The sequence below is a fragment of the Bradyrhizobium sp. USDA 372 genome (assembly GCF_053629095.1).
In genome coordinates this window covers 2,989,770-3,045,960 of sequence record NZ_JBRJHR010000001.1, presented here as the reverse complement: position 1 = coordinate 3,045,960, position 56,191 = coordinate 2,989,770, and the positions used below count along the sequence as shown (strand labels likewise).

General features: G+C 64.6%; 54 protein-coding genes (2 of these 54 only partly in view). 30 read left to right on the top strand and 24 right to left on the bottom strand.

Annotated features, from left to right (window positions below):
• Positions 1-2,936: the 5' portion of an AAA family ATPase gene (locus tag AB7M16_RS14500; protein WP_453944279.1), read on the bottom strand. 475 nt of this gene lie to the left of the window's left edge; the window shows 2,936 of its 3,411 coding nt (coding positions 1-2,936); it begins with the start codon at positions 2,934-2,936; the stop codon falls past the left edge of the window.
• A 189-nt stretch (positions 2,937-3,125) separates the two neighbouring features.
• On the bottom strand, positions 3,126-3,497 hold the full coding sequence (locus AB7M16_RS14495; protein WP_172787184.1) for a winged helix-turn-helix transcriptional regulator: 372 nt from the start codon (positions 3,495-3,497) through the stop codon (positions 3,126-3,128).
• Positions 3,498-3,656: 159 nt separating this feature from the next.
• Here AB7M16_RS14495 and AB7M16_RS14490 point away from each other — a divergent pair, with 159 nt between their 5' ends.
• A complete protein-coding gene (locus tag AB7M16_RS14490; protein WP_453944278.1) occupies positions 3,657-4,391 on the top strand; it encodes an SDR family NAD(P)-dependent oxidoreductase in 735 nt (244 codons plus the stop codon).
• Between the two features lie 64 nt (positions 4,392-4,455).
• On the opposite strand, the gene AB7M16_RS14485 is transcribed toward AB7M16_RS14490, so the two are convergent.
• On the bottom strand, positions 4,456-5,340 hold the full coding sequence (locus tag AB7M16_RS14485; RefSeq protein ID WP_036021159.1) for an amidohydrolase family protein: 885 nt from the start codon (positions 5,338-5,340) through the stop codon (positions 4,456-4,458).
• A 339-nt stretch (positions 5,341-5,679) separates the two neighbouring features.
• Here AB7M16_RS14485 and ykgO point away from each other — a divergent pair, with 339 nt between their 5' ends.
• From ykgO to AB7M16_RS14470, 3 genes are all read left to right on the top strand, one after another.
• A complete protein-coding gene (gene ykgO / locus AB7M16_RS14480) occupies positions 5,680-5,805 on the top strand; it encodes a type B 50S ribosomal protein L36 (RefSeq protein ID WP_006611362.1) in 126 nt (41 codons plus the stop codon).
• A gap of 115 nt (positions 5,806-5,920) precedes the next feature.
• Positions 5,921-6,556: a tetratricopeptide repeat protein gene (locus tag AB7M16_RS14475; protein WP_212259312.1), complete on the top strand. Its 636-nt coding sequence runs from the start codon at positions 5,921-5,923 to the stop codon at positions 6,554-6,556.
• A 124-nt stretch (positions 6,557-6,680) separates the two neighbouring features.
• The gene (locus tag AB7M16_RS14470) at positions 6,681-6,941 is read left to right on the top strand and encodes a hypothetical protein (RefSeq protein WP_212259313.1); all 261 of its coding nucleotides are present in this window, start codon (positions 6,681-6,683) and stop codon (positions 6,939-6,941) included.
• A 7-nt stretch (positions 6,942-6,948) separates the two neighbouring features.
• Here AB7M16_RS14470 and AB7M16_RS14465 read toward each other — a convergent pair whose 3' ends face one another.
• A complete protein-coding gene (locus AB7M16_RS14465) occupies positions 6,949-7,131 on the bottom strand; it encodes a hypothetical protein (protein WP_172787133.1) in 183 nt (60 codons plus the stop codon).
• A 329-nt stretch (positions 7,132-7,460) separates the two neighbouring features.
• Between AB7M16_RS14465 and AB7M16_RS14460 the strand changes: the two genes are divergently transcribed.
• Complete coding sequence (locus tag AB7M16_RS14460; RefSeq protein WP_212259314.1) at positions 7,461-8,417, top strand: alpha/beta fold hydrolase; 957 nt, start codon at positions 7,461-7,463, stop codon at positions 8,415-8,417.
• Between the two features lie 118 nt (positions 8,418-8,535).
• Here AB7M16_RS14460 and cycA read toward each other — a convergent pair whose 3' ends face one another.
• Entirely contained in the window at positions 8,536-8,931 is a 396-nt protein-coding gene (gene cycA, locus AB7M16_RS14455) for a cytochrome c-550 CycA (protein ID WP_172787135.1), read from the bottom strand.
• A 229-nt stretch (positions 8,932-9,160) separates the two neighbouring features.
• Between cycA and AB7M16_RS14450 the strand changes: the two genes are divergently transcribed.
• The 5 genes from AB7M16_RS14450 to AB7M16_RS14430 all read left to right on the top strand — a co-directional run bounded on the left by AB7M16_RS14450 (position 9,161) and on the right by AB7M16_RS14430 (position 15,160).
• The gene (locus AB7M16_RS14450; RefSeq protein WP_453944277.1) at positions 9,161-10,654 is read left to right on the top strand and encodes an FAD-linked oxidase C-terminal domain-containing protein; all 1,494 of its coding nucleotides are present in this window, start codon (positions 9,161-9,163) and stop codon (positions 10,652-10,654) included.
• Between the two features lie 52 nt (positions 10,655-10,706).
• Positions 10,707-11,945 carry an FAD-binding protein gene (locus AB7M16_RS14445; protein ID WP_453947179.1) on the top strand — a complete coding sequence of 413 codons (1,239 nt, stop codon included), beginning with the start codon at positions 10,707-10,709 and terminating at the stop codon, positions 11,943-11,945.
• Positions 11,942-13,264 carry a glycolate oxidase subunit GlcF gene (gene glcF, locus AB7M16_RS14440; protein WP_260381027.1) on the top strand — a complete coding sequence of 441 codons (1,323 nt, stop codon included), beginning with the start codon at positions 11,942-11,944 and terminating at the stop codon, positions 13,262-13,264. The genes AB7M16_RS14445 and glcF overlap by 4 nt, the downstream gene beginning before the upstream one ends.
• A gap of 85 nt (positions 13,265-13,349) precedes the next feature.
• The gene (locus tag AB7M16_RS14435; RefSeq protein ID WP_260381026.1) at positions 13,350-13,697 is read left to right on the top strand and encodes a histone; all 348 of its coding nucleotides are present in this window, start codon (positions 13,350-13,352) and stop codon (positions 13,695-13,697) included.
• A 449-nt stretch (positions 13,698-14,146) separates the two neighbouring features.
• A complete protein-coding gene (locus tag AB7M16_RS14430; protein ID WP_172787139.1) occupies positions 14,147-15,160 on the top strand; it encodes a TorF family putative porin in 1,014 nt (337 codons plus the stop codon).
• Between the two features lie 304 nt (positions 15,161-15,464).
• Here the strand turns inward: AB7M16_RS14430 and AB7M16_RS14425 are convergent, their stop codons facing one another.
• Positions 15,465-17,216, bottom strand: coding sequence for an ABC transporter ATP-binding protein/permease (locus AB7M16_RS14425; RefSeq protein WP_172787140.1), 1,752 nt, complete (start codon positions 17,214-17,216; stop codon positions 15,465-15,467).
• A 314-nt stretch (positions 17,217-17,530) separates the two neighbouring features.
• Between AB7M16_RS14425 and AB7M16_RS14420 the strand changes: the two genes are divergently transcribed.
• Positions 17,531-19,195, top strand: coding sequence for an L-lactate permease (locus tag AB7M16_RS14420; protein WP_453944276.1), 1,665 nt, complete (start codon positions 17,531-17,533; stop codon positions 19,193-19,195).
• Positions 19,196-19,326: 131 nt separating this feature from the next.
• Positions 19,327-19,725 (top strand): META domain-containing protein, encoded by a 399-nt coding sequence (locus AB7M16_RS14415; protein ID WP_439401581.1) that lies wholly within the window; start codon positions 19,327-19,329, stop codon positions 19,723-19,725.
• A 132-nt stretch (positions 19,726-19,857) separates the two neighbouring features.
• On the opposite strand, the gene AB7M16_RS14410 is transcribed toward AB7M16_RS14415, so the two are convergent.
• From AB7M16_RS14410 to AB7M16_RS14400, 3 genes are all read right to left on the bottom strand, one after another.
• Positions 19,858-21,066: a hypothetical protein gene (locus tag AB7M16_RS14410; RefSeq protein ID WP_453944275.1), complete on the bottom strand. Its 1,209-nt coding sequence runs from the start codon at positions 21,064-21,066 to the stop codon at positions 19,858-19,860.
• Positions 21,067-21,266: 200 nt separating this feature from the next.
• Positions 21,267-22,898, bottom strand: a complete 1,632-nt coding sequence (groL, locus tag AB7M16_RS14405; RefSeq protein WP_453944274.1) for a chaperonin GroEL — start codon at positions 22,896-22,898, stop codon at positions 21,267-21,269.
• A 114-nt stretch (positions 22,899-23,012) separates the two neighbouring features.
• Entirely contained in the window at positions 23,013-23,309 is a 297-nt protein-coding gene (locus AB7M16_RS14400) for a co-chaperone GroES (protein WP_453944273.1), read from the bottom strand.
• Positions 23,310-23,625: 316 nt separating this feature from the next.
• On the opposite strand from AB7M16_RS14400, the gene AB7M16_RS14395 reads away from it, so the two are divergent.
• On the top strand, positions 23,626-24,147 hold the full coding sequence (locus AB7M16_RS14395) for a hypothetical protein (protein WP_212259320.1): 522 nt from the start codon (positions 23,626-23,628) through the stop codon (positions 24,145-24,147).
• A gap of 167 nt (positions 24,148-24,314) precedes the next feature.
• Here the strand turns inward: AB7M16_RS14395 and AB7M16_RS14390 are convergent, their stop codons facing one another.
• Positions 24,315-25,100 (bottom strand): protein phosphatase CheZ, encoded by a 786-nt coding sequence (locus tag AB7M16_RS14390; protein WP_172787146.1) that lies wholly within the window; start codon positions 25,098-25,100, stop codon positions 24,315-24,317.
• A gap of 316 nt (positions 25,101-25,416) precedes the next feature.
• Between AB7M16_RS14390 and AB7M16_RS14385 the strand changes: the two genes are divergently transcribed.
• A complete protein-coding gene (locus tag AB7M16_RS14385) occupies positions 25,417-26,232 on the top strand; it encodes a L,D-transpeptidase family protein (RefSeq protein ID WP_453944272.1) in 816 nt (271 codons plus the stop codon).
• 646 nt (positions 26,233-26,878) lie between these two features.
• On the opposite strand, the gene AB7M16_RS14380 is transcribed toward AB7M16_RS14385, so the two are convergent.
• The 6 genes from AB7M16_RS14380 to AB7M16_RS14355 all read right to left on the bottom strand — a co-directional run bounded on the left by AB7M16_RS14380 (position 26,879) and on the right by AB7M16_RS14355 (position 32,817).
• Positions 26,879-27,685, bottom strand: a complete 807-nt coding sequence (locus AB7M16_RS14380; protein ID WP_172787148.1) for a DUF2076 domain-containing protein — start codon at positions 27,683-27,685, stop codon at positions 26,879-26,881.
• Between the two features lie 124 nt (positions 27,686-27,809).
• Entirely contained in the window at positions 27,810-28,655 is an 846-nt protein-coding gene (locus AB7M16_RS14375; RefSeq protein WP_453944271.1) for a ChbG/HpnK family deacetylase, read from the bottom strand.
• A complete protein-coding gene (locus AB7M16_RS14370; RefSeq protein ID WP_172787150.1) occupies positions 28,652-29,698 on the bottom strand; it encodes a glycosyltransferase family 2 protein in 1,047 nt (348 codons plus the stop codon). The genes AB7M16_RS14375 and AB7M16_RS14370 overlap by 4 nt, the downstream gene beginning before the upstream one ends.
• Positions 29,699-29,795: 97 nt before the next feature.
• Positions 29,796-30,773 (bottom strand): ATP phosphoribosyltransferase, encoded by a 978-nt coding sequence (gene hisG / locus AB7M16_RS14365; RefSeq protein WP_453944270.1) that lies wholly within the window; start codon positions 30,771-30,773, stop codon positions 29,796-29,798.
• Positions 30,774-30,777: 4 nt separating this feature from the next.
• Complete coding sequence (locus AB7M16_RS14360; RefSeq protein ID WP_439401574.1) at positions 30,778-31,929, bottom strand: ATP phosphoribosyltransferase regulatory subunit; 1,152 nt, start codon at positions 31,927-31,929, stop codon at positions 30,778-30,780.
• Between the two features lie 132 nt (positions 31,930-32,061).
• Positions 32,062-32,817, bottom strand: coding sequence for a 16S rRNA (uracil(1498)-N(3))-methyltransferase (locus AB7M16_RS14355; RefSeq protein ID WP_212259325.1), 756 nt, complete (start codon positions 32,815-32,817; stop codon positions 32,062-32,064).
• Positions 32,818-33,027: 210 nt separating this feature from the next.
• Here AB7M16_RS14355 and AB7M16_RS14350 point away from each other — a divergent pair, with 210 nt between their 5' ends.
• Positions 33,028-33,693, top strand: a complete 666-nt coding sequence (locus tag AB7M16_RS14350) for a hypothetical protein (RefSeq protein ID WP_172787154.1) — start codon at positions 33,028-33,030, stop codon at positions 33,691-33,693.
• Positions 33,694-33,835: 142 nt separating this feature from the next.
• Positions 33,836-34,798 (top strand): 4-hydroxybenzoate octaprenyltransferase, encoded by a 963-nt coding sequence (gene ubiA, locus AB7M16_RS14345; RefSeq protein ID WP_260381018.1) that lies wholly within the window; start codon positions 33,836-33,838, stop codon positions 34,796-34,798.
• 127 nt (positions 34,799-34,925) lie between these two features.
• On the opposite strand, the gene AB7M16_RS14340 is transcribed toward ubiA, so the two are convergent.
• On the bottom strand, positions 34,926-35,444 hold the full coding sequence (locus tag AB7M16_RS14340; RefSeq protein ID WP_260372731.1) for a DUF6101 family protein: 519 nt from the start codon (positions 35,442-35,444) through the stop codon (positions 34,926-34,928).
• 263 nt (positions 35,445-35,707) lie between these two features.
• On the opposite strand from AB7M16_RS14340, the gene AB7M16_RS14335 reads away from it, so the two are divergent.
• The 7 genes from AB7M16_RS14335 to AB7M16_RS14305 all read left to right on the top strand — a co-directional run bounded on the left by AB7M16_RS14335 (position 35,708) and on the right by AB7M16_RS14305 (position 42,012).
• The gene (locus AB7M16_RS14335; protein WP_453944269.1) at positions 35,708-37,099 is read left to right on the top strand and encodes a TldD/PmbA family protein; all 1,392 of its coding nucleotides are present in this window, start codon (positions 35,708-35,710) and stop codon (positions 37,097-37,099) included.
• 171 nt (positions 37,100-37,270) lie between these two features.
• On the top strand, positions 37,271-38,077 hold the full coding sequence (locus tag AB7M16_RS14330) for a 3'(2'),5'-bisphosphate nucleotidase CysQ (protein ID WP_172787158.1): 807 nt from the start codon (positions 37,271-37,273) through the stop codon (positions 38,075-38,077).
• A 61-nt stretch (positions 38,078-38,138) separates the two neighbouring features.
• Positions 38,139-38,381 (top strand): DUF4170 domain-containing protein, encoded by a 243-nt coding sequence (locus AB7M16_RS14325; RefSeq protein ID WP_172787159.1) that lies wholly within the window; start codon positions 38,139-38,141, stop codon positions 38,379-38,381.
• Positions 38,378-39,097 (top strand): lysophospholipid acyltransferase family protein, encoded by a 720-nt coding sequence (locus AB7M16_RS14320; RefSeq protein WP_212259331.1) that lies wholly within the window; start codon positions 38,378-38,380, stop codon positions 39,095-39,097. Before AB7M16_RS14325 ends, AB7M16_RS14320 begins: the two co-directional genes overlap by 4 nt.
• Positions 39,060-40,406 (top strand): 3-deoxy-D-manno-octulosonic acid transferase, encoded by a 1,347-nt coding sequence (locus AB7M16_RS14315; protein ID WP_453944268.1) that lies wholly within the window; start codon positions 39,060-39,062, stop codon positions 40,404-40,406. The genes AB7M16_RS14320 and AB7M16_RS14315 overlap by 38 nt, the downstream gene beginning before the upstream one ends.
• Positions 40,399-41,415, top strand: a complete 1,017-nt coding sequence (gene lpxK / locus AB7M16_RS14310; RefSeq protein ID WP_453944267.1) for a tetraacyldisaccharide 4'-kinase — start codon at positions 40,399-40,401, stop codon at positions 41,413-41,415. The genes AB7M16_RS14315 and lpxK overlap by 8 nt, the downstream gene beginning before the upstream one ends.
• 261 nt (positions 41,416-41,676) lie before the next feature.
• Positions 41,677-42,012, top strand: a complete 336-nt coding sequence (locus AB7M16_RS14305) for a GYD domain-containing protein (RefSeq protein ID WP_172787163.1) — start codon at positions 41,677-41,679, stop codon at positions 42,010-42,012.
• Between the two features lie 258 nt (positions 42,013-42,270).
• Here the strand turns inward: AB7M16_RS14305 and AB7M16_RS14300 are convergent, their stop codons facing one another.
• From AB7M16_RS14300 to AB7M16_RS14285, 4 genes are all read right to left on the bottom strand, one after another.
• Positions 42,271-42,456, bottom strand: coding sequence for a hypothetical protein (locus tag AB7M16_RS14300; RefSeq protein WP_246708894.1), 186 nt, complete (start codon positions 42,454-42,456; stop codon positions 42,271-42,273).
• A gap of 410 nt (positions 42,457-42,866) precedes the next feature.
• Positions 42,867-43,244, bottom strand: a complete 378-nt coding sequence (locus tag AB7M16_RS14295) for a TadE/TadG family type IV pilus assembly protein (RefSeq protein WP_453944266.1) — start codon at positions 43,242-43,244, stop codon at positions 42,867-42,869.
• Complete coding sequence (locus AB7M16_RS14290; RefSeq protein ID WP_453944265.1) at positions 43,241-44,992, bottom strand: TadE/TadG family type IV pilus assembly protein; 1,752 nt, start codon at positions 44,990-44,992, stop codon at positions 43,241-43,243. Before AB7M16_RS14290 ends, AB7M16_RS14295 begins: the two co-directional genes overlap by 4 nt.
• A 437-nt stretch (positions 44,993-45,429) precedes the next feature.
• Positions 45,430-45,654, bottom strand: coding sequence for a DUF2093 domain-containing protein (locus AB7M16_RS14285; RefSeq protein ID WP_260381011.1), 225 nt, complete (start codon positions 45,652-45,654; stop codon positions 45,430-45,432).
• 194 nt (positions 45,655-45,848) lie between these two features.
• Here AB7M16_RS14285 and AB7M16_RS14280 point away from each other — a divergent pair, with 194 nt between their 5' ends.
• Complete coding sequence (locus tag AB7M16_RS14280) at positions 45,849-46,643, top strand: dienelactone hydrolase family protein (protein ID WP_453944264.1); 795 nt, start codon at positions 45,849-45,851, stop codon at positions 46,641-46,643.
• A gap of 62 nt (positions 46,644-46,705) precedes the next feature.
• A complete protein-coding gene (locus AB7M16_RS14275) occupies positions 46,706-46,849 on the top strand; it encodes a hypothetical protein (protein ID WP_453944263.1) in 144 nt (47 codons plus the stop codon).
• Positions 46,850-46,981: 132 nt separating this feature from the next.
• Here AB7M16_RS14275 and xseA read toward each other — a convergent pair whose 3' ends face one another.
• Positions 46,982-48,604 (bottom strand): exodeoxyribonuclease VII large subunit, encoded by a 1,623-nt coding sequence (xseA, locus tag AB7M16_RS14270; RefSeq protein ID WP_453944262.1) that lies wholly within the window; start codon positions 48,602-48,604, stop codon positions 46,982-46,984.
• 138 nt (positions 48,605-48,742) lie between these two features.
• Here xseA and AB7M16_RS14265 point away from each other — a divergent pair, with 138 nt between their 5' ends.
• From AB7M16_RS14265 to AB7M16_RS14250, 4 genes are all read left to right on the top strand, one after another.
• Positions 48,743-49,753 (top strand): alpha/beta hydrolase, encoded by a 1,011-nt coding sequence (locus tag AB7M16_RS14265; RefSeq protein ID WP_453944261.1) that lies wholly within the window; start codon positions 48,743-48,745, stop codon positions 49,751-49,753.
• A 345-nt stretch (positions 49,754-50,098) separates the two neighbouring features.
• Positions 50,099-50,653: a hypothetical protein gene (locus tag AB7M16_RS14260; protein ID WP_453944260.1), complete on the top strand. Its 555-nt coding sequence runs from the start codon at positions 50,099-50,101 to the stop codon at positions 50,651-50,653.
• 4 nt (positions 50,654-50,657) lie between these two features.
• Positions 50,658-50,957 carry a winged helix-turn-helix domain-containing protein gene (locus AB7M16_RS14255; protein WP_097657513.1) on the top strand — a complete coding sequence of 100 codons (300 nt, stop codon included), beginning with the start codon at positions 50,658-50,660 and terminating at the stop codon, positions 50,955-50,957.
• A gap of 205 nt (positions 50,958-51,162) precedes the next feature.
• Positions 51,163-52,149, top strand: coding sequence for a DUF2971 domain-containing protein (locus AB7M16_RS14250; RefSeq protein WP_453944259.1), 987 nt, complete (start codon positions 51,163-51,165; stop codon positions 52,147-52,149).
• An 81-nt stretch (positions 52,150-52,230) separates the two neighbouring features.
• On the opposite strand, the gene AB7M16_RS14245 is transcribed toward AB7M16_RS14250, so the two are convergent.
• The gene (locus AB7M16_RS14245) at positions 52,231-53,064 is read right to left on the bottom strand and encodes an HNH endonuclease signature motif containing protein (protein ID WP_453944258.1); all 834 of its coding nucleotides are present in this window, start codon (positions 53,062-53,064) and stop codon (positions 52,231-52,233) included.
• 213 nt (positions 53,065-53,277) lie between these two features.
• Positions 53,278-53,799 (bottom strand): GNAT family N-acetyltransferase, encoded by a 522-nt coding sequence (locus tag AB7M16_RS14240; protein ID WP_453944257.1) that lies wholly within the window; start codon positions 53,797-53,799, stop codon positions 53,278-53,280.
• Between the two features lie 1,487 nt (positions 53,800-55,286).
• On the opposite strand from AB7M16_RS14240, the gene purD reads away from it, so the two are divergent.
• Positions 55,287-56,191, top strand: partial view of a phosphoribosylamine--glycine ligase gene (purD, locus tag AB7M16_RS14235; RefSeq protein ID WP_453944256.1) — the 5' portion only. It continues 379 nt past the right edge of the window; 905 of the gene's 1,284 nt are visible here — the first part of the coding sequence; it begins with the start codon at positions 55,287-55,289; its stop codon lies beyond the right edge, outside the window.

Below are 56,191 nucleotides of genomic sequence, written 5' to 3'. Positions count from 1 at the left end.
GCGGGAAGGCCCCGCAGAAGTTGCGCGAGCCCTGTCTCCAGCTCACCCGACTGAGTCAAGGCCCATCCCCGGATCACCGTGGCTGCCGCGAGAAAATGCGGAAAGTTCTGCTCCGTCGAGAGCTCGACGAGTGTCTCGGCTCGTTCCTGTGCCTCTCGCCACGCGCCGCGGTACTGCTCGAAGAAGCACGAGAACAACAGGGCGTATCCCAGCGTGTTGAGGTGAGCGAGTTCGCGGGCGGAGTCGAGCGCCTCGCGGCTCCGCGCCCGGGCCTGCTCCGGATAGCCTAGCGCAAACAATGTCCATGAGATCCCCGACAAGGCCGCAACGCGCGGATCCTGCACGTAGAGAAAGGCGAGGGAGCGATGCCGCTCCGGGTCATAGAGAGCGAGCGCCTGCTCCAAATGGCTGCGGGCAGCAGCCACCTCGCCGCGCCAGAAGGAACCGGTCCCGCTGACGCGGTGAGCCACCAGGGTTGCGGAGGTCTCTTGATGGTCCTGCACCCGGCGCAGAAACTCGTCTGCCACTTCGCGCGCCGCTGTGTGCTCGGCGCGTACGCCGTGAAATACCCATTGACCGTAGAGCACGGGCCAGAGTTGGGAAGTGGCCCCGATCTGCTCGCAGAGTTCGCGAGCCCGGGCGTTGGCGCGTCCCGCTTCGGGTGCTGCCCAGCCCTGCGTGGCCATCAGCGCCACGCCCAAGGTTATCTGGAGGTCAAGCTCGCGCCGGCTCCGATCGGCCTCGGGGACACCCTTGAGCAGATTCAAGCCGTTTCGCAACTGCGCCACCGCTTCGGTCATCGCCGAGCGAGCGATCGCTCGTTGCCCCGCCCTCAGCCAATAGTCGATCGCCGGTTCGGCCAGGCCTGCTTCCGTATAATGATGGGCCAGCAGCTCGGGCTGCGCCTGCACTGTCTCCGGAAAATGCTGCTCGAGCGCGGCGGCGATCCGGGCGTGCAAGCGCTGCCGCTTCGCGCGCACCAGCGTCGCATAGGCGGCGTCCTGCACGAGCGCGTGCTTGAAGCTGTAGGTCGCCAGGGGCGGCGTCCCGCGCCGGAACACCAGGCCCGAGCCGACGAGGTCGTCCAACGCAGCCTGTAGTTCGCTCTCTGGAAGCGCCGTCGTCCTCGCGAGCAGTTCATGAGAGAATTCCCGGCCAATCGCGGCCGCGACCTGGGCGACCTCACGGGCCGGAGCCAGCCGTTCGAGGCGGGCCAGCAGCGACTCCTGGAGCGTGGCCGGAATCGCCATCGGCGGCAGCGGTCCCGCGAGCGCGTAGTGGTCGCCCTCATCGCGGAGCAGGTTGGTCTCCAGCACCGTCCGCGTCAGCTCTTCGACGAACAGCGGCACGCCGTCCGTCTTGGCGACGATCTGGTCGAGCACCGCAGGAGGTAGCGCCTTGCCACCGCTCAACCGACCAACGATGGCCGCTCCCTGACGGCGGCTCAATCGGCTGAGGGTCAGCCCGGTGACATGGGCATAGCGTGTCCAGGAGGGCTCGAACTGGGGCCGGAAGGTGATGAGGACGAGCACGGGGGCGCCTTGCACCCGGTCGATCAGGAGATCGAGCAGCTCGAGCGAGGTCGGATCTGCCCAGTGCACGTCCTCGTACAGGGCAAGGACGGGACGGCGTGTTGCGAGGCCCAAGACCTGATCGACTAACACCTCGAGCGTCCGCTCCTTCTGCCGATGCGGGCTCAGGTCGAGCGGCGGGTAGCGCGCACCGGCCTCGAGCGACAGCAATGCCGCGAGCAGCGGGGCCACCACGGGAACATCATCGCTCGATAGCGCAAGCAGCGCCTCGAGCTTGTCGAGCCGCGTCGCGACGAGATCGTCCGCGGCAAATCCTGCCGCCCGCTCCAACAGGCCGATCACCGGATGCAGCGGACTGGTCTGATGGTGCGACGAGCAGTAGTGGCTCAGGGCCGTATGCGGCTCGTTTTCAAGTCGCTCGCGCAGCGCCCGCACGAGGCGCGACTTGCCGATACCAGGCTCGCCCGCCAGCAGCACCACCTGGCCCTCCCCCTCTTTGGCGCGCTCCCACTGCTCGAGCAGGAGACCGATCTCATGGTCGCGACCGACCAGCGGCGTCAGGCCTGCGCCGTGCAACGCCTCGAACCGGCTCTCGGCGGCGCCTTCGCCGACCACACGCCACGCGCGCAGGGGATCGGGAAATCCCTTTAAGATCTGCAGGCCGAGCTCGGCGAGCTCGAACAGGCCGCCAATGAGCTCTCGGGTCCGTGTGGAGATCACCACGGTGTCGGGCTCGGCCAGGGTTTGCAGGCGCGCGGCAAGGTTCGGCGTGTCGCCGACCACCGTCTCCTCGCGCGCCGCGCCTTCGCCGATCAGCTCACCGACAACGACCGGGCCGGTCGCGATGCCGATGCGGACCGCCAGCGTCTCACCATGCGCCGATGCCAGACTATGGACCGCCGCGACCGCGGCGAGGCCGGCCCGCACCGCGCGTTCGGCCTCATCTTCGTGGGCGCGCGGATAGCCAAAATAGGCCAGGACACCGTCGCCCATGTACTTCGCGACATGCCCTTCGAACCTTCCGATCGCGCCCGTCACCGCGTTCTGATAGGTCCGCAGGACTTCGGCCATTTCCTCCGGGTCGAGCCGGGCCGCGAGCGCGGTCGAGTCGACAAGGTCGACAAACATCACGGTGAGTTGGCGGCGCTCGGCCTCGGGTGCAAGCGAAGCGTTTCCGGGGGTGATGGTAGGGAGGGGCGCAATGGTAGTAGCCGACATTGAACCGGCGGGCAGTGCAGCAATGGCGGCGAGCAGCTTGCGGCGATGGCCGATCGAGACGACCCCAAGACCGATCAGATCCTCCGCCGTGAGGTCCATGAGGACCTCGGCATCAATGTCGTTCTCCCGGAACGCCTGCTCATACTGTCCCAGCCCCAGACCGCACAGCCAGGCCCCGATATCCATGGGCTCCTCCCGGCTCTCGTCTTCAGCGCTAAGGTGCTCCAGTCTAGCTCAAGATCGCGCGCGCTGCGCGATGAAACGCCAAGATACGAACTCCGAGCAAGAACAACTTCTGGCCCAGGCCGGACTCGAGGCGAGTTGCGCCAAAGCGCTGCGATCGGGGGCGGAGCACCACGGACGAAGCCGCGCAAGCTACACGGTCGGCCGACGTCCTGGCCGCGTCCAGCCCTCCCGCTCGGCGAATACCCGGCTGACCTCCGCCATGTGCTCGGTGCCCCATGTGCAAAGCGGTACGAGGGCCTGGGCGAGGCTGTGACCCAGCGGGGTGAGGCTATAGTCCACCCGCGGAGGCACCTCCTTGTAGTCGGTCCGCTTCACGAGGCCATCGGCCTCCAGCTCCTTCAGCTGCTGGATCAGCACCTTGTCGCTGACGTCGCGTATGGCGCGCCGGAGCTCGCCGTAACGGGTCGGTCCGTCCTGAGCAACGAAGTACAGGATCAGCGGCTTCCACTTGCCCGAGACGACCCGCAGGGTCGCGTCGAGGCCGCAGGTGAAGCCGGGCAAAGTCGGCGTGCAACGTTGGACCTCTGCTTCAGCTTGCGCCGGCGGGGAGATGGGGTCTGAACGATCTGACATTTTTTTGGGTACTTACCAAAAGGTGCATACTTGTCGATAGGTGGGTACGCCGCCAGCTCAGTGCAACCTCAATGAAGGGAGCACATCATGAGCAGACTACAAGGCAAGACGGCGGTGGTGACGGGCGGCGGAACCGGTATCGGGCTCGGAGCCGCCAAACGGTTCGTCGATGAGGGCGCATTCGTCTATCTGTTCGGGCGGCGGCAGGAGCCGCTCGATGCTGCGCTCGCGCAGCTGGGATCCTCGGCGCGCGCCGTCAGGGGATCGGTCACCGATCTGTCCGACCTCGACCGATTGTATGCGACGGTGAAAGCCGAACGCGGCAACGTCGACGTTCTGTTCGCCAATGCCGGGACCGGCGCGTTTGCGCCGCTCGGCCAGATCACGGTCGAGCATTACGACCAGATCTTCGACGTCAACGTGAAAGGGTTGGTGTTCACCGTGCAGAAAGCCCTGCCGCTGATGCGCAGGGGATCGTCGATCATCCTGACCGGATCGAGCACGGGCGTGATGGGGACGCCGCAGTTCAGCATCTACAGCGCGACCAAGGCGGCGATCCGCAATCTCGCGCGCAGCTGGGCGCAGGACCTGCGCGGCACGGGCATCCGCGTCAACGTGCTGTCGCCGGGGCCGACCAAGACGGAGCTGGCGCTGGAGGTCGTGGGCGAGGAAGCATTCGATGCACTCGGCAGCGCCACGCCCATCGGGCGCGTCGGTGACCCCAGCGAGACCGGAGCAGTGGCCGCATTCCTGGCGTCCGCGGACAGCAGCTACATGACCGGCGGCGAGGTCTTCGTCGACGGCGGCTTGGCGCAGGTCTGAGACTTTTTGAGCAAGAGGGCTTCGATCCGCGGGATCGAAGCCCTCGATGCTCTGCGTGCCTAATTCAGATCCCCAGCAGCTTCCGCGCGTTCGCCTTCAGCACCTTCGGCCGGATCTCGTCGCGGATCTCGATCTTGGCGAAATCCGACAGCCAGCGGTCCGGCGTGATCACCGGCCAGTCCGAGCCGAACAGCATCTTGTCCTGCAGAATCGAGTTGATGTAGCGCACCAGGATCGGCGGGAAATACTTCGGCGACCAGCCCGACAGGTCGATGTAGACGTTCGGCTTATGGGTCGCGACCGAGAGCGCCTCTTCCTGCCAGGGGAAGGACGGGTGGGCGAGGATGATCTTGAGGTCGGGGAAATCGGCCGCGACGTCGTCCATGTACATCGGGTTGGAATATTTCAGCCGCATGCCCATGCCGCCGGGCATGCCGGAGCCGACGCCGGTCTGGCCGGTATGAAACAGCGCGATCGCGCCGCCATTGTTGATCTCTTCATAGAGCGGATAGGCCATGCGGTCGTTGGCGTAGAAGCCCTGCATGGTCGGGTGGAATTTGAAGCCGCGCACGCCGTATTCCTCGATCAGCTTGCGTGCCTCGCGGGCCCCGAGCTTGCCCTTGTGCGGGTCGATCGAGACGAAGGGGATGAGCACGTCCAGATGCTCGGAGGCGATCTCCAGCATCTCCTCGTTCTTGTAGCGGCGAAAGCCGGTCTCGCGCTCGGCATCGACAGGGAAGATCACCGCGGCGATGTTCTTGGAGCGGTAATAGGCGGCGGTCTCCGGCACCGTCGGCGGATGCTTGTGCGGCGACTTGAAATACTCCGCCATCTGCGCCTGGAAATCGTCATAGCCGTCGTCGGGATGGGTGCCGCAGGGCTCCTCGGCATGGGTGTGGATGTCGATCGCGACGACTTTGTCGATATCAGGCAGCTTCAGCTTTGGCATTTGTGTCCTCCCGACGGGTTGCCGAATTGATTATAGTATATAACGAATTTGGCAAGGCGCTGGTGGCGGCGAAATCGCTGGCGGCGAAAGTCTTTGCGGAGCCTGACCTCCCATACGCCGGATCGGGCCGATCCGGCCGCTTCTACTGTGCATGGGGTTGTTTTCACGGATTTGCGGGAGCGTGGGGCAGTTAACATTGACATCACCTCCCGCCATGCCTTAAGAACCGCCCCGTCCCGGGCGGCTGGTCCGCCGGCGGGGAAAATCTCATTTTGCCACATTCGCGCGTGCCGAAACGGTAGTGCCGAACACGGCCTTTCGAACGTTCAGGATTCTGCCATGAAGGTCCGTAACTCGCTGAAATCGCTGCGCGGTCGCCATCGCGCCAACCGCTTGGTCCGCCGCAAGGGCCGGGTCTATGTGATCAACAAGGTGCAGCGCCGCTTCAAGGCGCGCCAGGGCTGACCTGAGCGGCTGATCTCCGCCGGGCGCCGCTGCTCGCCCGCAAGACCACGGTCTCACACGAGTTTGACGCCGCCTTTGCTTTGCAAGGGCGGCTTTGCGCGTTTAGACTTTCACCATGGCAGTGAGATTCCGTTTCGCGCGCACCCTGTGCCTGGCCCTCGTGCTGGGAACCGTCGGCCTTGCGCCGGTCGCCCTGGCCCAGCAGGTCGAGCCCCCCGGCAAGCAGAAGAAGCTGCCTGAGGCGCCGTCAAAGCTGCCGAAGGTCGACCGCAGCAAGAATCTCGATTTCCTGTTCGGCGCGCTGAAGGCGGCGCCCGACGAGGCCAGCGCCAAGCATGTCGAGGCGCGGATCTGGGCGATCTGGCTGCAGACCCCGAGCGACACCGCCGCGCTCCTGATGTCACGCGCCAAGACCGCGGTCGATGCGAAGAAGATCGACGTCGCGATCAAGCTCCTGGATTCGGTCATCAAGCTCAGGCCCGATTACATCGAGGCCTGGAACCGGCGTGCCACGCTCTATTACATGCAGAACGACTATGGCCGCTCGCTCGCGGACATCCAGCAAGTGCTGATCCGGGAACCGCGCCATTTCGGCGCGCTCGCCGGTCTTGGCATGATCATGCAGGAGGTCGGTGACGAGAGGCGCGCGCTCGAGGCCTATCGCAAGGCGCTCGCCGTCAATCCGCACCTGGAAAAGATCCCCGATCAGGTCAAGGCGCTGACCGAGAAGGTCGAAGGCCGCGACATCTAGCTATAAGTCGATGATTTCTCGAGCGATCGCGGCCGGCGCGGATTAACCACGATCCGAGCCAAGGCGTCGCAAGCACTATTGCGGGGCCTGTTGCAGGCCTACCTGCATGGCAGGAGCGAAAGCCATGAAGCGTTTGGTGGTCGCAGCTGTATTGCTGCTCGCGTCGGGAACGGTGAGCCTCGCCGACGGACTGTTCTGGGTGGTCGGCAACCGCGCCACCGGCAAATGCACCATCGTGACCAGCAATCCAGTCATCATCGGCGACATCTGGTTCGGCGACGGTCCCTACAAGTCCAGGGCCGATGCCAAGCTTGCCCGGTCGACGATCCGCGTCTGCCCCCCGGTCACGCCCGAGCAGGAAAAAGAAGAGGACGGGGCGAACTAGCCGGTCCTCAATGCAGGACGCTACTGCCGCGCTCGACCAGGCCGCGGTCGGCGGCTGCGGCGTAAGCTCTTGCAAGCTCCGCCTCGAGATGCTCGTTGATCAGCAGCAGCGCCCGCACGGCACCGCGCAGGTCGCCGTTGCAGCTCGCGACGATTTCGTCGATTGCAGTGTCGTTCGATCTGAAGCTCATCAAAAATTCTCCGGTTCAAACCAGGACATATCCTGCCGGTCTTTCCCGCATCCCCTAAGCTGCGAGGAGGATCGGCGCCCATCCGCGCCTAGATGGCGGAACCGACCGTGGCGATTATATGGAAGCCGCGATGACGCCTGCATGAAGCTGGTCCGAAGCTTGCGTGCCGCTTGGAATAGCTCTGATTTCGTTGAGTTTTCTCGATCGACAATTATGCACATATCCACAGCCCCCTGCATTTTCAGTGGAAGCGCTGACTGCCGGCGGCGAAACTGCCGCCCGATCAGACCCGTAACTGCCCCGTGCCCAGGATCACCCGGATTCTCTCCATGATCGTGATGTCAGTCGTGACGGCGCTGGTTCTGCTGGCGCTGCTCACGCAGGCCGGGGTCGTCGCCGTGCAGCGTGCCTTTCCGCCGCAGGGCCGCATGATCGAGGTCGATGGCGCGACGCTTCATCTCGTCGACATCGGCCCACGCGATTCCGGTCCTCCGATCGTGATGCTGCACGGCGCGAGCTCCAATCTCGAAGCGATGCGGCGGCCGCTCGGCGATCTCCTCGCCAGGGATCACCGCGTGATTCTGATCGACCGTCCCGGCCATGGCTGGAGCACGCGCGCGAGCCGGCAGGATTCGACGCCGCAGATCCAGGCGCGCATGATCGACGAGGCGCTTGGCAAGCTCGGGATCGATCGCGCGGTCTTCGTGGTGCATTCCTGGAGCGGCGCGCTCGGCGCGCGCATCGCGCTCGATCATCCGCACCGCGTTGCGGGTCTCGTGATGCTCGCGCCCGTCACGCATCCCTGGCGCGGCGGCGTCGGGCGCTACAACGAGATCATCGCAACGCCAGTCATCGGCCCGCTGCTCGCCTACACGATCACCCTGCCGCTCGGCTATTTCGTCACCGAAGCCGGGGCCCGCAACGTGTTCCTGCCGCAGACGATGCCGGACGGATTCGTGCAGGACTCCGCGACGCCGCTCTTGCTACGCCCGCGCGAGTTCATCGCCAATGCCTATGATCTGGTGACGCTGAAGGAGTCGGTTGCCGCGCAAGTCGCGCGCTATGGCGAGATCAATGCGCCGGTCACGATCATCGCGGGCGAGCCCGACAAGACGGTGAGAACCAGCATCCACGCGCGCCCGTTCGCCGCGGCGGTGCCAAATGCAAAGCTGATCGTGCTGCCCGATCTCGGCCACATGGTGCAGAACGCCGTGCCGGATCTCGTGAAGGCGGAGATCGAGACGATGATCGGAAACATCGCCCCGGCGCAGGCGGCCGCCGACTAAAGCGTTTCGAGCGAAGTGGAAACCACTTCGCGGGAAGAAAACGCGTCTAAATAAGAAAGCTAGAGCTTTCGGCTCTGATCCAATCAGAACCGAAGCTCAGCGGCGGCCTCTTGCGCGCTTACTGCTTGGTCTTTCCGTCCTTGTCGTATTGGGCAAGGAAGGCCCAGAGATTGTTGATCTCGGTCTCGTTCTTGATGCCGGCGAACGCCATCTTGGTGCCGGGGATCTTGGCCTTGGGGTCCTTGATGTATTCCTTGAACGTGGCCTCGTCCCAGGTGATGCCGGAATTCTTGTTCGCGTCCGAGTAGCTATAGCCCTCTACCGTGCCCGACTTGCGGCCGTTGAGGCCGTTGAGCTCGGGGCCGACCTTGTTCTTGGCGCCTTCGCCGATCGCGTGGCAGGCCAGGCACTTGTTGAACGAAGTCTTGCCGGCCGCGACATCCTGCGCCATCGCGGCGGGTGCGGTGGCAATGACGGTGAGGATCGTCAGCGCGCCGAAAGTCAGTTTTGTCATAAGTGTGCTCTTCGTCTCTTCCCGGGTCAGATGGAGGGTCGTGGTTTTGGCAGGTCCATTGCAAGGGGACAAGCCGCGAAACTTTGACAGGTTTCCTGCTAGCAGACTTGCCCCAGAGAGAACTTGCGCTGCAACAAAGCAATGGGACCTTCGGAGGACCTACCCAAGGACGGCAAGACATGATTGATTTGCCGAGACAATTCCATCCGTCGGACGAGGGCTTCTTAAAATGGCCATCATGATGCACGCCAGCGACCAGGCCGTGCTAGCGCGTCGCAGCGAAATCGTCGCCGCCTTGCGCGCCATCGTGCCGGGCGAGGGCGTGATCGATACGCCTGCCGAAATGCGGGCCTATGAATCCGACGGGCTGACCGCCTATCGGCAGCCGCCGATGGTCGTGGTGTTGCCGGATACGACCGAGCAGGTCTCGCTCATCCTGAAATATTGCGCCGCGCAGGGCATCAAGGTGGTGCCGCGCGGCTCCGGCACCTCGCTGTCCGGCGGCGCGCTGCCGCTCGAGGACGGCGTGCTGCTCGGCCTCGGCAAGTTCAAGCGCATCCGCGAGATCGATTTCGACAACCGCGTCGTCGTCACCGAGCCAGGCGTCACCAATCTCGCCATCAGCCAGGCGGTCGCGCATGCCGGCTTCTATTACGCGCCGGATCCGTCCTCCCAGATCGCCTGCTCGATCGGCGGCAACGTGGCGGAAAATTCCGGCGGCGTGCATTGCCTGAAATACGGCATGACCACCAACAACGTGCTCGGTTGCGAGATCGTGCTGATGAGCGGCGAGATCCTGCGCATCGGCGGCAAGGGGTGCGAGAATCCCGGCTATGACCTGATGGGGGTCATCACCGGCTCCGAAGGCCTGCTCGGCGTCATCACCGAGATCACGGTGCGCATCCTGCAGAAGCCGGAGACGGCGCGCGCGCTGATGGTCGGCTTCGCGCAAGTCGAGGCGGCTGGCGAATGCGTCGCGCGCATCATCGGCGCCGGCATCATTCCCGGCGGCATGGAGATGATGGACAAGCCCGCGATCCACGCCGCGGAGGCCTTCGTCCATGCCGGCTATCCGCTCGATGTGGACGCGCTGCTCATCATCGAGCTCGACGGGCCCAAGATCGAGGTCGACGAGCTGATCACGCGGGTCGAGAGCATCGCACGAGGCTGCGGCTCGGTGACGCTGCAGATCTCCAATTCCGAGGCCGAGCGCAATCTGTTCTGGGCCGGCCGCAAGGCCGCGTTCCCCGCGGTGGGCCGCATCTCGCCCGATTATCTCTGCATGGACGGTACGATCCCGCGCGGCGCGCTGCCGAAGGCGCTCGCGCGTATCCGCGAGCTCGGCGAAAAATACCAGCTCGGCTGTGCCAACGTGTTCCACGCCGGCGACGGCAATCTGCACCCCTTGATCCTCTACGATGCCAACAAGCCCGGCGAGATCGAGCGCGCCGAAGCCTTCGGCGCCGACATCCTGCGCGCCTGCGTCGAGTTCGGCGGCGTGCTCACCGGCGAGCACGGCGTCGGCATCGAGAAGCGCGACCTGATGCCCGACATGTTCAGCGAGATCGACCTCAACCAGCAGCAGCGCCTGAAATGCGCCTTCGACGCGCAGGGCCTGCTCAATCCCGGAAAAGTATTTCCGACCCTGCACCGCTGCGCCGAGCTCGGCCGCATGCATGTCCACGCGGGCAAGCTGGCGTTCCCGGATTTGCCGCGGTTTTAGATCCGCGATGAACGAATTGCTTTCCTTTGTGAACTTCGATACCGGCTCAGTGGTGGATACGCTCAAGGTCAGAGACGCCAAAGACGTCGAAGAGGTGGTGCGCGCGGCGATTGCCAATGAGCAGCCGCTCGAGATCATCGGCCATGGCGGCAAGCGCGGCATCGGCCATGCGATGGCGACCAACGCGGTGCTCGACGTCTCTGCGCTCAATGCCGTCACCTCCTACGAGCCGAACGAGCTCATCATCACGCTCCAGGCCGGCGCGCCGCTTGCCGACGTGCTGGCGCTGATCGATGCCAAGAACCAGCAATTCGCCTTCGAGCCGATGGATACCGCGCCGCTGCTCGGCACGCCGGTGTCAGGCACCATCGGCGGCATGATCGCGGCCGGGCTTGCCGGGCCGCGGCGCATCCGGGCGGGCGGGGCGCGCGACCACCTGCTCGGCGCGCATGCCGTCTCCGGCTTCGGCGACAGTTTCAAGACCGGCGGCAAGGTGGTGAAGAACGTCACCGGCTACGACCTCTGCAAGCTGCTGGCGGGGTCCTGGGGCACGCTGTCGGTGATGACGGAAGTGACGCTGAAGGTGATGCCCAAGCCCGAGGCCGAGCGGACGCTGCTGCTGCGCGGGCTCGACGATGCCGCCGCCAACAAGGCCATGACCGCGGCGCTCGGCTCGCCCTTTGACGTCTCGGCTGCCGCGCATCTGCCGAAATCGGCGCTCCGGGCCAGGACCGAGGGGCTCGGCGATCTCGCAGGGGAGGGCGAGGCGCTGACGGTGCTGCGGCTCGAGGGCATCACCGCATCTGCTGCGCACCGCGCCGGCTCGCTGCGCGAATTGCTGGCGCCGTTTGGAACCGCGACGCTGATCGAGGACGCGGCATCCGCGGCGCTGTGGACCGCCATCCGCGACGTGCTACCGTTTGCGGCGAGCGGCGCGCTCGGCGCCTGGCCAGTCTGGCGGATCGTCTGCCCGCCGGCCTCGGGCGCGGCGCTCGGCACTCAATTGGCGCGCGAGACGGGCGGCGATGTGATCTACGATTGGGGCGGCGGCCTGATCTGGGCGGCGCTCCCGCCGAAGCCGGACGCGCATGCCGCGCTCGTGCGGGCGCGCGCGAACGCGGTCGGTGGGCATGCCACGCTGATCCGGGCGACTGATGATGTCAGGCGCGACGTCGATGTGTTCCATCCGCAGGCACCGGGCATTGCGGCACTCAGTGAGCGGGTGCGCGCCAGCTTCGATCCGAAGACCATTCTCAACCGGGGGCGGCTCACGCGGAGCGCTGGCCGATGAAGACCGAATTCTCACTCGCGCAGCTCGCCGACCCCGATATCGCGGAAGCCGACAAGATCCTGCGCGCCTGCGTCCATTGCGGCTTCTGCACCGCAACCTGCCCGACCTATGTGCTGCTTGGCGACGAGCTCGATAGCCCGCGCGGCCGCATCTATCTGATCAAGGAGATGCTGGAGAAGGACCAGGCGCCGACCGCCGATGTCGTCAAGCATATCGACCGCTGCCTGTCGTGCCTTGCCTGCATGACGACCTGCCCCTCGGGCGTGAACTACATGCACCTCGTCGACCAGGCCCGGGTCCGGATCGAGCAGCGCTACCAGCGGCCGCTGGCCGAGCGGCTGCTGCGCCAGGTGCTGGCCTTCGTCCTGCCGGACCCGCAGCGCTTTCGCATCAGCATGTGGCTGGCGCGGCTCGCCCGTCCGCTGGGCGACTTGCTGCCGACGCCCCGGCCTTCGGCGACGCCCGGCTTGATCCAGCGCATCAAGGCGATGCTGGCGCTGGCGCCGAACCGGCTGCCGCCCGCCGGACCCGCCGCCGGCAGCGTGTTCGCGGCGCTCGGCAAGAAGCGCGGACGCGTGGCGCTGCTCCAGGGCTGCGCCCAGCAGGTGCTGGCGCCCCGCATCAACCAGGCCGCCATCAGTCTCCTGACCCGCCATGGCATCGAGGTCGTCCTTGTCAGGGACGAGCAGTGCTGTGGCGCGCTGACCCATCACCTCGGCAACGACCAGGATGCGCTGGCGCGGGCTCGCGCCAACGTCGCGGCGTGGCGCAAGGAAATGGCCGGCGAGGGGCTCGATGCCATCCTGGTGACGACCTCCGGCTGCGGCACGGTGATCAAGGATTACGGCTATCTCCTGCGCGAGGACACTGCGTTCGCGGCCGATGCGGCGAAGGTGTCGGCGCTCGCCAAGGACATCACCGAATACGTCGCCGGCCTCGAGCTCGCGACGGCGGCGAGAGCGGACGACATCGTCGTCGCCTATCACTCCGCGTGTTCGTTGCAGCATGGACAGAAAATCACAGCCCTTCCGAAAGAATTGCTTTCCAAGAATGGATTCGTGGTGAAAGATGTACCCGAAAGCCATTTGTGTTGCGGTTCGGCGGGGACCTACAACATTCTCCAGCCCGAGCTTGCGGGCCGGTTGCGCGATCGCAAGGTCGCCAACATCGCGAGCGTCAAGCCGGACATGATTGCCGCGGGCAATATCGGCTGCATGGTGCAGATTGCCAGTGGCACGTCAGTTCCGGTCGTACACACGATTGAGCTTCTCGATTGGGCGACGGGCGGGGCGCGGCCGGCACTGAACGCGCAGGTTTGAGCTTTCAGGAGCCTGAACTGTCCTCCCGAGGTGACGACTGAAGACGCCCGATCGATCATTGTTCGGCGGCAACAGGAGGACCACGATGGCGAAAGCGAAGAAGAAGAAAAGCAAGAAGGCCAAGAAGGCCAAAAAGGCCGTAGCGGCGAAGAAGACCGCGAAGAAGGCGACGAAGAAGAAGGCAGCCAAGAAGACCGCGAAGAAGTCTGCCAAGAAGGCCGCCCCGAAGAAGGCTGCCAAGAAGACAGCAAAGAAGGCGGCGGCCAAGAAGGCTGCTCCGAAGAAGGCCGCGAAGAAGGCGGCACCGAAGAAGGCGAAGGCAGCGCCTGCTCCGAAGCCGTCGGCACCGGCGGAGACCCCGGCGCCCGCCGAGACAAGCTGGGCGATGCCTTCGTCTTCTGCGGAAGCGGCGCCTGCCGAGGGACAGGGGTAAGAAGGCGACCTTTCATCGCCTTCGGACTGTCGCTTCAGACTGTCGCTTCAGACTGTCACTTGGACTACAGCTTGGGACTGTAACAAGAAGGCCGCGGCATCCTGATGCTGCGGCCTTTTTGCATCGCCGCAGCCCAGCATCGGCCGCCGTGTCCGGCCCAGCCTGATTCGTAAGCGCAGATGTCACGCCGCCGGGTGGTCACCGGGCTTACACGGGTCTGCCGTGCCCTCTAGAGGGCAAATGATGTGATCGAGAAGCCACACCGGCTGATAACCTTTCTTGGAATCGTCAAAACGCCCAAAAAGTCGGCAGATGCCCGCGCTTTTTGCTTCACCGTTCCGATCCACCGATCCAAATTGCCGCAGTAACGCAATTTCGCAGGTAGGCCGCATGTCCCGGGGGGCTTCCGGGGGCGACTGCTGAGTAAGAACGGGTAAATGGGGACCGAAATGAAAAAAGTGGCTTTGTTGGCAACGGCGCTGGCAATTGTGACGACGGGCTCGGCTTTCGCGGCAGACTTGCGCGTAAAGGCACTGAAAGCCCCGCCGCCGCCGGCCTTCGATCCGTGGGATATCGCCTTCGGCGCCGGCATCATGAGCGATTACATCTTCCGCGGCATCACCCAGTCCAACCATAATCCGTCGGTCACGGCCTATTTCGAGCCGCGCTACAACGTCAACAAGGACCTCCAGCTCTACATCGGTACGTCTGCCTCGAGCATCTCGTTCCCGAACCGTGCTGCGGCCGAAGTCGACATCTACGGCGGTATCCGCCCGACCTTCGGCATGTTCGCCTTCGACTTCGGTGTCTGGGGCTACCTCTATCCGGGCGGAAGCTGCTTCGGCTCACAGGGCACCCTCGCCCAGGGCAATTGCGGCAGCGACATCGATTACTCGCAGGGCGCCATCGGCCTTCCCATCAACGGCAACTTCGCCAAGAAGGACGCGAGCTTCTTCGAGGCCTATGCCAAGCTGAACGTCACCCTCAACGATCAGTGGACGGTCGGCTTCAACGAGTACTACTCGCCGAACTTCCTGAACCTCGGTGCCTGGGGCAATTACGCCTCGGTCACCGCCAAGTGGACCGCGCCGAGCACGATCTTCGGCGCCAGTGGCGTCGGCATGTACGTGTCGGGTGAGTTCGGCCGGCAGTGGCTCGGCACTTCGGACATCTTCTACGGCATCGCGGGCGATCCGGTGTATGCGAACGGCATCAAGGAGCCGAGCTACAACACCTGGAACGTTGGCGTCGGCTTCACCTACAAGGTGTTCACGCTCGATCTGCGCTACTACGACACCGATCTGAACAAGGGCGACTGCAACGCCTTCACCAGCGATCACACCGCGAAGTTCAGCAGCAGCTTCACCCCCATCAACCCGGGCGGCTTCGGCTCCAACTGGTGCAGCGCGGCCGGCGTCGCCAAGCTCTCGTTCGACCTGACGGCGATGACCAACCTGAAGTAAGTTTCTTTCCGAAACGACTTCGCGAGGGCGGCAGGGCAACCTGGCGCCCTTTTGCTTTGGGCGGCGGAGGTAGGAAGAGACGGGGCGGTCCGGCCAAGATACTACTAAGCTGCGTTAGGGGCTTGCGAACCGGCAGGACGCCGCCGCTGCCTTCACTCCGTCATTGCGAGCGCAGCGAAGCAATCCAGAGTCTTTCCGCCTAGGCAGTCTGGATTGCTTCGTCGCAAAAGCTCCTCGCAATGACGAGGCCCAAGTTGGGGCCGTCCCTCAGACCGTAAGGACAGCGGGCGAGGCCGCCTGCGCCTCAGCGCGCCGCGCTCGGCTCCGCCGCCGCCCGCTCGCCGCCGACCACGTGGATCGCGCCGTCCTTCACCAGCGTCACCTTGCGGGTGTGGAAGGCGTCGAGCGTCGAGCGGTGGCCGATCGAGACGATGGTGGCTTGCGGCAGCTTCTCCGCCAGCAGCCGGTAGAGCCGGGCTTCCGACGGCTCGTCGAGCGAGGCGGTAGCCTCGTCCAGGAATAGATAGTCCGGCGCATGCAGCAGCGCGCGCGCAAGCCCGAGACGCTGCTGCTCGCCCAGCGAGAGCATCCGGTTCCAGTGGCCGTCCTCCGCGAGCCGTTCGGCGAGATCGGGCAGCCCGACCGCGATCAGGGCGTCGCGGACCTGCGTGGCCTCGAACGCTCCGGACGCTGCCGGATAGACCACGGCATCGCGCAACATGCCGAGCGGGAAATAGGGCCGCTGTGGCAGCATCATCAGCTTGGCTTTCTCCGGGATGACAACCGTGCCGGTGCCGAACGGCCAGATGCCGGCGATGGCCCGGAACAGCGTGGACTTGCCGGAGCCGGACGGCCCGGTCACCAGCACGCGCTCCGAGGCCTGAATGGTGAAGGCCTTGGCGGCCACCAGCGGGGTGCCGTTGGGCAGGTTCACGCAGAGCTGCGCGAGATCGACATGGCGCCCGGCGACCTCCAGCGTGATGGCCGGCTCATGCGCCGGCAAATTGACCGCCGAGGCGACCGACATCTCGAAGCCATCGAGACGGGCAACGATCGAGCGCCATTCCGCCAGCGACCGGTAAGCCGTGACGAAGAACGACAGCGCACCTTGGACGCTGGAGAAGGCGGATGCGGTCTGCATCATGTCGCCGAGCTGGATCTTCTTGGCGAAGAACGCCGGCGCCACCAGCACGTAGGGAAACAGCACGGCGGCCTGCTGGTAGCTGGCCGTGAACGCGGTGAGGCGCTTGGTCCGGCTCATGATGCCGTACCAATTGGCGATCACGAAGCCGAAGCGATCGAGCAGGCGGGCACGTTCGGCGCCTTCACCCCTGAGCAGCGCGATCTGCTCGGAATTCTCGCGCACGCGGACGAGGTTGAAGCGGAAGTCGGCTTCATAACGCTGCTGCTCGAAATTGAGGTTGACCAGCGGCGAGCCGATCCAGTGCGTCAGCGCGGTGCCGAAGATCGCGTAGATCAGCGCGCCCCAGCAAAGATAGCCGGGGATCATGACATCGGTGCCGAACAGGCGCAGCGGCGCGGCGTTGGAAAGGCCCCAAAGGATGATCACGAAGGAAAACAGCGTCACGATCGACGAGAGCAGGCCGAGCCCGATGGTCAGCGTCTGCTCGACGAAGTTCTTGACGTCCTCGGTGATGCGCTGGTCCGGGTTGTCGGCCGCATCGCCCTTGAGCTGCATGCGATAATGCGTCGAGCCCGCTAGCCACTCGCCGAGATAATGTCGCGTCAGCCATTGCCGCCAGCGGATCTGGAGCCATTGGTTCAGGTACAGCTTGTAGACAGCCAGCGCGATATAGGTCGAGGCCAGCGCGACGAAGATCCAGATCTGCGTGACGAACGCGTCCCAGTCGCTGTTCTGGAGCGCGCTGTAGAACCGGTTCTGCCACTGGTTCACCAGCACGTCGATCGCGACCAGCGCCAGCTCCATCGCGACCACCGCCGCGAGCAGGCCGCGGCCGGCCCATTTGTCCTCGGATCGGAAATAGGGGGCGGCGATTCGCCAGACGATCGCGAGCGTGGCGCTGATGTTCTTCACAGAGCAGGGTCTCCTCGGGGGATGTGCACAAATGCCCGGAGCCAAAGACCTGAGGCAACGGCGAAAATGGGCGCACTTAGACTAAAGTCGCAAGATCTGCAATTTGCGTTGGCTTGTCGCAGCTTGCAACCCTAGCATGGGCTTCGATGCCGCGGGGTGGGGTGCTCCGGGATTTCGCGACCTTGTGAGCGGCCGGGAACCGCTGCATTCACGAGGAATTCACGTCCAACGCGGGGGTTATCGCTCTCAGCGTCAAGCAGGACCGGCTCTCCACGCGGGCCGCCTGCCGCAAACATGCGTGGGAGAGGAAGACCATGTGGAATCAATTCTATGACCCGCTGCACAGCCCGGTGCTGTCGACGATCGCGGCGGCGGTGCCCGTCGTCACGCTGCTGGTGCTGATCGCGAGCGGTCGCGTTCAGGCGCATATCGCCGCCGTCATCGCCGTGATCGTGACCAACCTGATCACGATCTTCGTCTTCACCATGCCGGCGAACATGTCGATCCGCGCTTCGATGCTGGGGATCGTCACCGGGTTCTTCCCGATCGGCTGGATCGTTCTCAACGTCATCTTCCTCTACCAGGTCACGGTGACCACCGGGCGCTTCGAGCTGCTCAAGCGCGCGGTCGGCGGGGTCACCGAGGACCGGCGGCTGCAATTGCTGCTGATCGCGTTCTCGTTCGGCGCGTTCTTCGAAGGCGCCTCGGGCTTCGGCACGCCGGTCGCGATCACGGGCGCGGTGCTGATCGGGCTCGGCTTCTCGCCGCTCGCGGCCTCCGGCCTGTCGCTGATCGCCAACACCGCGCCGGTCGCCTATGGCGCGCTGGGCACGCCGATCCAGGGCCTCGCCTCGGTCACCGGCCTCGATCCCTACATCCTCGGCGCGATGGTCGGACGGCAATTGCCCTTCTTCTCGCTGATCGTGCCGTTCTGGGTGGTGTGGGCCTTCGCGGGCTGGCGGGGCATGAAGGACGTCTGGCCGGCGATCCTCGTCACCGGCGTGTCGTTCGCGATCCCGCAATACGTGATCTCGAACCACATCAATCCCTGGATCGTCGACATCGGCGCCTCGCTGATCTCGATGGGCGCGCTGATCCTGTTCCTGAAGGTGTGGCAGCCGAGGCAGCTCTGGCTGTCGCCGGCGCTGCGCGGCCGCGACGAATCGGCCGCCACGATGGCGGCGGCGAAACCGCTCGACAAAACCCCGCTGACGCAGAGTGAGCTTTTCAATGCGCTGCTGCCGTGGATCATCGTCTGCATCGTGATGCTGGTCTGGGGCAACGGCGCCTTCAAGGCCTGGGCGAACGCGATCTTCGTTTGGAACTATCCCGTTCCCGAGCTGCACCAGATGATCAACAAGATGCCGCCGGTCGCGCCAGGGCCGACGAAAGAGAGCGCGGTGTTCGCCTTCACCTACCTGTCCTTCACCGGCACCGGCATGCTGATCGCCGCGATCATCTCCGGCCTGTTGATGGGCGTCGGTCCGGGCAAGCTTTTGACCGAATATGGCCGCACCATCCGGCTCTGCGCGATCTCGCTGATCACGATCTCGGCGATGCTCGCGATCGGCACCTTGACGCGCCTGTCCGGCGTCGACGCCACGCTTGGTTTGGCGTTCGCCGCCACCGGCGTGCTCTATCCCTTCTTCGGCACGCTGCTCGGCTGGCTGGGCGTCGCGCTGACCGGATCGGACACCGCCTCCAACGTGCTGTTCGGCAACCTGCAGAAGATCACCTCCGAGCAGCTCGGCCTGTCGCCGATCCTGATGGGCGCAGCGAACTCCTCCGGCGGCGTGATGGGCAAGATGATCGACGCGCAGTCGATCGTGGTCGCCTCCACCGCCACCAACTGGTACGGCCATGAGGGCACCATCCTGCGCTTCGTGTTCTGGCACTCGATCGTGCTGGCGTGCCTCGTCGGCGTGCTCGTGACGTTGCAGGCCTATGTCTGGCCATTCACGGCGCTGGTTCTGAAGTAGCGGACTGCGGCGCGTCCACAAATCCCCGCGAGGTTCGTCCCCGCGGGGATTTTTTGCACCTTCCGCGAACCTTCTCAACGGCACGGCTGTCCTATAGAAGGTGCCGCAAATCAGGTCGGTCGAGAGGTCTCATGGTTTCGCTTCTGCGCTTGCTGTGTGCGGCGGTTGCAATGCTGGCGATGTCCACGCTCGCGCGTGCCGAGGAGGGGTTTCCCTTCGGGACCGAGATGACGCTGGAAGCGTTGCCGCAGGCAGGCTCGAAGCGGATTCCGAACATCGAGATCGGGGACAATGGCGAGGTCGTGCTGGAGCTCTGGTGCAAGGGCGGCAAGGGCCAGTTCTCGGTCGCCGGCAACACCGTGATCTTCGTCCCCGGCCAGATCCAGGACCGCAACTGCCCGCCGGCGAGAGCGCAGGCCGATGACGAGCTCGTCGCCGCCCTCGCCAGCGTCGAGACCTGGAAGCGCCAGGGCGACGTGCTGACGCTGATCGGCCCGAAGCCGCTGCGCTTCAGGACGACGGGGAACTGACCGCACACTCACTGTCATTCCCCGCGAAGGCGGGGAATCCAGTACGCCGCGACCTATCGATTCAATCAGTACAGTCTCGGAGTACTGGATCGCCCGCCTTCGCGGGCGATGACAGCGGAGTTCGTGACTGGCTCACTTCCACACCGACTTGTCGGCGTCCCAGCGCTGGCCCTTCAGCTCCTTGACGAGCGCCTCGATCGAGCCGTTGTCGTCGGGCAGATCGCCTTCCTCGTCGGCCGAAGCGTCGTCCGACAGATTGAGCCTTGCCCCGCTGCCCTCGTCGGCCGTCGTCGTCGCCGGGCTGCCGATCCAGAGCATGAGCTTGTCGGTGGTGCCCGGCTTGTCGGGCGAGACCAGCCCTGCGACCTCGATCGTGTCGGTGAGCTCGAGCGCCGGGAAATCCTGGTTCGGCCGCTTGAACACCAGCTTGAGCTTGCCGGTGGCGGGGTTGAAGTTCTGCGAGACCGGCTTTGCCGCGAGCGTCCTGCTCAGCACGTTCGCGACCGCCGTTGCGAGCTTGCCCTTGTTGATCTTGTCGCCCTCGCGCCAGTCCGCCGCGGCGAAGCGGATGGTGCGGTCCATCTCGGTCATGCCCGCCGTCCAGCCTGCGGCGGTGACGCCGGGCATCGCCTTGAATTTCGCCAGCAGCGCGCCGGCGCGCTCCGGGTCGACCGACATGGTGATGGTCTGCTCGCCCGCGCGCAGCGCGTCGCAACCGACATTGAGGCTCGCCAGCGTCACCTCGACCTCCTGGCCCTTCAGGCTCTTCAGGAAGTCGGTCGCCGCGTCGAGCTTGACCTTGACCGCGATCGCTTCCGGCGAGACGTCGGTGAAATCCTTCGGCTGCGGCGTGATGCCGTCGTCTGAGGTCTGACTGTCCAGGAATTCCTTTTCGCTGAGATCGGAATTGTCCGGCGAGGTGACCTCGGTCACCGCCTGGCCGATCGCGATCTGGCCGCGGAATTCGAACATGTCGCCGGATTGCTTGCGCGTCAGCTTGACGCTGACCGGCGACTTCTCGCCGACGCTTTGCGTCGTTCCCGTCAGCGTCTGGCCCGCGACCTGGAGGTTGACGACGAAGCGGTCCTTGCGGTCGGAATTCTTCGCGATGGGGTAGCAGACGTCGAGCACCGCCGCGGTCACAGTCTTGCCCTGGCGCGTCTCCTTCAGGATCACGTCGGCATTGCCGTCCATCAGCCCGTCGATCGAGGTGAAATAGCGCGTCTCGGTTCCGCCCGGCGCGGTCGCCTTCGGTGACAGCTTCATCTGGGCGGACGCCTGCGGCGGAACGGCGAGCAGGGCCGCCAGAACGGCCGTCGAACAGACCAGAAGCGCACGCATTGATGACATCCTCGCGCAACGGGCATGATCCGGAAAAGTGTGAAGCGGTTTTCCGAGAGGATCATGCCCAAACAATCGAATCGGCGCGCCACCGTAGTGGGTTTTGGCCGCTGGTTGAATCGGAAAGCGAAACAGGCAGGATCGGCAAAAAAGAAGGCCGCCCGGAGGCGGCCTTCGCAACTCTGTCACGGAACGGAGGCTTAGAAGCCGCCCATGCCGCCGCCGGGGGGCATGGCGGGCGGAGCTTCCTTCTTCGGCAGCTCGGCGACCATGGCTTCGGTGGTCACCAAGAGGCCGGCCACGGAGGAGGCGTCCTGCAGCGCGGTGCGCACCACCTTGGCGGGATCGATGATGCCCTTCTCGACCATGTCGACATAGTCCTCGTTCTGGGCGTCGAAGCCGAAGGTCTCGGACTTGTTCTCCAGGATCCTGCCGACCACGATCGAGCCTTCCACGCCGGCGTTCTCGGAGATCTGGCGGATCGGGGCTTCCAGCGCCTTCAGCACGATGTTGATGCCGGCCTGGACGTCGTCATTGGCGTTGGTGAGACGGCCGACCGCCTTCTTGGCGCGGAGCAGCGCGACGCCGCCGCCGGGGACGATGCCTTCCTGAACCGCGGCGCGGGTGGCGTTGAGCGCGTCCTCGACCCGGTCCTTCTTCTCCTTGACCTCGATCTCGGTGGCGCCGCCGACGCGGATCACCGCGACGCCGCCGGCGAGCTTGGCGAGGCGCTCCTGCAGCTTCTCGCGGTCGTAGTCCGAGGTGGTCTCCTCGATCTGGGCCTTGATCTGGCCGACGCGGGCCTCGATGTCGGGCTTCTTGCCGGCGCCGTTGACGATCGTGGTGTTCTCCTTGTCGATCACCACCTTCTTGGCGCGGCCGAGCATCTTCACCGTGACGTTCTCGAGCTTGATGCCGAGCTCCTCGGAGATCAGCTGGCCGCCGGTCAGGATCGCGATGTCCTCCAGCATGGCCTTGCGGCGGTCGCCGAAGCCCGGCGCCTTGACGGCAGCGACCTTGAGGCCACCGCGCAGGCGGTTGACGACCAGGGTGGCCAGTGCCTCGCCCTCGACGTCCTCGGCGATGATGACGAGCGGCTTGCCCGACTGCACCACGGCTTCCAGCACCGGCAGCATGGCCTGCAGGCCCGAGACCTTCTTCTCGTGCAGGAGGATGTAGGCGTCCTCGAGCTCGGCGGTCATCTTCTCGGCGTTGGTGACGAAGTAGGGGCTGAGATAGCCGCGGTCGAACTTCATGCCCTCGACGATGTCAACCTCGGTCTCGAGCGACTTGTTCTCCTCGACGGTGATGACGCCCTCGTTGCCGACCTTCTGCATCGCCTGGGCGATCATCTTGCCGATGGCGGCATCGCCGTTGGCGGAGATGGTGCCGACCTGGGCGACCTCGGAGGAGGCGGCGACCGGCTTGGCGCGCTTCTCGATGTCCTTGATGACGGCGGCCACCGCGGTGTCGATGCCGCGCTTGAGGTCCATCGGGTTCATGCCGGCGGCGACCGCCTTGGCGCCTTCGCGCACGATCGCCTGGGCCAGCACGGTCGCGGTGGTGGTGCCGTCGCCGGCGAGGTCGTTGGTCTTGGAGGCGACCTCACGCACCATCTGGGCGCCCATGTTCTCGAACTTGTCCTCGAGCTCGATCTCCTTGGCGACGGTGACGCCGTCCTTGGTGATGCGGGGGGCGCCGAAGCTCTTCTCGATGACGACGTTGCGGCCCTTCGGGCCGAGCGTCACCTTGACGGCGTTGGCGAGAACGTCGACGCCGCGCAGCATGCGATCGCGCGCGTCTCCGGAAAACTTGACGTCTTTGGCAGCCATGGTCTGCAATCCCTCGTGTTACGTGATGTGTCTTGTCTAGTCGCGGCGGAACGATGGATGCCCGGATCGCCTGGATCCGGGCATGACATTCAGCGGCCGTTCAGGCGGATGGCCTTAGGCCAGCACGCCCATAATGTCCGACTCCTTCATGATCAGGAGCTCTTCGTTGTCGATCTTGACCTCGGTGCCCGACCACTTGCCGAACAGCACGCGGTCGCCGACCTTGAGGTCGATCGGGATCAGCTTGCCGGTCTCGTCGCGGCCGCCGGGGCCGACGGCGACGACCTCGCCCTGGGACGGCTTTTCCTTGGCAGTGTCCGGAATGATGATGCCGCCCTTGGTCTTTTCCTCGGCGTCGATAGGTTTGACCACGACACGGTCATGCAGCGGACGAAATTTGGATTTAGCCATGACGTTTCCCTTTGGAGGCTCGCTTCGGAAGTAGTGGGGTCGGTGGGGCGGCGCTTCCGTCCACCCCTCTCGTCGAGGATCGAACGGCGCGCTTAGCAATCGGGCTTTCCGAGTGCTAATAGTGGGTCCGGAAATATGGCTTGGCCGCGATCCTGTCAAGCAAAGGTGGTTAAGCGGTTGTTGAGGCGGATATAGGATGGTGGCATTGGAAACTCGCTCGGGGCGCCGGCTTAGAGAACGACGGTCATTGCTCCGGCAGCGATTTTGCGCTTGGCTGCTCGAGGGGTGCGGCCATGGTCTTGTTCGGGGGAATGCCATGATCAGTTCGGCTCACGCGCGCACGGTTGCCAATCTGGCGGCCGCCTCTTGTCTGGCGCTGCTGCTGGGCGCCTGCGGCGGCGGCTTCAGTCTGCCGTCCCTCACGTCGTCCTCGCCGCCGCCCGAGGCCGAACCGGGCGTTGCGCCCGAAATGCCGGCCACCATCCGCGGCGACGAGATCGTCGGCCGCTGGGGCCTCGCCTCGTTCCAGAACCCGGCCGACCGCGCCCGCACCGAGAAGATGGCGCGCGAGCAATGCAAGAATCCCTACGTGATCACCGCCGGCTCCTCCGGCGGCGTGATCATGCATCTCGCCGATCAGGCGACGCCGCAGGAGCTGCGGCTGAAGGGCTCGCCGAGCGGCAAGAACTACATCGGACCGGCCGGCCCGACCCCCGGCGAGCAGGACCGCGAGATCGTCTCCTTCGACGGTCGCGTCATGATCACCCGCTTCATCGACAAGGACGCCGCTACCCGCTACGGCAACATGGTCTACGTCCGCTGCGCGCCGAGGGCGTGAGGCAGCCCTTGGCCTAACGTCTCGTCATTGCGAGCGGAGCGAAGCAATCCAGACTGCCTCCTGGGAGACAGCCTGGATCGCTTCGTCGCTTCGCTCCTCGCAATGACGAAAAAACAAAAAGCGCCGGCCCCAAGGCCGGCGCTTTGTTTTTTAGATATCGCCCCCGTTCAGTCGAACAGCGCGTCGATGTCGTCCTGCGAGGCGTGGCCGACGTCGCCGGCGAGCTTGGGGCCGTTGAGGAGCTTCTCGTCCTCGCTGCGGCTGTCGACCGGCGCCGGCACATGGGACTTGATCGCGTCGACGCCGCCCCAGATCTCCATCATCGCATTGATGTGCTGCTCGATGAACTTCATCGTGGTCATGACCTTGCTGATGCGCTGGCCGGTCAGGTCCTGGAAGTTGCAGGCTTCGAAGATCGAGATGACGCGTTCCTGGATGTCGTCGGCGAGGCGCTTCTGCTGATCGACCGAGTCCACCTTGGACATCGCGCTGGCGGCCTGGTCGATCGATTCCGCGGCTTCGAGGATCTGCTGGGTCGCCTGCTCGGTGCCGCCGACCACCGCGCCGAGCTCGCCATTGACCTTGGCCATCTCGCCGCCGTCGAAGCTCTTGCCGTGCAGCGTCGCGATCTCGCGCTTGGTGCGGTCGATGGCGTCGTGGATGAGGTCGAGCTCCACCTTCAGCTTCTCGCACTGCTCGATCTGCGCCCGGTAGGTCTCGAGCATGGTGCGCGCTTCGGACAGCTCGTGGGCCGTGGAGGCGTCGATCGCCGCCATGGCGGCGCTGCCGGACAGCGGGGCCGCGACGATGCCCTTCGCCATCTGGGCGCGGATCGCGCGCAGCTCGGCCATGATCTCGCTATGCATCGGGATTGCCTCTTCGGTTACGTCCAAAATCGGCATCTCGCCACCGGCGATATCCTCGACGCGAAAACGCTTGCGGTGAACAGCCATCAGGATACTCCCCCCACCTCACTCACGCGTCTTTGTAGGCAGAAGCGATTTAACACGAAGTTCACAACCGGAACTGTTGTGCGGTGTCGCGCGACGCGGTGCAAAGAAGCGATTAACCATGGTCGCGCTGCGTTCATCGAAAATAAACGCTGATCGCCAAATTGCCGGCGCGCTCGCGACGTGGTGAATCGAAACGCGCTTTCCGTTTACCAAACAAAACGGCTTTTGCTCTTTATTGACCACGTCGAAGGGCGCGGATCAGCCACCGGCTCTCCACGACGCATGTGATCTAGACGAAACAGTACAGAGTACGTCGATGTTCAAGAAAATGTCTGTCGCGCTGCTCGGCAGCGCTTGCACCATCATGGCCGGCGCGAACGAGGCCAGCGCCTTCGACAACAGCGTGCCGAACGATCCGCCTGCGGTGCTCTACCAGCCGCGCGTGCCGCCGGCGCCGGTGCGCGTCGCGTCCAATTCCAACATGGGCGGCGGCTTCATCGAATTCCTGTTCGGCGATGGCCCCGGCCGCGGCCCGGCCTACGCGCCGGAGCAGCCGGTGTATCAGCAGCGGCCCGGCTATTACGATCCGCGGCGCCTGCCGCCGATGGGCGAGCCGCAGATGCAGGGCGGCTATCAGCAGGGCGCGTCTCTCCAGCAGGAGGCGGTCGATCCGCGGCAGCGTCCGTTCGATCCGAGATTCGAGAAACAGCTCGTTGACTATAGCGGCAAGGAAAGTGCCGGCACGATCGTGGTCGATACGCCGAACAAGTTCCTCTATCTCGTCGAGGGCAACGGCCGGGCACTGCGCTACGGCATCGGCGTCGGTCGTCCCGGCTTCACCTGGTCCGGGGTGAAATCGATCACCGCCAAGCGCGAATGGCCGGACTGGACGCCGCCGGCGGAAATGCTCGCGCGCCGGCCCGATCTGCCCAGGCACATGGAAGGCGGCCCGGAAAATCCGCTCGGTGCCCGCGCGATGTATCTGGGGTCGACGCTCTATCGCATCCACGGCTCCAATGAGCCCTGGACCATCGGCACCAACGTGTCCTCCGGCTGCATCCGCATGCGCAACGAGGACGTCATCGACCTCTACGGCCGCGTCAATGTCGGCACCAAGGTCGTCGTGATGTGAAGGGTCATGCGATCGATGGAGCGATCGGATCCGCGTGCCGCGTCGGCTCGACCTGCGGGGCATCGAAGGGGGCGCTGCTGCCGCCGAACGCCTGCCTGAATGGTCACGTCTACTGACGTTGCCTCGATCCAGGACGAGGGACAGCGGAGCGGCGACGGCGAGTTGATGTAGCCGAATGCGGTGCGCGAGCAAAGCGCTTCAACCGCCGCACCGACAGCTCGGCCTTCCTGAGGCGCTCGTGCAGTCCCTCCAACTCGTACAATTCGGTGATGAGATGGGTTGTGGCGTCGCTCAGGTTCGCGATGCGCTGTTGAAGTGGGCTCATTCTTGAAACTCCCGACTGTAGCCAAGAGAGGCAGCCACGGCGTGTGGCATAAGCAACGTGTTCTTCCAGTTGAACACCCATGTCCAAATTTGGAAATCCGGGAGTCTACGGCAGCGTGTGTCGGAGGACGATTTCGCTCTGTATGGTGAAGTCAGACGCACGTCGTGACGTTCTGCATGGTGCTGTCCGACAACGCATGCACTAGTCATATTATATCGAATGGCGTCTTGGCCTGTGGTGCAGAGCAGCGCGCGTTGAGCCCTGCTCGAAAAGAAATCGGCCGCCCGGAGGCGGCCGTTTCACATCTGTCGGTCGAATGGCCTACGCGTAATCGCTGCCGCCGTCGTCATCGCCGCCGAAGTCGCTGTTGTCGGCCGTGTCGAAGCTATCGTCGCGATCGTCGCCATAGTTCTGGTCGTTGTTGTCGCGGTCGTTTGACGCCTGGTCGAAGAAGCCGTGGCGGGACTCCCGGTTCGAGCCGACGTCGTCGAGGCCGGCATCGCGCGCGAGCGAGCCGCCGGACTGATCGCCGCCGCTCCAGGGGCTGCGGTCGCCGAGGGCGTTGGTGTCGCCAAAAGCCTGCTGGTGCGATCCGCCCATCATGCCGCGGATGCTCGAGAGCAGCAGGGAGCCGCCGACGACGCCGGCCGCGGCCGCCGCCGCCGTGCCCAGGAACGAGCCGCCCCCACCGCCGACCGGCGGAGCGCCATAGCCCTGACCCTGGCCATAGGCCTGTCCGTAAGGCGGAGGAGCGCCGTAGCCAGGTTGGGCCTGCTGCATCGCCTGGCCGCTGTTCCACGTCGGCCGCTGCTCACGCGGCGGCACATTCGGAACCGAGCCGCGCGAGGGGCTCGAGCCGAACAGGGTGTCGCGCATGGTGTCGAGGAAGCCGCCGGACTGCGCCTGCTCGGGCGCATGGGCCGCTTCCAGCTCCTGGATGCGGGCATTAGCGCGCTTCAGCGCTTCGTCCTGGACCAGCGTGGTCTGCACCAGCGCGTAGATGGCGCCGGGCGCCTTGCGCAGGCCGTCGGAGATCGCGGCGATCGCATCGGGATCGCGCGGTGCATTTTCCAGCTTTGAAAGCCGGTCGAAAAGGTCGTCGACGAGCTGGCGTTCCTGCGGCGTCATGATCTGTCTCCTTCGCGCAAAACCAAGCGCGAAAGGAGATGTAGGGTTCCAATATGGCCCCAACAGTGCCGGCCGGATTAAATTTCGGTATGCGACAAGCTGCCTCTGGCGCGCTTTTCGTCGTTCATCCCAGTGTCACGTTGCTGTCCGCCAGCAGGCGCGCGAAGGCGTCGCCCGCGAGATAGGCGTGCTCGCGCTCGCGGACGTCGGTCATCGGATCGAGGCCGGTGAGGACATCGTCGACGAAGCCGGGATGGCACATCACGAGGCCGCCGTCGGGGAGGCCTTCCAGGAATTGCCGCATCAAGGCGCCGAAATCGGCGGCGCGCGTAAAATCATAGGCGCCGGCGAAGCCGGGATTGAAGCTGAGGCCGGCATGGCCGGCGCGGCGGCGGAATTGCGCGCTGAGACCATCGAGCACCAGGGCTTTCGGTGAGGCCAGCCGCTGCCGAAGCGGCAGGTCGCGGCCGCCCTGGCGCACCCAGGCCTTTGGCGCAGCCTCGGCCACCGCAGCGACGAAGCCGTCGCGCACCTGCGGGAAGAGCTGCACATGCTGGTGACCGTCGACGAAGTCAGGGGCGCGTCCGAACGCGTCCATGAAGGCGGCCAGCTGCGCCTTCACTTCGTTGCGGATGAATTCACGGTCGAGCCGCCGCATCAGTCCGGCGCGCAGCAGCTTGGGAAAGGCGAAGAACATGTCGCCGTCCAGGGGGCGGAAATGCATGGTGAGCGGCCGGAACGGCGCCGACAGCGTCACGTGCAATCCGATCGCGCATCGCGGGCTTTGCGTTGCCGAAGCCTGAAGCGCCTCGACGTCGCCGCGCGAGATCGCGGGCCCCACCATCATCACCGAGGTGGCGTTGAGGCGGCCGCGTTCGATCAGGTCGCGGATGGCGCGATTGACCCCCGGGCTGATGCCGTAATCGTCGGCGCAGAGCCAGATCCGCCGCGCCCTCGCGGCCACGCTCATTCGGCTGCCGTCCTGCTCGCGGCCTCATCGGCCTTGCCGGCTTCGAAATGCTTCTCGCTGTGCTCGGCGACGAAGTAGATCGGACGGGCCTTCAGCTCGGAAAGGATCTTTCCGATGTATTCGCCGACGATGCCGATCATGATGAGCTGCACGCCGCCGATCGTCATCAGGCCGACCACGAGCGAGGGATAGCCCGGGACCTGCTTGCCTGTGGTCCAGACCTCCCAGAGGATGGACAGGCCGAACAGGAAGGCACCGCCGGCGAGAATGACGCCGAACAGGCTGGCGAAGCGCAACGGCGCCACCGAGAAGGACGTCAGGCCCTCGATCGAGAGGCCGAGCAGGCTCGCGGCGTTGAAGGTGGTGACGCCATGGGCGCGCGCTGCGGGCTCGTAGTCGACGCGGATCTGGCGGAAGCCGATCCAGCTGGCGAGGCCCTTGAAGAACCGGTTGCGTTCCGGCAGCTGCCTCAGCGCAGCGACCGCGCGCGGCGACAGCAGGCGGAAATCCCCAGCGTCCTCCGGAATCTTCTGGCGGGCACCCCAATTGATCAGCGCGTAAAAGCCGTGCACCGCGACCCGGCGCAGGAATGGCTCGTTGTCGCGATGCGCTTTCGCGGTGTAGACGACGTCATAGCCGTCATCGATCCAGTGTCGCACCAGCTGTTCGACGAGCGCCGGCGGATGCTGGCCGTCGCCGTCCATGAACATGACGGCGCCGAGGCGGGCATGGTCCAGGCCCGCCATCAACGCGGCCTCCTTGCCGAAATTGCGCGACAGCGACACCACCTGAACGTCGATTGCGTCGGCCGGCAATGACCGCGCGATCGACAGCGTCGCATCCTTGCTGCCGTCGTCGACATAAACGACCTCGCAAGACAGCCGATAGCGCTGGCGCAGGGTCCTGGCGAGATCGCAGATGCGCTGGTGCAGGGCCGATAGGCCCGCCGCCTCGTTATAGACGGGGATGACGATCGACAGCCCCTTCGCTGCGGCGTTGGCTGCGGTGGTCGTCATGCCGGAAACGTCAGAGCCCAGCGTCATCGATCAAGGTTCCAGAGGCGTTTAGGTCTTCTCAACAGCATATGGTAGCAGCCGTTTGCTGTCGCTACGCTGAACGGAGCTGCTCAAAACGTCGGGCTCACCGCCGCAAGAAAGCTTCGAGCTTGGCGAACAGCGGGTTCTCCCGGTCGAACACGTAGTCGAGCGAGACCACCGAGACGGTCTCGGCGCCATGCTCGCGCAGGAAGCTCGCCAGCGCGTAGAGCTGCCCCGGTGGGCAGTGCAGCGTCAGCATGCCTGACGAGGTCGGGCCGCCGAACGGGGCCTCCACGCCGAACCGGCTGTGGGCTTCGCCGAGCAGGGCGGCATCGCATTGCCGGAAGCGGGTGCGGACCTCGCGGTACTTGTTGGCCCGCGCTCGGGCTGCGATGTGGTCGAGGATGACACGCGCCGTCTCGCGCGCCTGCGGCGACCAGTCGGCCTCCTTGGCGGCCACCAGATTGGCCTGGCTGCGCAGGATCACGCCGTCGTCGAGCACCCGCAGGCCGTTGGCGGCGAGCGTCGCGCCGGTCGTGGTGATGTCGACGATCAGCTCGGCGCTGCCGGCCGCCGGCGCGCCCTCGGTGGCGCCCGCGCTTTCGACGATGCGGTAATCGGTGATGCCGTGAGCCTGGAAGAAGCCGCGGGTGAGGTTGACGAACTTGGTCGCGACCCGCATCCGCATGTGATGCTGCTCGCGGAAGCCGGTGGTGACGTCGTCGAGGTCGGCCATGGTGCGGACGTCGATCCAGGCCTGCGGCACCGCGACGACGACGTCGGCATAGCCGAAGCCGAGCCCGTCGATCAGCGACACGCGCTTGTCGGCATCGGCGATGTTCTCGCGCACGAGATCTTCGCCGGTGACGCCGAGATGGGCAAAACCGCGGGACAATTGCGAGGCGATCTCGCTCGCCGAGAGATAGGCGACCTCGACATTGTCGAGCCCTGCGATGGTGCCGCGATAGTCGCGGGCGCCGCCGGCTTTCGACAGCTTGAGGCCGGCACGGGCAAAGAAGGCCTCGGTGTTTTCCTGCAGGCGGCCCTTGGAGGGAACGGCCAGAACGAATGGCGCGCTCATGATTTTACGCTCCCACCTTGCGGCCGATCCGGTTCAGCGCGTCTACCCAGACCGAGAAGCCGACGGCGGGGATCGGCTCGGTCGAGCCGAGCTGGGTCATCAGCCCGTCGTAGCGGCCGCCGGCGACCAGCGGCTCGGCGCCGTTGCCCCTGTGGTGCAGCTCGAATTCGAAGCCGGTGTAATAATCGAGCCCGCGTCCGAACGCGGTCGAGAAGCGGGTCTGCTTCACATCGATGCCGCGCGCGGCCATGAAGCCGACCCGGCTCTCGAACTGATCGATCGCGGAAGCGAGATCGAGCTTCGCGTCCGTCGTGAGTGCGCGCAGCTCGGCGATGGCATCGTCGGGATTGCCCGAAATCGACAGGAAGCGCTTGAGCACGGCGATCGCCTCGCGCGGCAGCGCGCCGCCCTTCAGCGTCGATTGCTCGAGGAAGCGATCGGCGATCTCGGCCGTGGTGCGGCCGCCGACATTGGTGGTGCCGGCGATCGACATCAGATCGGTGACGAAGGCGAGCGCCGCCTTGCGGTCGGAGCCGGCAAGGGCCGCCAGCACGCCCTCATATTCGCTGCGCGTCGCGGTGGTCGCGGCCGCCAGCCGCTCCAGATCCTGCTCCAGGCTGATCTTGCGGTTGAAATCCTTGACCAGGCGGCGGCGCCAGACCGGATAGAGGTTGAGCGCGTCGAGCAGCGCATTGAACAAGGCAACATCGCCGGTGCGGATCTCAACGTCGCGGACGCCGAAGGCGGCCGTCGCCTCCAGCGCCAGCGCCAGCATCTCGGCATCGGCCGCGGCGCGGTCCTGACGGGCGAATGATTCGATGCCGGCCTGGAGGAATTCACTGGCCTGGCCGCTGCGGTAGCGGAACACCGGACCAAGATAGCTGAACCCCGCGGGCTGGCCGGCCCGGCCTGAGGCGAGATAGTCGCGCGCGACAGGAATGGTCAGGTCCGGGCGCAGGCAGAGCTCCTCGCCGGAGAGGTCGGTGGTCAGGTACAAGCTCTTGCGGATGTCCTCGCCGGAGAGGTCCAGGAACGGCTCGGCCGGCTGCAGGATGGCGGGCTCGGCCCTGACATAGCCGGCCTGCGCGAACGACAAGAGCAGCGTATCCGCCCAGGCGGCGGAGCCGGCAGCATTTGAGGTGGCAGTCGCGGTCATCTCAGGAGTCCATCGTCCCGGCGGAACCGGGCAGGGCAAAGGGAGGCGAATTTGGCGCAGGCCTTAGCATGGCCCGACAGCGGTTTCGACCTCCAAAGGATCAATCGCTTAACGGGTGGGCAATGCGCAGGATCAGGTGCTCTTGCCGCCCCAATCGCCCAGCACCGCCTGCACCAGCGCCAGGGCGGCGACGGCGGCGGTGTCCGCCCGCATGATGCGGGGGCCAAGCGCCAGCCGCAGGATCTTGGGCTGGCGCAGCAGCAGCGCCCGCTCTTCCTCGGCAAAACCGCCCTCCGGGCCGATCAGCAGGTCGATCCCGTGCCTCGCCTCGCGCGCGCCTTGCAGGCTCTGCAGCGGATCCTGGACCTCCGCTGCCTCGTCGCAGAAGATCAGCAGGCGATCGGCGGGACGCTGGCTCAAGAAGCGCTCCAGCGGCACCGGCTCGGCCACGCTGGCGATGCTGAGGATGCCGCATTGCTCGGCCGCCTCGACCACATTGGCGCGCATCCGCTCGGTATTGACCCGTGAGGCCTGGGTGAACCGGGTCAGGACGGGCTGCAGGGCCGCGGCGCCCATCTCGATGGCCTTCTGCACCATGTAATCCAGCCGGGCATGCTTGAGCGGGGCGAACACGTAGGTGAGATCGGCGAGCCGGTCCTGGGGCCGGGTCTGCTGGAGGATCACGAGGCCGTCCGGCCGCTTGCGGCCCTCGATGGCGGCCTGCCACTCGCCATCCCGGCCGTTGAAGGCCAGGACCTCGGCTCCGGCGCCGAGCCGCAGCACATTGCCGAGATAGTTGCTCTGGTCGCGGTCGAGCGGCACCCTGGCGTCCTGGGCCAGGGGGGCATCGACGAACAGGCGCGGGGCGCGAAAATCGTGGGAAGGCATCGCTTTGGGGGTCCGGTTACCGGCTGTTCTTAACCGAAAGGCGCCATTCCGGGGTAAATATTGCCAAACTGGTGCGTCCCAGCGCCGCGCTCTCGCCCTATTCCACGGGTTGTTAAGCGCCGGCGGGAATCGTAAAAACGCGAACACGCTGGTCACGCTTCAATTGGGAAGCCCTGAACCCCGTAAGCTCCTGCCGGAGAGACTGTCTTGATGATCCGTCATTTGATGGTTCCGCTCGCTGCCGCCATGGTCGCCATGAGTGCCGCCGGCGCTTGTGCGCAAAGCGCCTTCCCGGCGCCACTGCCCAACCAGGCTTCGAACAGCTCGCCGTTTCCGCCCGTGAACGGCTCGGCGCCCACCGCGTCGATGGGGAGCGCGCCGCAATCGTCCTTTCCCGTCAACGGCGCTGCCCCCGTCGGCGGCGGCGCCGGCGGCTTCAGCGCGGCTCCTCCGACGCAGGCCGGTCCCGGTGAGGACTGCATGAAGGCGTTCATGCCCCTGCGCGAAGAGGCCGAGAAGCGCGGCAAGCTGATCAAGGCCGCGAGCGACCGTCATGCGCAGCCGGACGAGGCCTGCAAGCTGATCCGCAACTTCAGCCAGGCCGAGTTGAAGATGATCAAGTACATCGAGGCCAATGCCTCGAAGTGCGGAATCCCGCCGCAGATCGGCGCGCAAATGAAGGACGGCCACAAGAACACCGAGGCCATGCAGACCAAGGTCTGCAACGTCGCGCAGCAGATGCAGAATCAGCCGCGCGGTCCGGCCGGTCCGTCGCTGAGCGAGGTGCTGGGCTCGGGCTCGGCGCCCGAGGCCAATGCCGGCAAGAAGGGCGGCAGCACCTTCGATACGCTCAACGGCAACGTCCTGACCCGATGATACACGTGCCGCCGATTTGAAGTTCCTACGGTGCTCGCCGCGAGATCCTCATAGGAACTTCAAATCGATAAGCGGCACGTGAATTATAATTTTCTGGCTAGTGCCCTTGTAGTTTTCGAAGTTCGTACCGGAATACGCCGCGATGGAATACGAACTTCGAAAACTGGGCACTAGCACATCCGCCCGCGTTGCCGATGCCACCGGCAACTGGGTCGATACGCTCGCGCCGCATTGGGCGCGGCCTTACCTGCGCCTGTCCCGCTTCGATCGCCCGATCGGCTCCTGGCTTCTCTTGATGCCATGCTGGTGGTCGGCGGCGCTGGCCGCCGGCATGGCGCATGACGTGCGTGGCCTGCCGCTCACCATCGTGCTGTTCTTCATCGGCGCCTTCGTGATGCGCGGCGCCGGCTGCACCTGGAACGACATCACCGACCGCGACCTCGACGACAAGGTCGAGCGTACGCGCTCGCGGCCGCTGCCGTCGGGGCAGGTGACCACCAGGCAGGCGCTGGTCTTCATGGTCGCGCAGGCGCTGGTCGGTCTCGTGGTGCTGCTGCAGTTCAACCGCTTCGCGATCGCAACGGGCATCGCCTCGCTCCTGATCGTTGCGATCTATCCCTTCATGAAGCGCATCACCTGGTGGCCGCAGATCGTGCTCGGGCTCGCCTTCTCGTGGGGCGCCTTGATGGGCTTTGCCGTCACCTTCGGCCGCATCGATGTCACCGCGCTCGTGCTCTATGCGGGCGCGATTTCCTGGGTGATCGGCTATGACACGATCTATGCGCATCAGGACGCCGAGGACGATGCGCTGATCGGCATCAAGTCGACCGCGCGCCTGTTCGGTGCGCATACGCGCCAGGCGCTGGTGCTGTTCTACGGGCTCGCGGTGATGTTGATCGGCGTCGCGCTGGCATCCGGCGAAGCGCGCTGGCCGGCCTGGCTCGGGCTTGCCGCCTTCGCAGCGCATCTGGCCTTGCAGATCGTGCGGCTGAAGATCGACGATCCCGGGCTGTGCCTTCGCCTGTTCAAGTCGAACAAGCATGCGGGTCTGCTGCTGTTCGCAGGATTGCTCGCGGACGCGATGATGCGAGCGCAGCTCTCGTAGGGTGGGCAAAGGCGCTTGCGCCGTGCCCGCGTTCCTTCTCTCAGCTGCGACAGAAGAGGTGGGCACGCTTCCGCCTTCGCTCTTCGAGCTACGGCGGACAAGTCGCTTTGCCCACCCTACGGCACCATTAGTTCCTCGCGATGATCTCGCGCTCGCCCTGATGAACCGGCAGCTCGCGCGCCATGGCGGTGCGCCGGCGCATCAAGAATTTCGGGCGGCGGGCGCGGATCGCGTTGGCGCGGCGGCGGCGCGGTGCGGGCTTGCGGGCGCCCTCGTCGAGCTGCGGCAGCGCGAAGATCTCGCTCCAGATCGTCCAGGCCTGCGCGATCTCGTCCGCGTCAGTGCTGATCAGCAGCGGGACGGACAGCGAAGGATCGCGGTGCACGAGAACGAGCGTCTGCGCCTCGTCGTTGCCGCGCAAGGCAACGCCGGTGAAGTCGGCGACGCGCACGTTGATCGCCATCTGCATGCCGCGCACGGCACGGCGCAGCACGACGCGCTCGCGATGAAGCTCGATCTGCCTGACATGTCCGTCGGCGCGCGGGTCATGCGCATCGAAGCGGACCGGAAGGGAAAGAGGGTCGAGCCGCAGGGAGCGGCTCGACCCGGCGGGGTTAGCCCCGCATGTTGCTGTTTGACGCCTCACGGCTTCGTTCTCCCCGCCGGGATTATGTTCCCGGTCGATGCGAGGACCTTAGCGCGCGGCGGTCCGAAACCGCTTAAAAAGGCTGGTTAACCCACCGTCACTGCACCTCATGATTGACAAGACCTTGGCGCGCATGATTGACGAGACGTTGCGCCGACGTCGCGAATCTGAGCTTTTGGCGGGCTGAAAATGCTTGAAGTCCGCGCTATCAGGGCACATCTGTGGGTTCCGGTCCCGAACCCCGCCCCAACAGGATTTCGTTCGTGAACTCTTCACCAATTTCGACGCTTTCGACTACCGCCAATCGCGACCTGCTCGATCAGTCCGCGCTCTCCGATCTCGCGCAGCGACTGGTCGAGGCAGCCAGGCGCGCCGGCGCCGATGCGGCCGATGCGGTCGCGGTGCGCGGCGTCTCGCAAGGCGTCGAGGTCCGCGACGGGCGCGTGGAGGAATCCGAGCGGTCGGAGGGCGACGATGTCGGACTGCGCGTGCTGGTCGGCCAGCGCCAGGCGGTGGTCTCGACCAACGATGTCAGCGGCGATGCCGTCACCAAGCTCGCGGAGCGCGCGGTCGCGATGGCGCGCGTCGCGCCCGACGACAAATATGTCGGCCTCGCCGATCCCGCGCTGCTCGCGCGCGACTTCCCCGATCTCGACCTGCTCGATCCCGCCGTGCCCACGACCGCCGAGCTCGAGCGTCGCGCGCTCGCGGCCGAAGCTGCGGCACTCGGCGTCAAGGGCGTGACCAAGTCCGGCGGCGCCTCGGCCTCCGCCGGCATCGGCGGCATGGTGCTCGTCACCTCGACCGGCTTCCACGGCTCCTACCTGCGCTCCAGCCAGGGCATTTCCGCCACCGCGATCTCGGGCGATGGCACCAGCATGGAGCGCGACTACGACTTCACCTCGGCGCCGCATGGCGCCGATCTGCTGTCGCCGGAGGTCGTCGGCCGTTCCGCCGGTGAGCGCACCGTGGCGCGCTACAATCCGCGCAAGGTCGAGACCTGCAAAGTGCCGGTGGTGTTCGATCCGCGCGTCGCCGGCTCGCTCGTCGGCCATCTCGTCGGCGCCATCAACGGCGCCTCGATCGCGCGCAAGACCAGCTTCCTGAAGGACAAGCTCGGCCAGCAGCTGTTCGCGAAAAACATCCGCATCATCGACGATCCCTTGCGCAAGCGCGGCCTGCGCTCGCAGACCTTCGACGCCGAAGGCGTCGCGGTGAAGCGGACCGCGCTGGTCGACGACGGCGTGCTGACGACCTGGCTGCTCGATTGCGCCACCGCGCGCGAGCTCGGCCTCACCACCACCGGTCACGCCCATCGCGGCGTGTCTTCCTCGCCCTCGCCCGGGCCGTACAATCTGCATCTCGAGCCCGGCACGCCAACGCCGGCCGAGCTGATCGCCGACATCAAGCAAGGCTTCTACGTCACCGATCTGATCGGCTCCGGGGTCAACGGCGTCACCGGCGATTACAGCCGCGGCGCCTCCGGCTTCTGGATCGAGAACGGCGAGATCACCTATCCCGTCAGCGAAGTGACGATCGCCGGGCACCTGTTCGAGATCTTCAAGTCGATGCAGCCGGCGAACAATCTCGAATTCCGCTACGGCGTCAATGCGCCGACGGTGCGCATCGAAGGTTTGACGCTTGGCGGACGCTGATCGAGCTATTGCTGCTTGGCTCACCTCTCCCGTAGGGAGAGGTCGCGCCGGAGGCGCGGGTGAGGGGACCGCTCTCTCGTGGGACCTGAGCCCCCTCACCCGATTTGCTGCGCAAATCGACCTCTCCCCGATGGGGAGAGGTGTTCTCGCCGTGCCGCGCGATTGAACCCGATGGCAGCTGCTCTCGACGACACGATCCTGACCCGCGACGCGGCGCTGCTCAAGGACACGGTGCGGGAGGCGGGCGCGCTGGCGCAGTCGATGTTCCGCACCGAGCTGCGGAAGTGGACCAAGGGCGCGTCCTCGCCGGTCTCGGAAGCCGATATCGCGGTCAACGATCTGCTCGAAGCGCGCCTGCGCGCTGCGACGCCCGATTATGGCTGGCTGTCCGAGGAGAGCGCCGACGATGCGGCGCGGCTGTCGCGGCGGCTGACCTGGATCGTCGATCCCATCGACGGCACCCGCAATTATCTCGGCGGCCACGACGAATGGTGCGTCAGCGTGGCGCTGGTTGAGGACGCTTCGCCGGTGCTTGCCGCCGTGTTCGCCCCTGCTACCGACGAGTTCTTCTTCGCAACACGCGGCCAGGGCACGACGCTCAACGACAAGCCGGTGCGCGCGACGCGCGGATCCGAGCTCGACTTCGCCCGCGTCGCCGGCCCGAAGCCGCTGGTCGAGCGGCTGAAGCCGTCCCTCGGCGAGATCAAGCTGCACCGGCGGATCGGCTCGCTGGCGCTGCGGCTGTGCCGGGTCGCCCATGGCGCGTTGGATGCGGCTTTTGCGGGCGGCAACAGCCATGATTGGGATCTTGCGGCGGCGGATTTGATCGTGCAGGAAGCGGATGGTAGGATGAGCGACCTCTCCGGAGAACCCATCCTCTATAACCGCCGGGAAGTGGCGCACGGAGTGCTGGTGGCAGCGGGACGCGATCGTCATGCGGGCATTGTCGCGCATTTTCGCAACCGTCCCTTAGCCTAAGGCGCTTTCGTCGTGCTTCTCGAACACTGCTTTGCCGGGCAGCCCGTTAGGAACAGAACTCATGCCAGATAATGCCCCGCAACAACTGCTCCATCTCGTCATCGGCGGCGAGCTCGTCGATCTCGAGCACAACACCTTCAAGAACCTGGACGAGGTCGACATCGTCGGCCTCTATCCGAACTATGCCAGCGCCCACGCCGCCTGGCGGGCCAAGGCGCAGAGCACGGTCGACAACGCGCAGATGCGCTACTTCATCGTCCACCTGCATCGGCTGCTCGATCCGAATCAAGAACCGGCGCGTTGAAAAAACTGCTTCGCAATACGCTGCGAAGCAGCTGGCTTCAGCGTGCCGTCGGGGTCCTGGCGGCCGAATATCTGCGTCTGGTCTGGCGGACCAACACCTTCACGATCGATCCGCCCGACATCTATGAGCGCGTCGAGCCGCAGCTCCCTGCGATCTTCGCGTTCTGGCACGGCCAGCATTTCCTGACGCCCTTCATCAAGAACCAGAACAAGGCCTCTTATCGGGCCAAGGTACTGATCTCCCGGCACCGCGACGGCGAGTTCAATGCGATCGCCGCCGAGCGGCTCGGGATCGGCACGATCCGCGGTTCCGGCGACCATGGCGGCGCGTTTCACCGTAAAGGTGGCGTCGGCGCCTTCAAGGAAATGGTGCGGACGCTCCAAGCCGGTTGTAATGTCGCGCTGACCGCCGACGTCCCCAAGCGCTCGCGCGTGGCGGGGCTCGGCATTATCATGCTGGCACGGGAATCGGGACGGCCGATCATGCCTTTCGCGATGGCGACCAGCCGCTTCGTCCGGCTCAAGAACTGGGACCGCACCACCATCAATTTGCCATTCGGGCGGGGCGCATTGGTCGGCATCAAGGAAATCCACGTTCCCGCAGATGCCGACGCCGCCATGATGGAGACGTTGCGGCAGGAGCTGGAGGACACCTTGAACGAGGCGACCCGGCGCGCCTATGCGCAGCTCGGCCGTCCGGGACCGGAAGATGCCTAAGTCGCTGCCCATTGCGCTGCCGATCACGCTGCGGATGTACCGGCGCCTGGCCGCCGGCCTGGTGCCGCTCGCGCCTGCGCTGATCAAGCGGCGGCTGAAGCAGGGCAAGGAGGATCCTGCGCGCGTCGGCGAGCGGCGCGGCCTGTCCCGCGACGTGCGTCCGCATGGCCCGCTGGTCTGGATCCACGGCGCCAGCGTCGGCGAGGTGCTGGCCTCGGCGGCGCTGATCGAGCGCCTGCGCGAGCTCAATCTGCGCATCCTGCTCACCTCGGGCACGGTCACCTCGGCGGCGGTCGTCGCCAAACGCTTTCCGCCCGACGTCATCCATCAATACGTGCCGTATGACTCGCCGCGCTACGTCGCGCGCTTCCTGGATCATTGGAAGCCGTCGCTGGCGCTGTTCATCGAATCCGATTTGTGGCCGAACCTGATCCTCGCCGGCGCGGCGCGCCGGGTGCCGATGGTGCTGATCAACGGACGGATGTCGCCGCGTTCGTTCCCGCGCTGGCGGCGCATGCACGGCACCATCTCGGCGCTGCTGTCGCGGTTCGACATCTGTCTTGCGCAGTCGAAGACCGACGCCGAGCGCTTTGCCGCGCTCGGCGGCCGCGACGTCGTCACGACGGGGAATCTCAAGCTCGACGTGCCGGCGCCGCCGGCCGATCCCGCCAAGCTCGAACGGCTGATGGCCATGACGCGTGGGCGTCCGATCATCGTTGCGGCCTCGACCCATCCGGGCGAGGACGAGATGCTGATCGCGGCGCATCGCAGCCTGGTCGGCTTCTTCCCGCAGCTTCTCACCGTGATCGTGCCGCGGCATCCGGATCGCGGCTCCTCGATCGCAGGCCTGGTCACCGCGTCCGGGCTGAAGCCCAGCTTGCGCTCGCGCGAAGAGCTGCCGACGGCGACGACCGACGTCTATGTCGCCGACACGATGGGCGAGCTCGGCCTGTTCTATCGGCTCTCGGAGATCGTCTTCATGGGGGGATCGCTGATCCACCATGGCGGGCAGAATCCGATCGAGGCGATCAAGTTGGGCGCCGCGATCGTCCATGGTCCGCACGTATTCAACTTCGCCGACGTCTATGAGGCGCTCGATACCAGCGGCGGGGCGCGGCAGGCCGACACGCAGGAAGCGCTGGTCAAGCAGCTCGGCCAGTTGTTGGCCGATCCCACCATGCGCGACAGGATGCAGCGCGCAGGCACGGGCGTGGTCGAGCAGCTTGGCGGTGCGCTCGATCGCACCATGACGGCGCTCGAGCCCTATCTGTTGCAGTTGCGGATCGAGATGGGGGCCGCCAATGCGTGAGCCGGCCTTTTGGTACCGGCCACGTTCCCCTCAATCCTACGCGCTATGGCCGCTCGCTGCGCTCTACGGCGCGATCACCGCACGGCGCATGCTGCGCCAGGGCTTTGACGCCGGCATCCCCGTGATCTGCGTCGGCAACTACCATGTCGGCGGTGCCGGCAAGACGCCGACCGTGCTGGCGCTGACCAAGCTCCTGCGCGAGCTCGGCGAGACGCCGGTCGTGCTCAGCCGCGGCTATGGCGGGCGCCTGAAGGGGCCTGTCATGGTCGACCGCGCGCGCCACGATGCGTCCGACGTCGGCGACGAGCCCTTGATGATGTCGCGCGACGTGCCGGTGGCGGTCGCGCGCGACCGCCTCGACGGCGTCGCGCTGGCGAGATCGCAAGGAGCCACCGTGATCCTGATGGATGACGGCTTCCAGAACCCTGCTCTGTTCAAGGACGCCTCGCTGATCGTGATCGACGGCGAGCGCGGCCTCGGCAACGGCAAGGTGTTTCCCGCGGGTCCCCTGCGCGCACCGCTCGAGGTGCAGCTCGCGCGCACCGACGCGCTGGTGCTGATCGGCGACGGCAATGCCGCCAACGATGTCGCGGCGGAGATCGCGAAGCGGAACAAGCCCGAGCTGCGTGCGCGCCTGAAGCCGGATGCGGCCTCGCTCGCGCAGCTCTCCGGCAAGCGGGTGTTCGCCTTCGCCGGCATCGGCGATCCCGAGCGCTTCTTCCGCACCCTGCGTGCGAGCGGCGTCGAGGTCGCGCGCACGCGCGCCTTCGCCGACCACCACATGTTTTCGCGGGACGAGATCGCAGCGCTCGCAGCGGACGCTCAGCGCGAGCAGCTCACGCTGGTAACCACGGAGAAGGATCTTGCACGCTTGCGCGGCCGCGAAGGCGTGCCTGACGGCATCGTGCCGTTCGCCGTCCAGCTCGAGTTCGATGACCCGGCAAAGCTGCGGCAATTGATCAGCGATCATCTGTACAGAGCGCGCGAGCGAAGGTTCAGCGCGCGCTGATCTCGCAACGTGCGGCAACGTCTCTGCCCTAGTCGCAAAACGCGAAGCGTCGCGCCCGGCGAATCTTCTTCCGCGCGTTCGGCAGTTGATGTAGCCTTGCATGAGAGCCGTCACCGGGACGTGCCGAAGTCCCGGGAATCATCGACGGCGTTGATGCCCACGGCGGGCAATGAATCTTCATCATGTCAGGTGCAGCGGCCGTAACGACCAGTTCGCAACGGCACGGAGAATTATTGCCAACAATTCAGAGGAGAACTTGCCATGCATTTTTGCCTCACCGGACAATACACGCCACGCGCTCTCAATGCCATTTTGGAGAATCCCACGACCAATCGCCAGGAGGCAGCTCGAAAGCTCATCGAAGCGGCCGGTGGAAAATTAGTCTCGATGTACAGCGTCGCGGCCGACGGCCCCGGCGTGCTCGTGATTTTCGATGTGCCTGATCCCAGCGCGGCTCCGGCCATTTCCGGCCTCACCGTGACGGCCGGTACGCTGCAGAACGTGAAGTTGGTTCGGTTGTTCACGCAGGACGAGATCAAGCAGGTCCGCCAGAACGCGGCGAAGCTGCGTCCGTCGTATTCGCCGCCGGGCAGCTGATCTCCGGACCCAGGGCGCAGCCGCCGTTGTCGGACGACGCGGCGGCTGTACTAATGTTTAAAGCCGAAATCATGTCTGCGACGCGCCGAGGGGGCATGCTCACCACGCGCCGGCGGCCATCAATCCGATGATGGTCAGGCACGACATGCAGGCCACGACGACGGCGTAGCATTCGGGTGTATTCATTGCCGTCTCCCAAACTGTTGCCAATTGCTTGGTCACTGCTACGCGGGAGTGATCGCCGGTCTTGGAGCCGCTTCAATTCGGCAGGCCGTGACCGGACTTGCTGTATGCGTCCGTCGTCTCGTCGTCCACTTGCGTCGCAGGATGATAATCTGCTGCGATAGCTTCTGCGCGCTCAGCTGCGATCAGAAGCTGTTTGCGCATTTCAGCGAGACGGGCGCGGCAATATTCACGATAGAGCAGTTCGAAAATGGCGGGCATGATCACCCCCATCGATTGACCTTGGATTACAGATATTCCACCGCGAATTTTCAAGGTGATCGGTAGCCCGTCGGGTGGCTCTTCGATATGAGCCCGTTCACAGACCGCGCCAATTCCAATGCTCGATGGCTGTTTGGTTGACCTGATCGTCCGTGCGATAAAAGAACAGGGCCAATTACCTAACATGCACTATAGCAGTGCTTTGTTTCAGCAGAACTTCATCAAACAACTCTAAGGCGCCGAACCGCAACAAAAAATCCAACCACAACGCGAAACGACTCACCAACGGCTGCAACGAATGTAGAACGCAATCGACCCGCACGGCAGAGACCATCTTGCCGAGTTGCCGGCAATGCGGCGCGGGCACATCGCCCTTTTCCTTCGCGCGGCAAAGCCGCCTGCCGGTGGCCTCAACTCGGAAAACATGCACGCGCGGTCAGCGTCACCGGGGACAGGTTGATGATCTGCGGAAACTCGAATGAATAGGTCGCGCTGACCTGGTTGCCGCACGCGGCCGTGGCAAAGGTGAATGTCCCCGGAGGGAGCGTGAGGCCGAAGGCCTGCTGGGCAGCGTAGGTCGTGATCGCGCTGCTGCTCGGGCAGAGCGTGGTGTTGACGGTCGCGCAACGCGCCGCCATTTCGCTGCCATGCTGGATTCCCAGCTGAGTCCAGAACAGCAATCCGCATTCGACGATCCCGAATATGAACAGGAAGAACACGGGAGCGGTCAGCGCAAATTCCAGTGCCGAGGCGCCGCGCGTGTCTCGCCATAGTGCGGTGAGCTTCACTGCAGCCTCGTGGTGGACTGCGCGGTGTAGGTGTATGTGGCCGCCACGATCTGATAATCGATGATCGTATAATACGTCGCCCGCGCCGAGACCGTCGTGTATGTTCCGGCCGGCGCACCGCCCGTGCAGACCGTTCCGCAGCTGGTGGCGCTGACTCCCGCACTCGTTGGACATCCGCAGAATTGGACCGGCGGAGGTGAAGCGGTGATGTTGGTCGCACTGGTGGCGCTTGCGACCGCGTTCGCGATGCCGTTCGTGTCGAAGCCGCGCGCGATCGCGTACTGGGCTCCCGCTTGCGCGGCATTTTCGAGCTGCATCTTGCGATAGAGGGCAAGCCCGATGTCCGTGACCGAGACGACCATCAGAGACAGCAGGGGAATCAGGATGGCGAATTCGGCTGCCGCGACGCCCCGTTGATCGCCGGCAGCATTGCGCACGTGCCGCGTCAGAGAACTAAGCCATCGACGGCCGAACATGGATGAGAAATTCTGGATTTGCATCGCTCCAAACCTCATTCGACGAGCTGCGCGGTTTGCGATCCGATCGTCGCGGTGCCGAGCGCGGTGCAATTGACCTGCAGGTTCGACGTGCCGCTGAACGTCAGCGTATCCGCGATGATCTTGGTGCAGGATGTGCTGGTGCCGTTGCCGCCGCTGAAGCTGAGATTGGCCTTCGGCAGGTAGATGGCGCCGCCGAAATTCTGCGTGCTGCCGCCCGTCAGATTGAAATTGGTCCCGGCCGGCATGTTGCGGTCGCCGTACATGACGATGCCCTTCGTGGGGCCGCTGGTCGGCCCGGTCAGGTCGACGGTCGCGTTGCTGCCGATCGAGGCGGTGCCCCAGTCGCTTCCGGAGCCGGTGAACACCAGCGTGACGCCGCTGCCGGTGATGGTGGCATTTTCCGGCGACGCTCAAGCTGGCCCCGTCCAGATAGTAGATGCCCGGATTGAGGTTCAGCACTGCGCCGGCATTGACCGTAATGCTGCCCATGTAGCAGCCGGGGTCGAGCGAGTTTGTTTTTCCGTTGGCGTTGACCGTGATCTTGGCATTGCTGCAGCTCGGCCGCGCCGGCGGAGAGACGTCGGCGTAGGGATCGGCGACAGGCGTGATGTGCGTCTTGACCCCGTTGGTCGCCGTGATGCTGCTTGCGCCGGAGACGTCGCCGACCACGCCGACCTGGTTTGCCGCGACCGAGGCGCTGCCGGCGACATTGAGCGAGGGGCTTGCGCTCGAATTGCTGTAGAGATTGCACTTGATCAGGTTGAGCTGGTTGCCGCCGCTGACGTTGACGGCGGGGCTTGCGCTCGCGTTGAGCGCAAGCACGCAGCCGGTCCCGGAATTGGGCAGCGCGACCGAGCGCGCGGTGATTGGCACGCGATCCGAGCCGAACAAGGCCGACAGCAATCGACGCTGCGGTTGGCTGACGATGACTTCGATGGCCTGCGAATTCGAGGCCTGACTGCCTGTTTTTGGCGGCTGGTTCACCGTGACCGTGACGTCGTTCGCCCCGTCGGTGTAACCATAATTTGCCGCAACCGCTTTGGCTTCGGACGAGGGGTCGCCGCCTGCACTGGCAGCCGTCGCAGCGCTGACCGCGCCGGAATCTGCAACGCTCTGCATGTTCTTGTGCTTGTAGTACCACCAGCCCACTTCCGTTCCGAGGCCGGCGGTGCCGACCAGGACCGGCATGAGCACCGCGGAAATGAGCACGTAGCTGCCCTGCTCGTCGCGGATGAACCGTTCGAGCACATGATGCTTTGAGCTCGAAGGTGCACCGAACGAACGGCTGAAAGTTCTCCGGAGGTCCATGCGTTCCTGCCCGTTGCCACTTTATCCCGAGGCAATGTGGTGCAGGGCGGCTTAAATGCGCCCCAATGGAAGCCGGACAATTTTAAGCATCGGCGAACATTCAGCCGGCATTCATGGCCGCAATTCTATCGATGTAGCCGCGTCCAGGAGAGCCAGATGAAATTGCGGTCTGCAATTCTTAACCCCAGCCTCATAGGTCTGCCGGTTTTGCCCGCCACGGAGCAGTGACAGTGCGATGCCGTGCGGTGGGCAAGGCGAAGTCTTGTAGGGTGGGCAAAGGCGCAAAGCGCCGTGCCCACCATCTCTTCGCAATCGCGACGCCCAAGGTGGGCACGCTTCGCTTTGCCCACCCTACGAGAGTTGCGAGAGCCGAGGGATCACGGCTGCTTCAGCGCGCCGGGAAAATGCCGCTGCAGCACCGCGGCGGGCGTGGAATAGGCTTCCTGCAGGTCCACGCTCCAGTACTTCAGCTCGTCGAGCGGGATTCGGGCGTCGGTGATCGCGCAGCGCACGAAGGTCCCCGGCGAGATCACGCGGAAATCGCCGTCGAGATATTGCACCTGCGCTTCGCCATGGCCCGAGGGGCCGAACTTGTTCAGCACGGTCGAAAGTCTCCGCGGAAGGCCTCTCCATGGAAACCCGTGGAAGGCACGATGTGTTGGACGGGATGTAGCATAGATGGGGTGGCTTGTCCGCCCGTTAAACCCACCGGTTCGTGATGATTTGCCGCCGTTTTCGCGTGATAGGGCTTCAGTCGAAGGGCCACTGGTTCCAGCATCTCCTGCGGCAGAGTCCGATGCGCCTGCGCCTCACCGCTGTGTTCCTGACGCTGATGATGTCGGCCGCGCACGCCGCCCCGGCGCCGCAGCCGGTCGAAATTCCGCTCGCCTCCGGGGTGCTCCATGCGCAGCTCTACAAGCCCGAGGGCGCGGGGCCGTTTCCCGCCGTGATCGCGCTGCACGGCTGCGGTGGGCTCGGTAGCCATTCCGATCCCGTGCTGCCGCGCTATCGCGATTGGGCCGAGCGCCTGCTCAAGGCTGGTCATGCCGTGCTGCTGCCCGACAGCTACGGCTCGCGCGAGCTCGGCCCGCAATGCCGCGTCAAGGAGATGCACGTCAAGGCGCGGCGTGAACGCGTCGCCGATATCGCGGCCTCGCGCGCCTGGCTGATGCAGCAGCCTTTCGTGGCGCAGGACCGCGTCAGCCTGATCGGCTGGGCCAATGGTGCGAGCGCGCTGCTCTGGGCCGTGCGTCCGCAGAGCGCGGGACGCGATCTCGGTCCGGACTTCCGTGCCGCGATCGCGTTCTATCCGGATTGCCGGATCTCGGCGGGCCTCGGCTGGAGCACGCGGGTGCCGACGCTGGTCTTGATCGGCGCCGATGACGAGGTGTCGTCGCCGCCGGCTTGCCGCCAGATGGTGGATGGCGCGCGCGGCCGCAGCGCGCTGGCGCGCATCGTGGTCTATCCCGGCGCCGATCACGATTTCGACCGCGCCACCACGCCACTGCACGCCGCCGCCGCGCCCGAGCAAACGGATGCCGAGGCCCGCGCCGCCTCGCAGAAGGACGTCGCGCAATGGCTGGCGCGGTGATGGCGGTGCCGTAGCGGGGCCGCGCCATCATTCGACCACGATGTCGATTCAACGCATCTCACATGCGCAACCGCATTACGCTCTTCGCGTCCGCCCTGATCGTCTTCACCGTCGCGATCCTGCTGTTCGAAGCCCACGCCGGCGCCCCGCAGCCGGAACATTGCGGTTTCTGGACGACGATCGACGCTGGATTGTCGTGTCGGTAGGGCGAACTGTCTCCACACCCTCCGTCATTGCGAGCGCAGCGAAGCAATCCAGAATCCCTCCGCGGAAAGACTCTGGATTGCTTCGCTGCGCTCGCAATGACGGGATGAGAGAGCTCGCCGCGACCGCGCCTCTCAGAACAAGCTGCCCTGATCCACCGGCTTGGCCACGCGCCTCAGTGCCGGCTTTGTCTCCTGCGCGGCCGGCTTCGGCTGCGCCGGTGCGGGCTTGGCCGCGGGCGCCGGCCGATCCGCATCCGCGGTCGCGCCGACGCGGCCGTCCGCGAACTCGATCTCGAGGCGCGCGCCGGGGCCGATCGCATCCGCCGCATGCACGGGGTGGCCGGCCTCGTCGCGCACCAGCGCAAAGCCGCGCGCGAGAACGCTGCGATAGGACAGCGCGGAGAGCAGCTTGCCGCTGTTCTCGACCCGCGCCTCGAGCCGGTGCAGCAGCGTGGCCAGCGCGCGCTCTGCCCGCTCGGTCAGACGATGCGTGCGCTCGCGCTGGCGGGCAATCGCGTTGCGCTGCGCCTGCGCATTCGCAAGCTTCGAGGCGCGCAGGCGCACCTCGAGCCCGGCAAAGCGGTCGCGCCGCTGCCGCAGCAGCGAACGCGCGGACAGGCCCAGCCGCTCGCCGCACACGGTGAGGCGATGATCGGCCTGCGATATCTGGCCGTGCAGCACGCGCAGCGTCAGCTTCGAGCTCGCCGCGGTGAACCTGCGGAAATGCGCATGCGTATTGGCCTTGAGGCAGCGGGGCAGGGATGCGCCCGCCGAATCCAGCCGCTGCCGCGGGATCGCGAGCAGATCGCCGGCCGCCGGCAGCGCGCGCGCGGCGGCGCGCAGCTCGCTGCGGCGGCTCTCCTGGGCGCGTTGCCAATAGGCGCGGGTGCGGCGCCCGAGATCGCCCACCTCGACGAACAAGTCGCTGCGCACGGGAACGGCCATCTCGGCCGCCGCCGTCGGCGTCGGCGCGCGCTTGTCGGCGACGAAGTCGATCAGCGTGATGTCGGTCTCGTGCCCCACCGCCGAGATCAGCGGGATCATGCTCTCAGCTGCGGCGCGCACCACGATCTCCTCGTTGAACGACCAGAGGTCCTCCAGCGAGCCGCCGCCGCGCGCGACGATCAAGACGTCGGGCCGCGGAATCCTGCCGCCCGCAGGGATCGCGTTGAAGCCGCGGATCGCGGCCGCGACCTGCTCGGCCGAGCCGTCGCCCTGCACCTTGACCGGCCACACCAGCACGCGGCGGGGAAAGCGGTCCTCCAGCCGATGCAGGATGTCGCGGATGACGGCGCCGGTCGGCGAGGTCACGACGCCGATCACCTCCGGCAGCCACGGCAGCAGCTGCTTGCGCGCCTCGTCGAACAGGCCCTCGGCAGCGAGCTTCTTCTTGCGCTCCTCCATCAGCGCCATCAGCGCGCCGACGCCGGCCGGCTCCAGCGCCTCGATCACGATCTGGTATTTCGACGAGCCCGGATAGGTCGTCAGCTTGCCGGTCGCGATGACCTCGAGCCCCTCCTGGGGCTTGAAGCGCATGCGGCTGTGCACGCCCTTCCAGATCACCGCCTCGATCTTGGCGCTCTCGTCCTTGAGCGCGAAATAGCAATGGCCGGAGGAATGGGCGCCGCGAAAGCCGGAGATCTCGCCGCGGACCCGGACATGGCCATAGGCGTCCTCGACCGTCCGCTTCAGGGACAGCGACAGTTCGGAGACGGTGAATTCGGGCGCGTTGAGCAGTTGTTCCGCAGGCGGCATCTCAAAAACGATTCGGCATTTTGGGGTCAGGCCCGACGTTAAGGATTTTCGCAGGCCAGCGCCAATCCCCAGGGTTGATCGGAAGAGTACTCTGTATTATAGAGTTCTCTATCGATTGATGAGTTTGAGGAGTGAGTCATGGCGATCCGGTTGCTGCGCGGCGTCTTGAACGGCCTGAAATGGGGTCTTTGCGCGGTCGGCGCCGTGGCGCTGCTTCTGACCACCATGATCGCAACACCCCTGCAGCGGCCGCCTGAGATGCGGTCGGTCTCCGACTCCACCAAGGGAATCGACTGGTCCACGCTGCCCCCGCTCGAGCGCTTTCAGGCCCGTGACGGCACCTGGATCGGCTATCGCCACTATTCGCCGAGCGGCTCCGCGACCGGCGGCGGGGCAGTCTTCATCCACGGCTCCTCCGGGTCCAGCGGCGCCGTCAACCACGCTTTGACGCATGCGATCGCCGCGCGCGGTGTGGAGACCTGGGCGCTCGACATCCGCGGCCATGGCGGCTCCGGCACGCGCGGCGACATCGGTTATGTCGGCCAGCTCGAGGACGATCTCGTCGATTTCGTCGCGCATGTCCGCAAGACCGCGCCCGACCTGCCGCTCACCCTGATAGGCCATTCCGCCGGCGCCGGTTTTTCGCTGCGCGTCGCCGCGACACCGATCATGCAGGACATGTTCGTGCGCACCGTGCTGCTCGCGCCCTATCTCGGCTATGACGCGCCGACCAACCGGCCCAGCAACGGTGGTTGGGTCAGTGCCGACATTCCACGTTTCCTGGGCCTTGCGGCACTGCGCAAGCTTGGCATCGACTGCTGCTCGCAGCTTCCGGTGCTCGCCTTCGCGGTGCCGGCGAGTTCGGCGAAGTACCTCACCTCCACCTATTCCGACCGCCTGATGCGCAACTTTGCCACGCACGGCTATCGCATCGATCTTCCGCGCGTGACTCACGCGATGACGATCTTCGGCGGCACTGAAGACGAGATGATGATCTCGGACAAATATGCGGAAGCCGTGCAGGCGGTGAAGCCGTCGGTGGACGTGAAGATCATCGCCGGCATCAACCACATGGGCATGGTCACGAGCCCGAAGGCGGTCAATGCGATTGCCGAGGACGTCGCCACGCGCGGGAGCGGGCAATCATGATGCGACCGGCCTGCCGCAAGGCAATCGCAGATGGAAGCGGCGTCCCAGCGGCCATCCTTCGAGACGCCCGCCTGCGGCGGGCCCTCAGGATGAGGACCGAGCTTGCGGCAGTCGCCTCAACGGGCATTGGTGCCACTGAGCCTCATCCAAAGGCAAAGCTGCCACTGAGCCTCATCCTGAGGAGACCGCCACCGGGTCCGCGCAAAGCGCGGCCCGATGACAGGCTCCGCGGTCGTCTCGAAAGCCTCATCCTGAGGAGACCGCGGAGCGGTCGTCTCGAAGGACGAGGCGCTTGCTCAGATCCCACCGCGAGTCATTTGCGATAACGGGCATAAAGAGGACGACATGATCGACAGCAGAGAGGCATCCGCCGCGCTGGCCGACATCGACGACATCGTCAAGCGCGTCAAGCAATCGCAGCTCTATGAGCTCGCGAGCCTCGCCGCGGTGTGGTGGGGCGTGCTGGTGTTCGCGGCCAATCTCGTGACCTGGCTTTGGCCGGTCTATGCGGTCTACGCCTGGGTTGCCGTGGACGTGCTCGGCGTCGGCGGTCTGGTGGTGCTCCGCTTGCTGAATCCTCCGCAACACACCAACAGCACCGCGGCCAGCATCAGGATGCTGCTGGTGCTCGTGCTGTTCTTCGCCTTCGGCTATCTCTGCACCAACGTGATCGGCCATTTCGGCCCGCGCCAGCTCGGCACGTTCTGGCCGCTCTATTTCATGCTGTTCTATACGCTGGCGGGCCTCTGGTTCGGCTCCGCCTTCGTGGCGATCGGCCTCGGCATTGCCGCGCTGACATTGATCGGCTTCTTCTATATCGGCGAAGCCTTCCCGCTCTGGATGGCCTTCGTCAACGGCGGCGGCCTGATCCTCGGCGGCCTCTGGATGCGGCGGATCTAGCGGGATGGCCGAGCTCGACGACATCATCCACCAGCCGCTGCGGCTGAAGATCATGGCGGCGCTGAACGCGCTGCCGGTGTCGGCCGGCCTGGAGTTCGCCCGCCTGAAAAAGCTAACCGGCGCCACCGACGGCAATCTCGGCGCCCATATCGAGACGCTGGCAAAGGCGGGCTATGTGTCGGTGGAGAAGGCGTTCGTGGGAAAGAAGCCGCAGACGACGGTGACGGCCACAGCTGCGGGGCGCGGGGCGTTTGCGCGGCACGTGGCGACGTTGCAGGAGATCATTGCGGGGAAGCAGGGGTAGGCATCAGCAAGACTGGCATGGTGGAGTAGTTACGCCGACCCACCGACATGGGCACTGAACGGTCCAGCGATTTCGCGTTAGCGCCAGGCTCGAGAGGACCGACGAGCTTAAAAAGTCCGCGCGATGGGCAATATTATCAGAGTTGCTCGCCAAAGCTGTCGTATCCTGATCGCCTGATTCCAAGCCCATCATTCCAGGAACGGCAATGACGCCTACCCCAGACGAGATCGTTCAGCCCTACGCCTCCCTTTATGAGGCGATTGAATGGAAAACGAGTCCTGACAATCCCATACTGCTGGCACACTATACCTCAGTCCAGGTTGTCGAACAGATACTTAAGAATGATGAGATCTGGTTTGCCAATCCGCTGTACATGAATGATCTCGAAGAACTGCGCCTTGGGCTCTTGATCGGCAATCAAGTGTTCCCCGAGTTTGCCGACAGAGTGGGTGGCACCGCAGAGCGAGGCACGTTACTCACGAATGCGTACAATCACTATTTCGCTCACCTAACAACAGAAGCAGCGCTAGACACTTACATATTTTGCCTTTCAGAGCATCCGGTCGGAAACACTGATGGCCGCCTCTCTATGTGGCGCGAATATGGAAGCAAGGGCAATGGCGCCGCCCTGGTGATTAATACTCAACGCCTTCACTATCTGTCCCATAGCCCGGTTTTGCTGGCAAAAGTCTCCTACAAGAACGGCCCCGAACGCGAGCAAGCGATTCGCGCAGGGTTAGAGAACTGGGCAAGGATCACGCAATCCGCCGACCTCCCTGACGATCAGCTTTATCTCGCGGCGCTTGCAGCGTTTGGATTCGTAAAAACACTCGCACTAGTCACCAAACATGCGGGCTTTGACGAAGAAAGGGAATGGCGAGCAGTCTATGTTCCTGAGCGGGATCCATTCGGCTACCTCAAGCCTTGCCTTGACTACTTTGTTGGACCGCGTGGCGTTGAACCAAAACTGAAATACAAATTCGGAGCAACGTATGTTGGGGAGCAGGCAAGGGCAGCTCAGTCTCTAACCACAGGCGCACTAGCAGATATCATCGAGCTTGTTCTGCTCGGGCCCAGCGTTTCATCACCATTGGCAAAAGCCTCTTTCATCCGAATGCTAGAGCGCAATGGCAAGTCCGCATTCCGCGACCGGGTATTCTCATCAACGATCCCTTTGCGGCCCGCACTCTAGGTTCCCGGAATTGCGATGACAGTACTGGACCGTCTGAACTACCTAATAGCGGCGTGAGAAATGCTTAGCTCCGCTCGCCTCCTAAGCGAACTTGAACATTGCCATGGTAACGGGACCTGCAAATTTTAGAATGGTCCCCTCACCGTGCCCAACTAAGCTGATCGGCTCTCTGAAACCGGGGCGCATCAACGCGAAGCGCTGGTCCGTGATAACGACGCCCCCTTCGGCCGCCGCCCACACTCCTCGCACCTTGACCAGTCCGGGCTTCCAGACCTCCAGATCGAGCGCTGTGATCCTATCTGTTGCGTAGTTCGGTTCGACCACTCGCATTTGCTTGATCATCAACGGGTAAACATATCTATCGGTGCTTGGCATCTCTATGCGGACTCGCCCCGGTCGGCGTTCGAACGATACATCCTTGTCGCGACAGACTCGCACTCGATTGTCCGAGACCCGCAGCACTTCCTGGCCGGTCAAATCTCTGAGCCGCGCGCGGACAAGCATGATATCGCCATCTTCTAAGCGGAAGGCCAGGGTATTCAGGTTTGATAGCTCGAATGCGATTAGGGACTGATTGGTGGTGCTCAATACAATCGTGCCGGCTAGCAGACCAACTTCGGTGGCTGGCTCGACAAACAATACGTCGCTGACGACGCCCGTGAGCGGGAAAGCACCCTTCCAACGGAACAGCGTTTCATCTGGAATTTTTAGCTTACCGTGGTGTGCAGCATCGTGACATGACGGGCAAATGGCGATCATGTCCTCAGAGTTATGCGCCTTGTAAACCGCCCAATGCTTTATGTGGTGAAATTGCACCTTCGTATTTGGGCAGCCAGGGTTCGCGCACTTCCCACCAGCCTCGTCTATGAGGCGCCGTTTTATGGGACGAGGGATATGTCGCGTTTCTCCTGCCATCACCTCTCACTTATTACCCGTGTTGCGCAGATGGAATCATGGTTGGCACGAGCTTTCCACCTGAAAATTGCTTCGGCTGTTGTATATGACCGAAACCGACGTATACGCGATGCGCTCCGACGGCGATCAAGCTGAATGCTCGCGCAGGCTCTCAGACGACATCTCGTCGGCAGCTCAGCGGATGGAAAAGGTCGATGGCAGCCACGTAATTACTCAGGCTTGGTCAGACTTTTCCCAGCGCAGCTTCGTGCTCTCAAAGACGGTAGGTATTTCGATAAAGCCGAAACGCGCAAAGCGCTCAACCATCGAACTTTTGTTGTCTGGCCGGACGTCCGTGAGGATCGGCGCGCCGCTTTCTTTTAGCTTCGAGACAAGGGCTGTAGAGATGTGTTGACCTCGCGCTGTTTTGGAAACGCCGAGATAGGTTAGCAAGATCGTGTTGTCATGTTTTGAAGACAGCGCGTATCCGACGATCTGGTCGTTGGCATCGACTGCAATCCACGTCTCGCCGGTTTCGACCAAGCCTCTTATCATCGCCGAGGTTTCGGGATAAACCCGTGTTGGCACCTCAGCCGCTACCTCCGCAAAAACAAGTAGAATACCAACCTCATCGCCGGAAACGGCAACTCGATAGACTGCATTTCCAGCCATTGTGGCGCCAGGACCGAATTCGGTGAAGCCATCGAGTTTTCCCGCCGAAATCAAATCCAATATCCCACCGATTGCCGCGCTCACCCTCAACAATTAGGTTGGCGATCACGCCACCTCCTGTTCGAGAGTCTTGTCGATGGTAGACGATGGTCCCGCCTAGGCTTTTGATAGTTGCCTCGGCCGTCTCAAGACCGTCCGCTCGGATTTGAGGCGCGTGCAACATAGCTCGCATTGGTTTATCGCTCCCCGACCGCCACGTTGATGGTGGATGACTCGCCGAGATCCTCGTCGGATTACGGGACAGTGCACTAAACTACGTCAACCGAGCTTTGGCTTAAGATTGTTCACGGGCGACGGGCAGAACGCCGTCGCCTCATCAACCCGCTTGATTGCCTTTTTATCTTGTAGGCTGTCGGAAACTGACGGTTCTTTCCTTGCGCTGCCACAGGTCACTACAATTATCGTGTCCCACTTCAGGGGTGCAGTCCAGCACTCTCACCGTAATTCCCCGTTTAGCTTGCAAACTATCGGTGTCAGCGGATGGGCTTTCCTATCGTCCACTGGGGCGGCACTGTATTTGTATTCAGAGTGAAGGAGTCGGACTGCGATTGTGTGCGATCCCCCCATGGCAAGTGGGAATCGTATCTTGTAAGAAAGCTGATGGTGGCCTCTTCGAACTTGGTCGCGCCGGCGAAGGAGAACATTCTCTTCACTGGACATGTGTATGACGTTGACTCAAGTGGTCCAAGCGTCGTTTTGCCATCTGACGCTGTGATCGACAGTTGCTCGACCCCCGATCTCGCATCGGTTCTGATTTTTTCAAATCCACAAAGAATTTCTAAATGGCTAAGGGAAAAGAGCGCGCTCTTATTTGTAACTGTGAAAGGAACGTCAAACGCGTGGCCGGAGGAGGGGAAACCCGGAACGAAAACTGGCGCAACTGGCCAAGGCGGCCCTCCTCCAATCTGGTACACAGACGCAACAAAACCGACAGTTCCGACGATCAACGTCCCGACAAAGTATTTGGTCGCTCGAGTCCAACTCGGACGTTCCTTTCTTGAGCTTTCTGATCGGACCGGGGACTGCGCTCTTGCTGCTTGGGATGCAGCACGTTTTGCAGCCTTTTTGGCAAGATAAGCTTCGCTTCTCTTTTTCACCGAGCGCGCCTCCGGTCTCGAGTCAATGCCCCGTCACCAGTTGTCCTTTGCAAGCATCTTCGTGACGAATCATCAATCTGCTCGACGATCGAGTTGGTAGCGTGATCTGGTTCGCCGTAAGTTTGCAAGTGATGGCTCGTGCGCAAAATTTCGCCGAGGCCGAGCCACGTCTCGTGCGTAGCAGTCAACTGCTACGAGTCAGTCCAATCGGCGCTTTTTGACATTCGCTAGACACGAGGAAGATCGTCCGTTGATATTACTCGACAATTCCACTATTTACTTTTCCCGCAAGGTGAGAGGTAGAAAGTGCTTCGCCACATCCCAGACTAGGGAGTGTTGGCCCTACCCCCCTTGAGCCCCACCCCGATTCGTGCGACCTCCGCCCCCAGCAAAACCCCTCATCCTGAGCCTTCGATGCACATTCTCCTGCTCGGTTCCGGCGGCCGCGAACATGCCCTGGCGTGGAAGATCGCGGCCTCTCCCCTGGTGACCAAATTCTGGTGCGCGCCCGGCAATGCCGGCATCGCGAGGGAGGCGGAATGCGTGGCGCTCGATGTCGCCGACCATGGCGCCGTGATCGACTTCTGCAAAAAGAACGCGGTCGAGCTCGTGGTGGTCGGGCCGGAGACGCCGCTCGCGGCCGGCATCGTCGATGATCTCACCAAAGCCGGCATCAAGGCGTTCGGGCCGAGCAAGGCGGCGGCCCAGCTCGAAAGCTCCAAGGGCTTTACCAAGGCGCTATGCACCGAGTTCGGCATTCCGACCGGCGCCTACCAGCGTTTCACCAACGCCGACGACGCGCGCGCCTACGTGCAGAGCCAGGGCGCGCCGATCGTGGTCAAGGCCGACGGCCTTGCCGCCGGCAAGGGCGTCGTCGTCGCCAAGACCGTGCGCGAGGCCGAGGACGCCATCGCCATGATGTTCGAAGGCGCCTTCGGCGAGGCCGGCGCGGAAGTCGTGATCGAGGAGTTTCTGCCGGGCCGCGAGATCAGCTTCTTTGCGCTGTGCGACGGCGAGACGGCGATCCCGCTGGCCTCCGCCCAGGACCACAAGCGCGTGTTCGACCACGATGTCGGCCCGAACACCGGCGGCATGGGCGCCTATTCGCCGACGCCGCTGGTGACGCCTCAGGTCCACGACGCGATCATGGCCAGGATCATCCTGCCGACGGTCGCGGGCATGAAGCAGCGCGGCACGCCGTTCCGCGGCGTGCTCTATGCCGGCATCATGCTGACGACGCAGGGGCCAAAGCTGTTCGAGTTCAACGTGCGCTTCGGCGATCCCGAGTGCCAGGTGCTGATGCTGCGCATGATGAGCGA

Bases quoted from the DNA above. Each gene is read 5' to 3' on its own strand.
- AB7M16_RS14490 (WP_453944278.1), top strand. From the start codon at position 3,657: ATGAGCAGACTACAAGGCAAGACGGCGGTGGTGACGGGCGGCGGAACC.
- AB7M16_RS14485 (WP_036021159.1), bottom strand. From the start codon at position 5,340: ATGCCAAAGCTGAAGCTGCCTGATATCGACAAAGTCGTCGCGATCGAC.
- ykgO (WP_006611362.1), top strand. From the start codon at position 5,680: ATGAAGGTCCGTAACTCGCTGAAATCGCTGCGCGGTCGCCATCGCGCC.
- AB7M16_RS14475 (WP_212259312.1), top strand. From the start codon at position 5,921: ATGGCAGTGAGATTCCGTTTCGCGCGCACCCTGTGCCTGGCCCTCGTG.
- AB7M16_RS14470 (WP_212259313.1), top strand. From the start codon at position 6,681: ATGAAGCGTTTGGTGGTCGCAGCTGTATTGCTGCTCGCGTCGGGAACG.
- AB7M16_RS14465 (WP_172787133.1), bottom strand. From the start codon at position 7,131: ATGAGCTTCAGATCGAACGACACTGCAATCGACGAAATCGTCGCGAGC.
- AB7M16_RS14460 (WP_212259314.1), top strand. From the start codon at position 7,461: ATGATCGTGATGTCAGTCGTGACGGCGCTGGTTCTGCTGGCGCTGCTC.
- cycA (WP_172787135.1), bottom strand. From the start codon at position 8,931: ATGACAAAACTGACTTTCGGCGCGCTGACGATCCTCACCGTCATTGCC.
- AB7M16_RS14450 (WP_453944277.1), top strand. From the start codon at position 9,161: ATGGCCATCATGATGCACGCCAGCGACCAGGCCGTGCTAGCGCGTCGC.
- glcF (WP_260381027.1), top strand. From the start codon at position 11,942: ATGAAGACCGAATTCTCACTCGCGCAGCTCGCCGACCCCGATATCGCG.
- AB7M16_RS14435 (WP_260381026.1), top strand. From the start codon at position 13,350: ATGGCGAAAGCGAAGAAGAAGAAAAGCAAGAAGGCCAAGAAGGCCAAA.
- AB7M16_RS14430 (WP_172787139.1), top strand. From the start codon at position 14,147: ATGAAAAAAGTGGCTTTGTTGGCAACGGCGCTGGCAATTGTGACGACG.
- AB7M16_RS14420 (WP_453944276.1), top strand. From the start codon at position 17,531: ATGTGGAATCAATTCTATGACCCGCTGCACAGCCCGGTGCTGTCGACG.
- AB7M16_RS14415 (WP_439401581.1), top strand. From the start codon at position 19,327: ATGGTTTCGCTTCTGCGCTTGCTGTGTGCGGCGGTTGCAATGCTGGCG.
- AB7M16_RS14410 (WP_453944275.1), bottom strand. From the start codon at position 21,066: ATGCGTGCGCTTCTGGTCTGTTCGACGGCCGTTCTGGCGGCCCTGCTC.
- groL (WP_453944274.1), bottom strand. From the start codon at position 22,898: ATGGCTGCCAAAGACGTCAAGTTTTCCGGAGACGCGCGCGATCGCATG.
- AB7M16_RS14400 (WP_453944273.1), bottom strand. From the start codon at position 23,309: ATGGCTAAATCCAAATTTCGTCCGCTGCATGACCGTGTCGTGGTCAAA.
- AB7M16_RS14395 (WP_212259320.1), top strand. From the start codon at position 23,626: ATGATCAGTTCGGCTCACGCGCGCACGGTTGCCAATCTGGCGGCCGCC.
- AB7M16_RS14390 (WP_172787146.1), bottom strand. From the start codon at position 25,100: ATGGCTGTTCACCGCAAGCGTTTTCGCGTCGAGGATATCGCCGGTGGC.
- AB7M16_RS14385 (WP_453944272.1), top strand. From the start codon at position 25,417: ATGTTCAAGAAAATGTCTGTCGCGCTGCTCGGCAGCGCTTGCACCATC.
- AB7M16_RS14380 (WP_172787148.1), bottom strand. From the start codon at position 27,685: ATGACGCCGCAGGAACGCCAGCTCGTCGACGACCTTTTCGACCGGCTT.
- AB7M16_RS14375 (WP_453944271.1), bottom strand. From the start codon at position 28,655: ATGAGCGTGGCCGCGAGGGCGCGGCGGATCTGGCTCTGCGCCGACGAT.
- AB7M16_RS14370 (WP_172787150.1), bottom strand. From the start codon at position 29,698: ATGACGCTGGGCTCTGACGTTTCCGGCATGACGACCACCGCAGCCAAC.
- hisG (WP_453944270.1), bottom strand. From the start codon at position 30,773: ATGAGCGCGCCATTCGTTCTGGCCGTTCCCTCCAAGGGCCGCCTGCAG.
- AB7M16_RS14360 (WP_439401574.1), bottom strand. From the start codon at position 31,929: ATGACCGCGACTGCCACCTCAAATGCTGCCGGCTCCGCCGCCTGGGCG.
- AB7M16_RS14355 (WP_212259325.1), bottom strand. From the start codon at position 32,817: ATGCCTTCCCACGATTTTCGCGCCCCGCGCCTGTTCGTCGATGCCCCC.
- AB7M16_RS14350 (WP_172787154.1), top strand. From the start codon at position 33,028: ATGATCCGTCATTTGATGGTTCCGCTCGCTGCCGCCATGGTCGCCATG.
- ubiA (WP_260381018.1), top strand. From the start codon at position 33,836: ATGGAATACGAACTTCGAAAACTGGGCACTAGCACATCCGCCCGCGTT.
- AB7M16_RS14330 (WP_172787158.1), top strand. From the start codon at position 37,271: ATGGCAGCTGCTCTCGACGACACGATCCTGACCCGCGACGCGGCGCTG.
- AB7M16_RS14325 (WP_172787159.1), top strand. From the start codon at position 38,139: ATGCCAGATAATGCCCCGCAACAACTGCTCCATCTCGTCATCGGCGGC.
- AB7M16_RS14315 (WP_453944268.1), top strand. From the start codon at position 39,060: ATGCGCAGCTCGGCCGTCCGGGACCGGAAGATGCCTAAGTCGCTGCCC.
- lpxK (WP_453944267.1), top strand. From the start codon at position 40,399: ATGCGTGAGCCGGCCTTTTGGTACCGGCCACGTTCCCCTCAATCCTAC.
- AB7M16_RS14305 (WP_172787163.1), top strand. From the start codon at position 41,677: ATGCATTTTTGCCTCACCGGACAATACACGCCACGCGCTCTCAATGCC.
- AB7M16_RS14300 (WP_246708894.1), bottom strand. From the start codon at position 42,456: ATGCCCGCCATTTTCGAACTGCTCTATCGTGAATATTGCCGCGCCCGT.
- AB7M16_RS14280 (WP_453944264.1), top strand. From the start codon at position 45,849: ATGCGCCTGCGCCTCACCGCTGTGTTCCTGACGCTGATGATGTCGGCC.
- AB7M16_RS14275 (WP_453944263.1), top strand. From the start codon at position 46,706: ATGCGCAACCGCATTACGCTCTTCGCGTCCGCCCTGATCGTCTTCACC.
- xseA (WP_453944262.1), bottom strand. From the start codon at position 48,604: ATGCCGCCTGCGGAACAACTGCTCAACGCGCCCGAATTCACCGTCTCC.
- AB7M16_RS14265 (WP_453944261.1), top strand. From the start codon at position 48,743: ATGGCGATCCGGTTGCTGCGCGGCGTCTTGAACGGCCTGAAATGGGGT.
- AB7M16_RS14260 (WP_453944260.1), top strand. From the start codon at position 50,099: ATGATCGACAGCAGAGAGGCATCCGCCGCGCTGGCCGACATCGACGAC.
- AB7M16_RS14255 (WP_097657513.1), top strand. From the start codon at position 50,658: ATGGCCGAGCTCGACGACATCATCCACCAGCCGCTGCGGCTGAAGATC.
- AB7M16_RS14250 (WP_453944259.1), top strand. From the start codon at position 51,163: ATGACGCCTACCCCAGACGAGATCGTTCAGCCCTACGCCTCCCTTTAT.
- AB7M16_RS14245 (WP_453944258.1), bottom strand. From the start codon at position 53,064: ATGGCAGGAGAAACGCGACATATCCCTCGTCCCATAAAACGGCGCCTC.